This is a genomic window from Tomitella biformata AHU 1821, assembly GCF_000524475.1.
Classification (GTDB): Bacteria; Actinomycetota; Actinomycetes; order Mycobacteriales; family Mycobacteriaceae; genus Tomitella; species Tomitella biformata.
Genome location: NZ_BAVQ01000061.1, coordinates 1 through 53,702, shown reverse-complemented (window position 1 = coordinate 53,702; position 53,702 = coordinate 1). Strand labels below are relative to the sequence as shown.

Here is a 53,702-nt window from a genome sequence, read left to right as displayed (position 1 = left end):
CTCGGATGACGACTTGGGCCTGGCGACGGTGTTGGCGGAGCAGTGGGGCGGCTTCGTGTTCATCAACATGGACCTGGACGCGATGCCCCTGCTGGAGTACCTGGACCCGATCGTGCGGATCTTCGCGCCATTCCAGCTGGAGAACTTCCGCATCCGCTGGGGCAAGGGCGTGATCGTCCCCTGCAACTGGAAGACCGCGCTCGACGGCTTCCTCGAGGCGTATCACGTGGCGGCGGTCCACCCGCAGCTGTTCCGCCTCGACCGGAGCAACGACAAGCTCGCGTCGCTGAAAGAGCTCGATATGCGGCCGTGGTCGCCGACGACGATCTATGAGCGCCATTCCCACTACTCCTCACTCGGCCCGAAGAAGTCGGCAGTCGGGAACAAGGGCAAGGATCCGTCGGTGCGCAGCTCCGACGGCAAGTCCGATGAGCGGCTGAACCTGGCGAACTCGGTGCAGTACCTGCACGAGGACATGCGGGGCCTGGAAAACGAGCGCAGCTGGCGCGCGGCGGAGACGCTGAAAACGGCGGAGTTGCCGGAGGGTATGTCCGCTGGCGAGTACTTCCTGCAGCTCTACCGCGAGTTGTCGGTAAACGAGGGCTTCGACTGGCCGCAGATCACGCCCGAGCAGTGGTCGGAGGCCGGCAGCTCGTGGAGCGTGTTCCCGAACTCCATCATCCTGCCCGGTCAGGGCTCGGCGTTCTGGTATCGGGCGCGGCCGGTGGACAACGATCCCGATAAGGCCCTGTTCGAGGTGTTCAGTCTGGATCAGATCCCGGTGGCGGACTACGACCTCAAGCGCGAGTTCACGCCGGAGTACTTCGACGATTGGCGGGACGCGGACATGGGCCAGGTGATCTCCCAGGACCTGGCGAACACGAGCGAGGTCACGGCGGGCATGCACTCGCCGAGCTTCGACGGGCACCGGCTCAGCCAGGAGCAGGAGATGACGATCTGGAACCACCACCGGGTCGCGGACCGCTACCTCTGGACCGACTGACTCACGTCTGAGTCGATAACTGCGCACTAACCCGACTAATGCTCGATGGCCTTTGATTGGAGTGGAAAATGGCGGTTACGTCCCTTGGCTACGTCAGGCTGAACTCGCCTGATATCGCCGCATGGCGGAGGTTCGGCGAGGACTTCATGGGCATGATGCGCGTCGACGGCAACGATCCGGACTCGCTCTACTTCCGGCTGGACGAGTACCCGGCACGCATCGTGGTGACGCCGGCGGCCGAGCCCTCGCTGGGCGCCCTGGGCTTCGAGGTCATGCACGCCCGCGACCTTGCCGCCGTCGTGCGCGACGTCGAGGCCGAGGGGATCAAGGTCACGGCGGGGACCGCACCAGAATGCGCCGAGCGCCGGGTCACCGGCTTCGCCCGCTTCGACGACCCCGCGGGCAACGCGGTCGAGCTGTTCTACGGACCCATCCTCGACCACGTGCTCATCAACACGCCCCTGGTCAGCGGGTTCGTCACCGGCGACATGGGGCTGGGCCACGTCATCGTCTCCGCCGAGGACGTGCCGACAGCGTTCGACTTCTACGAGCGTGTGCTCGGTTTCGTGGAGCGGAACACCGCCGGGCCCACCTACTTCATGGGGTGCAACCCGCGGCACCACTCCTTCGGGCTCGCCCCGAAGCCCGGGCCGGGCTCGATGCTGCACCTGATGGTGGAGATGGCCTCGATCGACGACGTCGGCCGGGCGCTGGATCGCGCGGGCGAGCTCGAGGTGCCCATGATGAACACCCTCGGCAAGCACACCAACGACCAGATGCTCTCGTTCTACGTCTACTCCCCGGAGCTCTACGCGGTGGAGTGCGGATGGGAGGGGCTGCGGGTCGAGACCGCGGTGCCCACCTACGGGATCACGGAGGGCGCGCTCTGGGGCCATAAGTTCACGCCGCCGCCGCGTTGATGTGAAATGCGCCCCGGTGGTCTTTCTGACCACCGGGGCACATCCGTTTCGGGCCGTGGACTGCCTGCGGCGCAACGAACAGCGCGATAATTCTGCGAAGAAGGGTGGACGGCATGGGCACAGGGGAGAACGGGCTGCTGGCTGTTTTGGCGGCCAAGCAGGAGATCACCGAGGTCCTGCACTCGTATGCCCGCGGCCTCGACCGGATGGACCGGGGCCTCGCCGACAGCGTCTGGCACGCGGACGGGACCGCCGACTACGGCCCGTCCATCAGCGGGCTGGGCACGGAGTTCCTCGACTACGTGTGGGCATTCCATGAGCGCTTCGAATGCCACTCGCACCTGATCGGCAACGTCCTCATACAGGTTGACGCGGCTGGGGACCGGGCAGTGAGCGAGGCCTATGTCGCGGTCTGGCTGCGGGGCCGGCCGGTCGACGGGGAGGTGGTCGACCAGTTCCACCGCGGCCGCTACGTCGACGAATGGTCGCGACGAGACGGCGTCTGGGCGATCGCGCACCGGACCTTCATCGCCGACATCATGCACGAGGCCCGGAATCCGGCGGGGCCGCAGACCTGGGGGAGCCGGGGCACCGCGGACCCGTCGTACCGGATCCTGGGCTGACTAGATCCTGAGCTGGCCCGGCCCCACACGGTCAGTTCAGGATGTCCCGCACCTGAGTGTCCTCGTTGCCGGCCAAGAGCATGGCCTGCGCGGTGCGCATGTGCTTGGCCCAGTGCTCGGCCGCGCCCTCGCCGTCGTGCTCGCGGAGCAACTTGATGAGCTTGCGGAGGGACCGGACGAACAGCTTGTAGCGCTGCTGCGAGGCCTCGGCATCGGAGATCGCGCGCTCGCGGGCGATGTTGCCGGTGTGTCGTTCGAAGATCTCATGCAGCATCCCGGCGATGAGCGCGAGGGTGGCGTTGCCCGAGAGCTGGACCATCCGCAGGTGGAAGCGGGCCGCGGCGGGACCGAAGTCCCCGGCGGCGAACGCGGCGGGGACTTCCTCGTCCAGCAGCCGCTCCAGCTCGTCGTAGGCCTCCGCCATGCCGGTCTCCGCGAGGATCCGGGCCGCGGCGGGCTCGATCGCCTCGCGGGCGACGAACACGTCGGCGACCGTGGCGCCGGAGAGCTCCAGGAGCAGTGACGCGGGGCGGGCGACGACCTCGGGGCCCGGCACGCACACACGGGCGCCGGAACGGGACCCGCGGCGCACCTCGACCAGCCGCTCCGCCTCGAGGACCCGAACGGCCTCGCGCAGCGTCGGGCGGCTCACTGCGAAGTGCTCCATCAGCTCGGCCTCGTGCGGCAGGTGGTCGCCATCCTTGAGCTCGCCGTCGACGATCATGCTGCGAAGCTTGGCCGCCACCAGCTCGGCGGTCTTGGGGGTGCGAATGGCCCGCCCCGACTGCGGACGCAGTTCGAAGACGGGTGACACGGCTGCGGCATCGGTCATGATTCGTACACCTTCTCTTCGCTCAAGGCTGACTATGAGCACCCAGTAAAGCACCCGTCGCGCAGATTCCGTGGGATCGGCAGCAAACCCGGTCCGGGAATATGGCCGCTAACCGGCCGTTTTGAGGGGTCAGCGGTAACGGACACGTGCAGTCGCCGTGCGCTCTAGCGCTGGTCCAAGCCGATTTCAGGGGCTATCCGATTGCGTTAACTCACATAGTGAACTATGTTAGCTTAGTGTAAGTGGACGGTGGGGTAGATCACCGTGGCAATGATCCCCGGACACCCGGCGCACGCCAAGGAGCAGCGATGTTGAAGACACGGTTCACCGAGGCGTTCGGCGTCGAGCACCCGATCGTGCAGGGCGGGATGATGTGGGTCGGCCGCGCGGAGCTCGCCGCCGCGGTGTCCGAGGCCGGGGGCCTGGGCATCATCACCGCGCTCACGCAGCCGACCCCACAGGCGCTGGCGGAGGAGATCGCGCGGTGCCGGGAGATGACCGACAAGCCCTTCGGCGTCAACTTGACGCTCACATTGTCAGTCAACCCGCCGCCGTACCCGGAGCTCCGGCAGGTAATCATCGACTCCGGTGTCACGATCGTCGAGACCGCCGGTTCAGATCCGACCGAGCACGTCGAGCACTTCAAGCAGCACGGCATCAAGGTCATCCACAAGTGCACCAGCGTCCGGCACGCCCTCAAGGCGGAGCGGATCGGTGTCGACGCGGTGAGCATCGACGGCTTCGAGTGCGCGGGGCACCCGGGTGAGGACGACATCCCCGGCCTCGTGCTGATCCCCGCGGCGGCGGACGCGCTGAAGATCCCGTTCGTCGCGTCCGGCGGCTTCGCGGACGGCCGTGGCCTCGTGGCGGCGCTCGCGCTGGGGGCCGACGGCATCAACATGGGCACGCGCTTCATGTGCACTCAGGAAAGCCCGATCCACGAGAACATCAAGCAGCAGATTGTCGACGCCTCCGAGCTGGACACCCAGCTGATCTTCCGCCAGCTCCGCAACACGATGCGGGCCGCGCGGAACTCGGTCAGCGAGGAGGTCGTCGAGATCCTCAACGCCGGTGGGCGGTTCCGCGATGTGAAGGACCTCGTCGTGGGCACCCGCGGGCGCACGGTTTATGAGTTCGGCGACCCGGAGGCGGGCATCTGGACCGTCGGCGTGGTGCAGGGCCTGATCCACGACATTCCGCCGGCAGGCGACCTGGTGCGCCGCATCTCCGCCGACGCGGAGGCGTTGCTCGGGCACCTCGCGCGCAACGTCGTCGTCGACCCGATCACGGTCGGTTGAGCGCGATGACCGAGCAAGCTCCCGCGGTGGCGGAGACCCCCGTCCTGGTCGAGAAGGTCGGCCCCGTCACGGTCCTGACGCTGAACCGGCCGGACCGCCGGAACGCGATCAACCGAGCGATGCGCAAATCACTCAAGCGGGAGCTGTGGCGGGCGGACGCCGACGAGGGCGTGCGCGTCGTCGTCATCACCGGTGCGGGCACGTCGTTCTCGGCGGGGGTCGATCTGCCCGAGGCGCTCTCGGGCCCGTCGCCGCGCACGGAGGGCGCCACCCCCACGCAGGTGCTGCGGTCGATCTCGAAACCGGTGATCGCGGCCGTCAACGGCCCCTGCTACACCGGCGGCTATGAGCTGGTGGTGAGCTGCTCGTTCATCATCGCCTCGGCCCGCGCAGAGTTCGCCGACACCCACGCCCAGATCGGCCTGCTCAACGGTTGGGGCGGCAGCGCGCTGCTGCCCCGCATGGTGGGCCTGCCCGCCGCGGTGCAGTTCATGCTCAGCGGCGAGCCGATCGACGGCGCGGAGGCCGCGCGCATCGGCCTTGCGAACGAGGTGGTCGAGCACGGCGAGCTCATGGTCCGCACCATGGCGATCGCGGACAAGATCGCGGCCGGGCATCCGGGCGCCATCCAGCGGATGCTGCGCCTGCTCAAAGACGGAGCGGGGGCCACCACGGCGCACGCGCTGGGGCTGGAGGCCGAGGCCTCGGTGGGCTTCCGCACCAGCGGCTCGGAGGTCGGTGCCCGGTTCGGCAAGCGGCGCGCGCCCCAAGACTGACCGCCAACGAATTCGATCAAGAAAAAGGGGAGGTGGCGAGGTGGAGTTGGCCTCAACATCGGTGCTCGACGCGCAGACGGGTGACTGGCGCGGCCGGCTGACCGCGCTGCTTCAGGACTACAAGGCGCGCCCGCGGCCGGCCACCTCGAAGGCGCGGGCCACGGCGGCGGCGGCCTGGCAGGGCGAGCTCGTCGACGCGGGCCTGGCCGCGCCCGGCTGGCCCGTGGCGGTTGGCGGCATGGCGCTCTCCCTCGAGGACCAGCTGGACTACTACCGGATGACGGCGGCGGCTGGCACGCCCAAGCACCCGAGCGCGATGTCGATGATCGTGGCGCCCACGATCATCGTCCACGGCACTCCGGCACAGAAGGACCGCTTCCTCACGCCGCTCCTGCGGGCCGACGAGCTGTGGTGCCAGGGCTTCTCGGAGCCCGGCGCGGGCAGCGACCTGGCGTCGCTGTCCACCCGCGCGATCCGCGACGGCGACGTCTACCGGGTCACAGGGCAGAAGATCTGGACCACCAAGGCGGACCAGGCCGACTGGATCTTCGCACTGGTGCGCACCGGCCCGCCCGGGCGCGGCACCGCAGGCATCACCTACCTGCTGATTCCCATGGACTCGCCGGGCATCGAGGTCCGGCCCCTGCGCGACGCCGCCGGCGGGCACCACTTCGCCGAGGTCTTCTTCGACGCCGTCGACGTCCCGGTCGCGAACCGCATCGGCGAGGAGGGCAAGGGCTGGTCCATCATGCGGACCTCTCTCGGCCACGAGCGTGCCACCGCGTTCCTGGCGGACGAGTTCCGCTACCGGGGGACCGTCGACAAGGTCGTCCGTCTCGCGATCGAGCGGGGCTATGGCGAGGATCCGCTGGTCCGCCAGGAGCTCGCCCGCGCGGAGGCGTCGGTGCGGGCCATCGCGGCCAACAGCGCGCGGGCGCTCGACGCGGTCCTGCGCGGCGAGGACCCGGGCGGCGTGGCGTCGATCAACCGGCTGGTCAAGTCGGAGTTCGAGCAGCGGCTGCAGTCGCTGGCCCTGCGACTGACCGGCAACGCGGCCGTCCTCGGCACGCGCTCGCTGGGCGTGGTGGAGAACGGCCGGTGGACCTACGGATACCTGATGTCCCGGGCTGCCACCATCGGCGCCGGCACCGCGGAGATCCAACGGAACACCATCGCTGAGGGCGTGCTCGGCCTGCCCTCACACCGCGGCGAGGGCCGGCGCGCGCCGGTGGCCGCGCCCGGGCGGCCGCTGGTCAAGCCGGACGAGGACGAGGCGGCGCTGCGTGAGATCCTGGGCGGCCTCCTGGCCGCGCGGGTGGACACCGAGAAGTTCCTCACCAGCGAGAGCAGGCCCGGGGACTACGACATCGGTCTGTGGGACCAGCTGGTGATGTTCGGCCTGCCCGGGCTGGCGGCCCCCGCGGCGCTTGGCGGCGGGGACGCGTCGACGCGCCTGCTGTGCGTCGCAGTGGAGGAGGCCGCGTTCCACCTGGCCCCGGTGCCGCTGGTGCCCACCGCGATTGCGCTGCAGGTGCTCCTGGACGCCGGCGCGGAGGAGGCGGCGCGAACGGTGATCGCCGGCTGCACCGCCGCCTTCGTGGCCGCGGTGGACGATGACGGCTGGGTGCGCCACACCGGGCTGCCCGTGTTCTCCGACGGCCACCTGACCGGCGGCGTGGAGCGAGTGGTCGGCGCGCCGGTCGCGGACGTGCTCGTGGTGCTCGCCGCCGACGCGGCCACCGGCGACTTGGTGCTGGCGACGGTGGACCCGACTGCCGCCACGATGTCCGTGCAGTCCCCGGTAGACCTCACCTCCACGGTGGGCTTGGTCGAATTCCACCGGGCGCCCGCGCGGCCGGTGGCCGTCGGGGCGGTGGCGGCGCAAGCGCTCGAATCCGCTCGCCGGGTCGCGCGGCTGCTCGTCGCGGCGGACTCGGTGGGGGTGGCCAACCGGGCGCTCGCCCTCGCGGTGGAGTGGGCCGGGCAGCGGGAGCAGTTCGGCCAGCCCATCGGCTCCTATCAGGCGATCTCCCACAAGTGCGCGGATCTTCTGGTCAGCGCGCAGAGCGCCCGCGGCCAGGTCCTCGCCGCGGCCGACCTGGCCGCCGAGGACCCGGCCGCGGTGATCGCCGCGGACCTCGCCAGCGCGGAGGCGCTCGGCGCGGGCGTCGCGGTGGCGGAGGGCTGCATCCAGGTCCACGGCGGTATCGGCTTCACCTGGGAGCATCCGGCGCACCTGCTGCTCCGGCGCGCGCTCTCGAACGAGGCGTCCATCGCCCGGCCGGAGCGCCTGCGGGACGCCGCGGCGGGCGCGTTGATCGCGCGGGTTGGGGCCAAGACTGCAGGTGGCCAGGACGGGTGACGGAATCAACCCGGTAGGACGGAGGGGCTGTGAACCAAGGGTTTACGGCCTCTCCTCCTAATCTGGGAAGCGGAGCAGGCCCTCCTGCGCGGTGCTCGCCACCAGGGCGCCCGCGCGGTCGAAGAGGCGGCCGGCGCTGATCCCGCGGCCGCCGCCCATCCAGTAGCCGTGCTGCTCGTAGAGATGCCACTCGTCCGCCCGGAAGGGGGCGTGCAGCCACACGGTGTGGTTCAGGCTCGCCAGCTGCAGGCCGGGGGCGTCGACGTTTCGGGCGTGGGGCGGCAGCGCGGCGGAGAGCAGGAACAGGTCGGAGCAGTACGCGAAGCCCGCCGCGTGGACAAGGCGCTCGCCGCCCAGCGGCGCCGTGGTGCGGATCCACGCGCGCTGGCGCGGCGGCCCGGTCCGGCCGCGCCCGCAGGCCACGCGCGGGTACTCCTCGGGGAAGCGGAACTCGACGCCCACACCGGCCAAAAGCGGTGGGAGCCAAGCCCGCTCGGCGGCGTCGGCGTCGCCGAGGCTGTCCTCGAAGCGGGGGAGGTCCTCCGGCCTCGCGGGCGGGGCCGGCGTCAGGTCCTGGTGCCGCAGGCCGTCCTCGTCGCGCTGGAAGGAGACCGTGGCCAGCAGTAGTGTGCGCCCATCCTGGACGGCGCGGACCTGGCGGGTGGTGAAGCTGGAGCCGTCGCGGACCCGCTCGACGTGGTACTCCACGGGGAGCTCGGCGCGGCCGGGATGGACGAAGCTCGCGTGCAGCGAGTGGGGATGGTGGTCGCGCTCGAGGGTGCGGCCCGCCGCGAGGAGCGATTGCCCCAGCGTCTGCCCGCCGTAGACGCGCCGCGCCCCGGTGTGGGACTCGCCGCGGAAGCGGTCGTCGCCAAGCGGGGTGACCGCCAGGATCGCGCCGACGGGTGGGCGGGCGGCCGTGGCGGGGGAGAGGGGCATTGTCGAGTGGCTCCGGCGGCGAGTGCGGGCTCTGGGTGTCTCGTCAGCGGGGCGCGAAGCGCTGGCCGGCGTCCAGGCGCAGCGCCTGGCCGTTGAGCATCGGGTTGTCGATGACGGCGAGGGCTAGCTTGGCGTACTCCTCCGGCCGCCCCATGCGCTTAGGGAAGGCGGCGTCTGCCACCAGCGGGGCCACCTGCTGGTCCGTGAACTTCGAGGTGGCCCCGGTGGCGAACAGGCTCGGCGCGATGGCGACGACGCGGATCCCCTGGGGGCCGAGGTCGCGGGCCATGACCAGGGCCATCGCGGCGATGCCGGCCTTGGCGGCGCTGTAGGCGACCTGGCCGATCTGGCCCTCGAACGCCGCGATCGAGGAGGTGTTGACGATGACCCCGCGCTCCTCGTCCTCCGGCTCGTTGCCCGACATGTGGAAGGCCTGCAGCCGGTTCATGTTGAAGGTGGAGACGAGGTTGAGGTCGATGACCTTGCGGAAGCTGCCGAGGTCGTGGGGCCCGTTGCGGCCGAGGGTCCTCTTCACAGTGCCGCCACCCGCGGTGTTCACGGCGATGTGCAGTGCGCCCAACTGCTCCACGGCGGTGGCCAACGCGGCCTCCGCCTCCTCGAAATCGGTGATGTCGATCGGCTGGAAGATGCCGCCGATCCGCTCGGCGATGGCCTTGCCCTCGCTGGCCTCGCGATCGAGGATCGCGACGGTGGCGCCACCCGCGGCAAGCGCCTCCGCGCTCGCCAGGCCCATGCCCGATGCGCCGCCCACGACTACAGCCTTCTTGCCGGTGATATTCATGCGATGTCCTCACTGGGATTTTGCGAGTGCTACCTGTGCACACTCGAGCTCACTTATAGTACTATCTAAACTATGTGACGCACGCTACCTTTAGGAGGCGGCGGTGTCCAAGTCGAAACGTGCAGCTGGCTCTCAGGGGCTGTGCTGCCTGTCCCGTGAATGGAGAGATCATGGTTCTCAAGGTCGGTCAGTCGTTGGCCAGCAGCGTCGACACCACGACGGTGATCGTGGTCCGGGCGCCTCAGGACGGCGCGGGGGAGTTGACCTGTGGAGGCGTCGCGATGGTCGCGGGTGGCAAGCCCGCGGGCGACGGCTCCACCATTGACCCGTCGGAGGTCGATGGCGCGGTGCTCGGTAAGCGGTACGTCGACGTGGACTCGGGCCTGGAGGTGCTGTGCACCAAGTCGGGCCAGGGCCGGCTCGCGCTGGCGGGTGCGGCGCTGGTGCTCAAGGCCGCCAAGCCGCTCCCCTCGTCCGACTAGCCAGTGCGCACGCAAACCCAAGACGAGTGGAGTGCTCGATGAATATCTCGATGCTGCTGGACATGGCGGCGGACGGCTTCGGAGACCGCGTGGTCATCGGATCGAAGGACGCGGGCATCTCCGCGGCGCGGCTGGACGAGTTGGCAAGCGCCGGCGCGGCGGCGATTCGCAAGTCCGGGGCCGACGCCGTCGTCTATCTTGCGGTGAACGGCCCCGTCTTCCCCGTCGCGATGTTCGCGGCGGCGCGCGCGGGCGTGCCCCTGGTGCCGGTGAACTACCGACTTGGGAGCGAGCAGCTCGACTCGATCCTTGCGAACCACCCCCGGGCGCTGGGCATCGCGGACCCGGCACAGGGTGAGGTCCTCGCGCGGGCGGGGATCAGCGCGCGGACCCCGGAGGAGTGGCTGGCGTCGCTCCTCGAGGTTGCCGCGGAAGAGGCTGTTGAGGCTGCGGATGCGGAGTCGTCGGATTCGGGGGCGCCCGCCGTCGTCATCTACACCTCGGGCACGACGTCTGCGCCGAAGGGCGTGCTGCTGCGCCATGAGAACCTGACCTCCTACGTGTTCGGCTCGGTGGAGTTCGCCAACGCGGAGGAGGCGGACGCGGCCCTGGTCAGCGTGCCGCCGTACCACATCGCCGCCGTCGCGAACGTGATCACAAACCTCTATGCGGGCCGCCGGACTATCGTCCTCGAGCAGTTCACGCCGGAGCAGTGGCTGGAGATCGTGCGCGTGGAGGGCATCACCAACGCCCTCGTCGTGCCGACGATGCTGGCGCGGATCGTGGATTCGGACGCGCCCAAGGAGATCCCGTCCCTGCGGGGGTTGGCCTACGGCGGGGCGCCCATGCCGGCGCGGGTGATCGAGCGTGCGCTGGGACTGTGGCCGACGGTGGGCTTCGTCAACGCCTACGGGCTGACCGAGACCAGCTCGACCATCGCGGTGCTCGGCCCCGATGACCACCGGGCGGCGCTGGCGGGTGCGGACGAGGGCGTGCGGGCCCGGTTGGGCTCGGTGGGGCAGCCGGTCCCGGGCGTGGAGATTGAGATCCGCGGCGCCTTCGACGAGGTGCTCGGCGCGGGCGAGGTCGGCCGGATCTGTGTGGCCGGCGACCAGGTCTCCGCGGAGTACGCGGGCGTCGGTCGCATGGTCGACGAGCGCGGCTTCTTCGACACCCGGGACGAGGGCTACCTGGACGCCGACGGCTATCTGTTCGTCGGCGGCCGGGTTGACGACACGATCATCCGGGGCGCGGAGAATATCGCGCCGGCCGAGATCGAGGATGTGCTGCTGCGACACCCCTCGGTGCGGGATGTGGTGGTTGTGGGCATGCCCGATGAGGAGTGGGGCCAGCGCATCGAGGCGGTGGTGGTGCTCCATCCCGGGCTTGATGCCGAGGTGGACGAGTTGCGGGCCTACGTGCGCGGGAAGCTGCGCAGCAGCAAGACCCCTGAGCGCATCGTGTACTGGGACGAGCTGCCCCGGACCGAGACTGGAAAGCTCGTCCGCCGCCACGTCGTGGCCCGATTGGGCGAGCATCCGGCCGCGATCTGACGCCATCAGCCTTTACATCTGTTACTAGGTTGACTTACTATGGGGTGGAGCTGGGCCGCGTCGCCCACCGCGGTGGGCACATCGCCAGTCATCGCATTCGAGCGCCAAACGATCACGGAGGATCCCATGACCACAGCGGAAGCCGAAGCCGAGGTTTACACCTTCCTCGAGGAGGACATCCAACGGGCCCGGGACATCGTGGGCATCTACCACGCGGTCACCCAGCGCGAGCAGTTCAGCCGGATCACGCCGGACGTGGTGCGCAACTTCGCGCGCAGCTACGGCGACGACAACCCGCTGTTCGTCGACGAGGACTACGGCCGCGACACCCGCTGGGGCGGCCAGATCGCGCCCCCGATGTTCAACATCGCCGTGCGCCAAGAACTCAAGGCGGACCGCATGCCCCGTGAGCATCGTCGGCCCCCGTTCCGCGGCATCCACGTGTTCGTCTCGGGTAGCAGCACGGACTGGTACCGGCCGGTCTACGACGGCGACACCATCTACTCCTTCCACGGCTTCGAGAAGGTCGAGCTGAAGGAGTCCGAGTTCGCCGGCCGCTCCCTGCTGGTCACGCGAGTGCACGTGCAATTCAACCAGCGGGCCGAGGTTGTGCAGGCCCAGCGCGTGCTCACGATCCACACCGAGCGCCACGAGTCGAAAAAGCGCAAGAAGTACGACGCGATCGAGCCGGCCTCCTACACCCCCGAGGAGATCGCGGCGGTCGATGAGATCTACGCGGGGGAGAAGCCGCGGGGCGCCGAGCCCCGCTACTGGGACGACGTGCAGGTCGGCGACAGCCTGGACCGGATGGCCAAGGGCCCGTTGACCGCCACGGACATGATGGTCTTCCACTCTGGCGGTTACGGTTTCGCGCCGTACACCCCGTCGGCCTCGCGGCTGACGTACAAGAACCGCCAGCGCATCGCCCCGTTCTACATCCCCAACGAGCAGGGCGTCCCGGACGTCGCGCAGCGCATCCACTGGGACAGCGAGTACGCGCGCTCCATCGGCCTGCCCGCGGCGTACGACTACGGCATGATGCGCGATTGCTGGCTCACCCACGTCCTCACGGACTGGATGGGCGACGGCGGCTGGATCGAGACGATGTCCAGCCAGATCCGCAAATTCAACTACCTCGGCGACACCCACGTGTTCACCGGTGAGGTCGTCGGCAAGCGGGTCGAGGGCGATCGCCACCTGATCGACATCGAGCTGCGCGGCACCAGCCAGCGCGGGGAGGTCACCTGCCCGGCGACTGCGACGATCTCGCTGCCAAGTCGGGAGCTCGACCTCGCGATGCTGCCCGCAGCGCCCGCGGAGTGGGAGCGGATCGCCGCGCAGATGCTCAAGCGCCACGGCGAGCTGCGCGCGCAGGCGCGTTCCGCCCAGCAGGCGTGACCCCTCGAGGTCGGCCCGGAAATTCAATACGGTGTGTGTCCCAACTTCAGGAGGCCCTGTGGAGCTGAGCAGCTTGACCACGGTGATCGCGGAGCACCGCGACCATGTTCTGACGATCACGCTGAACCGGCCGGATCGGCTGAACTCGTTCACCAACATCATGCGTGCGGAGTTCCGCGCGCTGTGGCACCACGCGGCGGAGACGGATGATGTCCACGTCGTGGTCCTGCGGGCGAACGGCGATCGCGCGTTCAGCACCGGGATGGATGTCAAGGAGGGCACCTATGTCTCAGAGAACGTGTTCAGCCGCCGGGATCCGGGCGCAGACCTCGCGCCGAAGCAGAACGGCTGCTGGAAGCCGCTGGTCTGCGCGGTCCACGGCATGGTCGCGGGCGGCGCGCTGTACTGGCTGAACGAGGCGGACATCATCATCGCCAGCGAGGACGCGCAGTTCTTCGACCCGCATGTCTCCTATGGCATGGTCGCGGCGCTCGAGCCGATCGGCCTCGCGCACCGCATCCCCATCGGCGAGGTGCTGCGGATGGTCCTGCTGGGCCTCGACGAGCGGATGTCGGCGGAGCGGGCCCGCGAGATCGGCCTGGTCAGCGAGATCGTGCCGCGCGCCGAGCTCTGGACGCGTGCGGAGGACCTGGCCGCGCGGATCGCGGCCAAGCCCGCGGCCGCCATCCAGGGGAGCATCCGGGCGATCTGGGAGTCCAAGGACGCCACCCGCTCGCAGGCGCTGGCCACCGGCATGTCCTACACCTCGCTGGGCAACCCGATCGGCAAGGCCCAGATCACCCGCTCCGAGGTGCCGACGCGCAAGTACGAGGTGCGGTGATGGACTACGGCATGACGCCGGAGCTCGAGGAGTTCCGCGCCGAGGTGCGGGCCTTCGTGGTGGCCAACGCCCCTGCGATCGCGCCCAAGGCCGGGGTGCGCACGGCGGAGGACAAGGCGGAGCTCGCGCTGTTGAAGGAGTGGACGCGGCAGCTCTTCGCCGCCGGTTATGTCGGCGAATCCTGGCCGGAACGCTATGGCGGACAGGGGAATCCGGCATCGATGGAGCGTGAGGTCATCCTCGGCGAGGAGCTGGCCCGCGGCCGGGCCCCGGCCGCCGTGCAGGGCGCGTCCAAGCTTGTCTCGAACGCGCTGCTCGATTTCGGCACCGAGGCGCAACGCGAGGCCTTCCTGCCGGGGATCCGCTCGGGCGAGCTGATCTTCTGCCAGCTCTTCAGCGAGCCCAGCTCCGGCAGCGACCTCGCGTCGCTGCGCACCAAGGCCACGCGCACCGAGGACGGCGGCTTCCGGATCACCGGCCAGAAGGTGTGGACCACCAACGGGCAGTGGGCCGATTACGGCTACCTGCTCGCGCGCACGGATCCCGACGCCTCGAAGCACCGCGGGATCAGCGCGTTCATCATCGATATGCGACTGGCCGGGGTGGACGTGCGCCCGCTGCGCGAGATGACGGGCACCGAGGACTTCAACGAGGTGTTCTTAGATAACGTGGAGGTTGGCGCGGACGCGCTGATCGGCGAGTTGAGCCAGGGCTGGTCGATCGCGAACTCCAGTCTGGGGCATGAGCGCAGCGCCGTCGCCGGCAGCGCGGCCCGCCTCCAGAAGAACGTGTCCGCGCTGGCGGACCTGGCCCGGGCGGTCACGAGGAACGGCCGGCCCGCCATCGAGGACGGCGCGGTGCAAGACCGGATCGGGCAGCTCACCGCGGCGGTCGAGGCGCTCTCCGCGCTGGTCTACGCCAACGTGAGCCGCTGGTCCCGAAAGGCCGAGCGGGTCTCCGACGGGCCGATGGCGAAGCTCATGTTCAGCGAGTTGGGCGTGGAGATCGCGCGTTACGCGCTCGAGCTCAGCGGCGAGGCCGGCGTGCTGGTCGAGGGCGATGCGGGCGCTATTGACAGCGGCCGCTGGCAGGACGAGTTCCTCTACGCCCGCGCCTACACCATCGCCGGCGGCAGCTCCGAGATCATGCGCAACATCATCGCGGAACGCGGGTTGGCGATGCCGCGCTGACGCAGGGCCACGTAAGTCGAACGTAGGGGAGGCTCGGGTTCCGAGCCTCCCGTCTTCGTCAGTTCGGGAATGCTTCAAAGCTATAGGTCTTGACCTGGTTAACTATGTAATCTATCTTTTAACTATGCGCCATTCTATGGCGCGGTCCAATGCCGAGCGACGCCCTGAGAGGCGCGCCGGGGAGCCTGCGGCTGTCCCGACGGCAGAACTGGAGGCGGTCGATGGTGGGAATCAGGGATGGGATGGGCGCCCTGTGGCAGGCTCCCGACGCTGCGGAGATGATCCAGCAGGATGGGCGCTGGGTCCGCTGGGGCGAGGTCCGCCAACTGGTCGAACGTCTCGACGCGGAGCTGACCCGGGTCGGTTGCGGCGAGGGCTCGCGCATCGGCGTGGTGCTGGGCAATCGGATGGAGTCCGTGGCGGCGATGGTGGCCATCCTGGGCAAGGGCCGGACGATCGTCACGCTCAACCCGATGCAGCCGACTGCGCGTCTGACGGCGGACCTGGTGAACTCCCTGCCGCAGGTGGTGCTGGGCCCCGCGAGCGTCTGGGCGGAGCCGGAATTCTTCTCGGCCACCGCGAATGCGGGCATCGTCGGGTTCGCCGTGGACGGGGCAGACGTGCTGCAGCGCACTGGCGGCAGTGGTGTGGTGACGATTCCGACGCCGCCGGCCGCGGAGCCGCCCATCGCGGTGGAGATGTTCACCTCGGGCACTACCGGCCCGCCGAAGCGGGTGCCCCTGACGTGGCGCCAGCTGGACTCCGCGATGTCCGCCGTCCACGGCCACACCGGGGCGGCTGGGCCGAAACGCGATCCGCTCACCGGGCGGGTGTCGCTGGTGTTCCTGGCCCTAGTCCACATCGGCGGCCTCTGGCCCGTGCTGCAGGCGCTCACCGAGGCGCGGCCCATCGTGCTGCTCCCGAGATTCACCGTCGACGGCTGGGTCGCTGCGGTGTCCGAACATCAACTGCGGGTGGCCAGCCTGCCGCCGCCGGCGATGCGCTCGCTGCTCAGTGCCGAGGTACCGGCCGAGAAGTTGGCGAGCCTGCGGGCGGTCACCGCGGGGACGACCCGGCTCAGCCCGGACCTCGCGGACGAGTTCACCCGCCGCTACGGCATTCCCGCGCTGATCATGTACGGCGCCACCGAGTTCTCCGGCGCGATCGCCGGGTGGACCAAGCCGCTCCACACCGAGTGGTGGGCGCGCAAACGCGGCAGCGTCGGACAGCCGTTCCCCGGGGTGCGGCTGCGCGTGGTCGGCGACGACGGCAACGTACTGCCGGTCGGCGAGACCGGCAAGCTCGAGGTCCGCGCGGGCCAGACGGGCCGGGGCGAGGACAGCTGGACGCTCACCAGCGACCTCGCCCACCTGGACGAGGACGGCTTCCTCTACCTCGACGGCCGAGCGGATGACGCGATTGTCCGCGGCGGCTTCAAGGTGCATCCCGACGTGGTCACGGAGGCGTTGCGCGCGCACCCCTCGGTCCTCGACGCCAGCGTCTACGGCAAGGACGATGACCGGCTGGGCCAGGTCCCCGTGGCGGTCGTCGAGCTGGTGGATGGTGCCGCCCCGCTCGACGCGGACGAGGTGAAGGTGTTCCTGCGCGGCCAGCTCACCGCCTACGAGGTGCCCGTCGTCATCCATACCGTCGACGAGCTCCCGCGGGGGGTGTCGCTCAAGATCGACCGCCGCCGCCTGCTGGAGCTGGTGGCGGACCTCGAGGCGGCCCGGGTCTGACCCCGACGCATCCACATCGTTCGCGAAATCACTCAACACCCGGGTTGCCCCGGAAAGATAAGGAGCACAACATGTCCGCAGTCATCGTAGAAGCGGTGCGCAGCCCCGTCGGCCGGCGCAACGGCGGCCTCTCCACTGTCCACCCGGCCGATCTTTCGGCCGCGGTCCTCAACGCGCTGGTTGAGCGTGCGGGCATCGACCCCGTTGTGGTCGAGGACGTCATCTGGGGCTGTGTGCAGCAGGTGGGCGACCAGGCCAACGACATCGCCCGCAACTCGGTCCTGGCCGCCGGCTGGCCGGAGTCGGTCCCGGGCGTGACCGTGGACCGCCAGTGCGGGTCCTCGCAGCAGGCGCTCAACTTCGCCGTCGCCAGTGTCGTGGCGGGGCACTACGACGTGGCTGTGGCGGGCGGGGTCGAGTCTATGTCCCGCGTGCCGATGGGCTCGGCGGGCACATTCGAGGGCAGCCCCTACAGCCCCGCGTTCATGGAGCGCTACAACGGTGTTCGACCCAACCAGGGCGTGGGCGCGGAGCAGATCGCGGAGAAGTGGGGCCTGACCCGCGCGCAGTTGGACGCGTTCTCGGTCCAGTCGCATGAGCGGGCCGCCGCGGCGCAGGACGCCGGGCACTTCGCCGACCAGATCGTCCCGATCACCACGCCCGACGGCACCGTGATCTCCCTGGACGAGGGCATTCGACGCGGCTCCTCAATGGAGTCTCTCGGCAAGCTCAAGACAGTCTTCAAGGAGGACGGCGTCATCCACGCCGGCAACGCCTCGCAGATCTCCGACGGCGCCTCAGCGCTACTCATCATGAGCGAGGAGGCGGCCGCCCGCCACGGTGCGAAGCCGCTCGCGCGCATCCACACCGTCGCCGTCGTCGGGGACGACCCGCTGATCATGCTGACCGCCCCGATCCCCGCGACCCAGAAGGCGCTTGCCAAGGCGGGGCTGACCGTGGAGGACATCGGCGTCTTCGAGGTCAACGAGGCTTTCGCCAGTGTGCCGCTGGCCTGGCTGGCGGAGATCGGCGCGGACCCCGCGCGGGTGAACCCCAATGGCGGCGCGATCGCCCTCGGCCACCCGCTTGGCGGCTCAGGCGGCCGGATCCTGACCGACATGCTGCACCACATGCGCCGCAACAACATTCGCTATGGGCTGCAGACGATGTGCGAGGGCGGCGGCCAGGCCAACGCCACCATCCTCGAGCTGCTCGACGCGAACTGACACTGCAGTCCACACTAGGGAGACAGCAATGACCGAGAACAACCAGCCGGGCGCGCTCGTCGAACGCGTCGGCAACGTCATGGTGATCACCATCAACCGCCCGGACGCCCGCAACGCGGTCAACTCCGAGGTGAGTGCGGCCGTCGGCAGCGCGTTGGAGGAGGCCTCGGCCGATCCCGAGGTGCGCGCGATCGTCATCACCGGCGCGGGCGACAAGTCCTTCTGCGCGGGCGCGGACCTCAAGGCGATCGGCCGCGGCGAGTCGACCTACGCGCCGGGCCACCACGAGTGGGGCTTCGCCGGCTTCGTCAAGCACTACACGGACAAGCCGACGATCGCCGCGGTCAACGGGGCGGCCCTAGGCGGGGGCACGGAGCTGGTCCTGGCCGCCGACCTCATCGTTGCGGCGGAGAACGCCACCTTCGGCCTGCCCGAGGTCAAGCGCGGCCTGCTCGCCGGTGCCGGCGGCGTCTTCCGCCTGACGGCGCAGATCTCGCAGCGCCTGGCGATGGAGATGATCTTCACCGGCGAGCCGATCTCCGCGGCCCGCGCGCTCGAGGTCGGCCTGGTCAACCAGGTTGTGCCCGAGGGGAAGTCCGTCAAGGCGGCGATCGACCTGGCGCAGCGGATCGCCGTGAACGCTCCGCTGTCGGTGCAGGCCAGCAAGCGGATCGCCTACGGCATCGAGGGTGGCCTGCGTGCCGGGGAGGCTGGCAAGTGGGCGCAGACGGCGGCCGAGTGGGATGGCCTAATGCACACCGAGGACGCTAAGGAAGGCCCCCGAGCGTTCGCGGAGAAGCGCGAGGCGGTGTGGCAGGCGCGCTGACCTAGCCCCGCGCCAGCAAAGCGAAGGCCGGGGCCCCACCGATTCCGTGGGGCCCCGGCCTTTCGCTGATGAGTTGGTCAGATGTTGACGAGGCGGCGGCGGTGATAGCTCACCGAGCCGTCGAGGAGCTCGTCCACCTTGATGCGCCGGATGAGTAGGTGCACGTCGTGCTCCCAGGTGAACCCGATGCCGCCGTGGATCTGCAGCGCGGTCTGGGCGGCGGAGCTGGTGCCCTCGCCCGTGAAGGCCGCCGCCGCCGCGACGGCGCGCGCGCGGGTGGCGGCGCAGTCGCCGTCGAGGGCCACCGCCGCGGCCCAGATCGCGGCCCGCGCGGCCTCGATCGACAGGGCCATGTTGGCGCACTGGTGCTTGACGGCCTGGAAGCTGCCGATGGGCTGGTTGAACTGGGTGCGCTGCCCGGCGTACTCGACAGTGAGGTCGAGGAGCGCCTCGGCGGCGCCCAGCGCGTCGACGGCGCGGAAGGTCGCCAGTTGATCGCGCAGGACGTCCAGACTGCCGCTCGGGAGGAGGTGCCAGTCGTCCGGACCCAGGTTCAGATCGACGTCGGCGACGGCCCACGCGCGCGTCAGGTCGAGGGTCTCGAGGACCCGAACGTCAACGGCGTCGAGGTCGACCACCGCGGCGACGTCGACGCCGTCGAGGGTGGACACGGCGAGCAGGATTCGCTGGGCGTCGATCAGTCCGGTGATGGGGGCGGTGGTGCCGCGCACCCGGAGCGACGTGCCCTCGATATCCGCGTGCAGCGCGGAGTCCTCGATCGAGCCGACGGCGGGCAGGACCAGGTTGGTCCCCGCGGCGGCGTCGGCGAGGGCGGGGTGGCCGATCCGCTCGAGCAGCCGGGCCGCCGCGGCGAGCTCCGCGAGGGGGGCCGCGCTGGCGGCGCGGCCGTGCTCCTCGACCAGCACCAGCAGGTCGACATGGGTGCCGCCCAGCTCCTCGGTGAGAAGGCCCGGCAGGCCTGACTCGACGAGGTGGCGAAGGCTGGCGGGTGAGATTCGCGCGGGCCCGTCGTCGATGGCCTTGCGGCGTTCCTGGAGGGGGGAGTTCTTTGCAAGCCAGGCGCGTTCGGCCTCGGCAAGGGCTACCTGCTCGTCGCTCAGCACGAAGTCCATGGCGCTCCTATGGTCGATTAATTCTGTTGACATAGTTAACCACGTCATCTACCTTTTCGATAGTGGCGCCAGGTGGGCGCGGCGGAGATTCGAACTCCGATCTCATGGGTGGTTAAGGAGCGCGGCGGTGGAATTTCTGCAGGTGGAGCGTCGGGACGGGGTGGTCACGGTGGTGATGAATCGCCCCGAGAAGAAGAATGCCGTGAACATGGAGATGTGGCGCGAGCTGGCCGCGATCTTCGCCAGTGTCGAGCGCTGGCACACGGACCGGGTCCTGGTGCTGTCCGGGGCGGGCGGCGACTTCTGCTCCGGCTCCGATCTGGCGAGCCTGCAGGGCGACCCCCTCCACTTCATGTCCGACGTCAGCGACGCGGCGCGCGCCCTCCACGCGTTGAGCATCCCGACTATCGCGAGGGTAGACGGGGTCGCCGTCGGCGCGGGCTGGAACCTCGCGCTGGCCTGCGACCTCGTGGTGGCCAGCGAGCGCGCGAAGTTCTCGCAGATATTCGTCCGGCGAGCCCTCTCGGTGGACCTGGGCGGGTCCTGGCTGCTGCCCCGCCTGGTGGGGCTGCAGAAGGCGAAGGAGATCGCACTCTTCGGCGATATCTACACCGCCGCCCAGGCTGCCGAAATGGGGCTGGTGACCCGACTGGTGCCGGTCGAGGACCTCGACGCCGTGGTGGAGCGGCTGGCTGCGCGGCTCGCCGCGGGTCCCGCGCGGGCCCTCTCGGCGACGAAGCAGCTGCTCAACGCCGCGGCCGACGGCGGCAGCCTCGAGGCGGCCCTGCGTCTGGAGAGCCAGGCCCAGGCCAACAACATCGCCGGCGCGGACGCGGCGGAGGCGAAGGCCTCGTTCCTCGAGAAGCGGGCGCCCGTCTTCCAGCGGGGCTGATGTGGCGCGCGTCCCGCGCGCGCCACGTGCCTGTCAGGCGCTGGGAGCCAGGATCTCCGTCATCGGCACCGCCGCCATAATCGCGGCCCGCATCTTCATCACGCGGCCTGGCAGGCCCGCGCCGACCACGCCGCTTAGGCGGCCGTCGCGCTCGTAGCAGGCGAGAAACTTGTGGCCGTCCTCGTGCGTGATGTGGACCGTGTCGGCGGCGTCGACGTCGCCGAGGGCCTGGATCTTCAGTTCGTACTGGTCGCTCCAGAAGTACGGGACCTGGTGCGACAGAGTGGTGTCCGATCCGAGCAGGGCAGCGGCCAACACGCGGGCCTGGTCCCCGGCGTTCGTCCAGTGCTCCACCCGGCGGGGTGCGCCGTTGGCACCCGTCCAAGCGGCGACGTCGCCGACCGCCCAGACATGGGGCGCGGAGGCGCGGCCCTGCGCGTCGCACACGACGCCGTTGTCCACGCGCACGCCGGAGCCCTCGAGCCAGGCCTCGGCGGGCGCGGAGCCGATGCCCACGACGACGAGGTCCACGTCTAGTTGGGTGCCGTCGCTGAGCTCGACCGAGCGCACGCGCCCGTCGGCCTGCACCACCTCCCGCACGCCGACGCCGGCGCGCACGTCCACGCCCTTGTCGACGTGCAGTCGGCCGATGCGCCCGCCCACCTCCGGGCCGAGCACCGCGGCCAGCGGTGCGGCCTGCGGCTCGACGAGCACGACGTCCATACCGAGCGACCGCAGGTTCGCGGCGACCTCGCAGCCGATGAAGCCCGCACCGACGATCAGGGCCCGGCCCGCGGGGTTGGCCGCGGCGGCCAGCGCGCGGCTGTCGTCGAGGGAGCGCAGCACGTGCACCCCGGCAAGGGACTCCGACCCGGGCAGGTGGCGCGGACGCAGGCCCGTGGCCACGACGAGCTCGTCGAAGGCCAGGGTGGAGCCGTCGGACAGGGCCAGGGTGCGGCCCACCGCGTCGACGCGCTCGGCGCGCAGGCCCACACGTAGGTCGATCCGCTGCTCGGCGAAGAACTCCAGGGGCTGGAAGGTCGTGTCGGGGTTCTCGCCGCGGACGCCGGCCTTCGAGAGCGGCGGGCGATCGTACGGCAGGTGCGGCTCGTCGCCGATCAGCACGATCTCGCCGTCGAAGTCCGCCCGCCGCAGTTCCTCGGCGGTGCGCAGCCCGGCGAGGCCCGCTCCGACGATGACCACGCGATGGGTGGATCTGAGTGTTGTCATTCGATTCGCCTCTCCGGCAATATTCCTGTGTCGGCAGTCGCGGAGCTGGGCTCCCACGGCGGTCGGGTGCTCGCATTGGCACGTCGGCGCTCCAACCTGAACTAGTTACATATTTACACAACTGGGAGATTTTGGGGAGGGTTCCCCACGAGCTCGAGGTCCAGCCGCGCGAGCGCGCGGCTGGACCTCGAGGACCCTGGTGTGTGGCCGGGTGGGCCCGCTCAAGAGTCGCTCACTGGAAGGGCGTGGGTGTGCCGTCGAGTAGCACGGTCTTCGTTTCCAGGTAGGGGAGCAGGCCCTGTAGCCCGCCCTCGCGGCCGACGCCCGACTGCTTGAAGCCGCCGTACCCCATCCGGGTGTCTGTCTTGAAGCCGTTGTGGCCGACGGTCCCCGAGCGGAGTCGGCGGGCGACCTGGTACGCGCGGTCGACGTCGTTCGTGAACACCGCCGCGTTCAGCCCGTACCGGGTGTCGTTCGCCAGCTCGATCGCGTGCTCCTCGTTCTCCGCGGGGATGACGGACAGCACGGGTCCGAACAGCTCCTCCTGCGCGATGGTCGAGCTGTTGTCGACGTTGGAGAACACCGTCGGCTCGACGAACCAGCCGCGGTCGAGGTGCGCGGGGCGGTTGCCGCCCGTGACTAGCGTCGCGCCCTCGTCCTTGGCGGTCTGGATGTAGCCGAGCACGCTCGTCTGCTGCCTGGCCAGCGCCAGGGGCCCCATTTGAGTCTGCGGGTCGAAGGGGTCGCCGACCCGCACGGCGCCGAACGCCGAGCCCAAGGCCTCGGCGAACTCGTCGTGCCGCGACTTCGTCACGATGACGCGGGTCAGCGACATGCACACCTGGCCGTTCATCACGGTCTCCTGCGCGGAGATCGAGGCCGCCGCGGTGGCGAGGTCGTAGTCGTCGAGGATGACCGCGGCGGACTTGCCGCCCAACTCGAGCGTGTACCGGGCGAGGCGGGCGCCACAGGTCGTCGCGATCTGGCGCCCGACGGCGCTGGAGCCGGTGAACGCGATCTTGTCGATCCGCGGGTCGGCGACGAGTTGCTCGGAGACCTGTCGGTATCCGTTCACGACGTTGAGCACGCCCGGCGGCAGGCCGATCTCCTCCGCGATCTCCGCGAGGATATACAGCTCGCCCAGCGCCTCCGGGGGCGCCTTGAGGACGACTGTGCAGCCCGCGAGGAGCGCGGGCGCGATCTTGTACGCGGCCAGGGACAGCGGGGTGTTCCAGGGGACGATGGCGCCGACGACGCCGACCGGCTCATTGACCACGGCGCCGAACGCGGCGAACTCGGGGCTGTCCTGCTTCGCCCACGGGTAGGTGGTGGTGAGGTCCGCGTAGTAGTCGAAGAGCGCGGGCACACGGCCGGTCGCGCCCACCGCGATGGGGAAGATGACACCGGCCTGGCGGGTCCAGAAGGTCCCCACCTCCTGGGCGCGCGCGCGGATGCCGTCGGCGAATTTTCGCAGGTAGACGGCTCGCTCGGCGGGCTCGAGGGTGGACCAGGGGGAGCGGTCGAAGGCGTTGCGGGCCGCGGTGATCGCGGCGTCCATGTCCTCGGGGCCGGTCTCGGCGACGCGGTAGAACGGCTCCTCCGTCGCGGCGTCGATGATGTCGATGGTGGCCGAGGTGGAGGGCAGCCGCCACTCGCCGTTGATGTAGAAGCGGTCCGGGTGCTTCAGGGGGATGGGGGTAGCGCGTACGTCGAGCATGGTCACGGCAGTCTCCTGGGTTCGATGTCTGAGGTGTTTCGGGAGCGGCTGCTCGGGGTCATGCCGTCGGTTGGCGCGACAGGACGTCGCGGAGGGTCCACCCGAGGCGGTCCGGCTGCAGGCCCGCAATCTGCATCGCGTTCGCGCCGAAGTCGACGGACAGGTGTGCGCCCGAGACGTAGCTGGCGAGGTCGCTGCCGAGGAAGGCGAGGACCTTGGCCATCTCGGCGGACTCCGCCAGGCGGCCGGCTGGGCCAAGATCGGCGTTGACGGCGTCTTCGCCGCCCTTCATCTCGGTGAACTCCGGCAGCATGCCCGAGACCGTCAGGGCCGGCAGGGTGGCATTGATCCGGATCTTGCGGAGGTTCGAGAGCGGCCCGACCTGCTCCGCGACCCAGAAGTTGAGGAGGCGCTTGGACAGGATGTAGCCCATGGACCCCTGCACCGCGCCGAATCCCGTCTCGAACTCCTGCGTGGCCCGCACCAAGTCGTCCCAGCTGTCGGCGCGGGTGAACTGGGCGAGCTCCTCCCGGATCGCGGGCGTCTCCCAGCGCAGCCCGCCGTTGGAGGAGACGAAGGTGAGCGACCCGCCCTCGACGATCCGGTCCACCAGGTAGGCGTCGGTGACGTACTTGTTCGCGATGAAGTTGACGGTGATCGTGTCGAGGAAGCTGTTATGCACACCCGAGATGCCGGCCACCCCGAAGAACGCGTCGATCTGCGCGGGGATCTGCGCGAAGGCCAGATCGATCGAGTCCTTGCTGCCCAGGTCCGCGAGAATGGCCTTGGCGACGCCCGGGACCGGCGGCTCCACACGGTCTAGCGCGTACACCTGTGCTCCGAGATCAACCAGGATCTCAGTGAGGGCCTTGCCCATGCCCGACGCGGCGCCGGTCACGACGGCCGTCTTTCCTGCGTAGCCGAAGTAGTCGTTCACTATTTGCTCCTTGTTGTGTAGTGCAGAGTCTGGGGAAGATTCACGACGCGGGCACTTCGGCCAGCGAGAGCGCGCGGCTGGGACAGAGGTTTACGGCCTCCTTCGCCCGCGCGGTTTCGGCGGCCGTCTTAGGCTCCGGACGAAGCACGACGACGAACCCGGAGTCGTCTTGGTCGAATGCCTCGGGATCTGTGAACACGCACTGCCCCGCCCCGATGCACACGCTGGTGTTCGCGAGAATTCGCATGGTCACCACGCCACCGGAAGTTCGTAGACGCCGTAGGTGGGTCCATTTTCCTTGAACCTGATCTCCTGGAACGGCACGGCCAGGCGCAGGGTCGGGATCCGGCGGATGACCGTGGAGAGGACGATCTCGAGCTCGAGGCGCGCGAGGCTCTGTCCCAGGCACTGGTGGGGGCCGAAGCCGAAGGCGACATGGTTGCGCGCGCCGCGCTTGAAGTCGATCGTGTGCGGCTCGGGGAACGCCTCCGGATCGCGGTTCGCCACGTTGGCGGCCGCGAAGACCACGCCGCCCTCCGGGATCATGGTCCCGCCGATCTCGATGTCCGCGGTCGCAAGGCGCAGTCCGCCGATCTCGGCGATCGTGAAGTAGCGCAGCAGCTCCTCGATCGCGCCCGAGAGGAGGTCGGGATCATCGCGAAGCTGTTGCAAGAGCTCGGGATTGTCCAGGAGGGTCACGATGCTGAGCGAGATCATGTTAGCCGTCGTCTCGTGCCCGGCGATGAGCAGGAGGAAACCGAGGCCGACAACCTCCTCCGGGGTCGCGCCAGCCTCAAGCTGGCGGCTGAGCAGGTCGTCGCCCGGCGTCGCCACTCGAGTATTGACAAGTTCGGCGATATACGCCTTGAGCGTCCCTACAGCCGCCATCCGGTCCTCCACGGTGGCGTTATGTTTGGCGAAGGCGCTGCTGTGGCGCTGGAAGAACTCGTGGTCCTCAGCCGGCACGCCAAGGAGCTCGGAGATCGCGATGGACGGAACCGGAAGTGACAGTGCCGTAACGAGTTCCGCCTCGGACTTGCCGTCCATCATCGCGTCGATGGTCTCGTTGACGACCTCGGTGAGGCGGGGCCGCATGGCGGCGATCCGCCGGACGGTGAACTCGCGCATCACCCGCACCCGGGCCTCGGTGTGCTCGGGCGGGTCCATCTCGATCAGCTGCTTGAGTTGGTTGCCTGCCACGTAAACTTGATTCAACGGGTGCCCGGGGAGCGATCGATCCGAGCTGAACCGGGCATCGGCCAGGACCGCGCGGACGTCGGCGTGCTTGGTGACTGCCCAGATCTTGCCGCCGCCCTGCCAGTCGACGTGGCTCACGGGGCATTCATTCTGCATCTGCACCTGCTGGGCTGGCGGCTTATATGGATCGGTGCGTCTGGTCGAGAAGGGTGTGGTCGTCATCAGATCTCCCTTGAATGCCGAATGGTTCCGAATGCGCGATCGCCAGAAGAGTTTGAGCTTGTGCGCTTAGATCCAGGAGTCTGCCACGAGTGTTGCCGCGCGTCTATAGCTGAGCTGCTCAGAATTGGCGGAATTATGCGGATGCGACCATTTGTGGTGAATTATCGGGACTCGAGTCTGCGGGACCGTCGGGTCCGCCGCGGCGAGCAGCTCCGCCCCGGCTGGTGCGGGCGGCGCTGGCTGGCGGCCCGCGGTCCATGGTGTGGGAGTTGGGTGGCGCTGCCCGGCACCAGTGACCCGGCTTCGGCGCGCCACATATCTAGATAACTGACGAGTTTTCCCGGCGGCTGTCTATAGTCGGCATCGACGCGGATGCGGGCCCTATCGTGCCTGCCCCGTCCTTCTTGGTGATCGATCCAGCCCCGCTCGACGCGGCAGATGCGGCTGGCGATCCTCCGCCACCCCATCTCGAGGAGCCCCCGTGCTGGATAGAAATCCCGACTTCCCCGCCCGCCAGGACAGCATGTCCGGACTGCTCGGGCCCACGCTCCGGGTGGGCTTCATCGGGTTGGGCAGCCAGGGCGGGCCGATGGCGCGCCGCATCGCCGACGCGGGTCACCCGCTGACCTTGTGGGCGCGCCGGCCCGAGAGCCTGCAGCCCTATGCCGACACCGCCGCCGCGGTGGCGCAGACTCCTGCGGAGCTCGGCGCAGCCAGCGACCTCGTCTGTGTTTGCGTGGTGAACGACGTCGGCGTGGAGGAGGTCCTCACGGGTCCGGAGGGGGTCCTAAGCGGCATGGCCCCAGGCGGAATCATCGCCATTCACAGCACGATTCACCCCGATACCTGCGGCCGGATGGCCGCCGCGGCGCGTACGAGGGGGATTGAGCTGATCGACGCCCCGGTCAGCGGCGGCGGCAGCGCGGCCGCCGCCGGGACACTCCTTGTCATGGTCGGCGGTGAGGAGTCGGCGCTGGCGCGAAGCCTCCCCGTCCTGTCGAGCTTCGCCGAGCCGATCGTCCATCTCGGGCCGGTCGGGGCCGGGCAGGTGGCGAAGCTGCTGAACAACACGCTGCTCGCCGCGAACTTTTCGACCACGACGGGGATCCTGGATATTGGCAGGTCCCTGGGGGTCGATGCGAACAGCCTGCTGGACGTCATGGCGCACGGCAGTGGGGGGAGCTATGCGCTCGGCGTGCTGCGCGGCATCGGTGGCACGCTGGCGCCGATGGCCGCGGAGGGGGAGCCGTTGCTGCGGAAGGACGTGGCGATTCTCGCGCAGCTCGCCGAGGGGGCGGGCGCAGAGCGCGGGGTGCCCTGGGACGCGGCCCGCGATGCCATCGAGCGGATGGGATCAGCTCTTGTCTCACCATCTAACTAGTTGTACCCTTCATGTGACTTGGGTCTCGATAGAGTCTTGAAGTGATCTGCTGAACTCTCCGCGGGCAGCCCCGCGGCCTGCAGGGTGGCACCCTGACTGCGGCTGGCGAGGGGCACGTCCGAGGGTGCGCCGCAGGGTGATCGCTCGATGGGTTGGCGACGCCCAATGAATTAGATAAGCGATGTTTCTTAAACAAATATACCTCAGTGTATTGGTCGTGTGAGCGGCCAAGGCCGGGTGAACTCTGCCCCGGCCGGTGGTCGATGCAATCATCGGAAACAAATAGGGAGATCGAATGACTGTCGACGATTTGGAAACGGACCCCTTGGCCCCATGGCTCCGCGAGATCAAGGATCGGCACGACGCGTCCCGTCATGTGGACGGCGTGCAGTGCCGCGGCTCGGTGGACCTGATCGATGAGGCGGCCCGGCTGCGCGGCGTCGCCGCGGTCTGGCACGGCAAGGCCATCTCCCTCGAGCGCGAGGTGGAGACCCGGCCGGGGCGGCTCGCCGATGGCCGGGCGGTGGCGGAGCTCGAGGCGGCGCAGTGGGAGCGGCTGGGGCTCGCCGAGATGCCGACCGGACACGGGTCGGTCGAGCTGGAGGTGCAGGTCGGTGTCCGCGGCATGCGCTCGGCGCACGGCGGCGACGTCATCAAATACGACGCCCACGGCGTCCACAACACGCACATGGACGGGTTGGCGCACATCGGCGCGGAGGGTTCCTGGCACGGGCCGATCCCCGCCGAGGCGTCTTACACCGACGAGGACACGATGGTGGCGTGGGCGCAGCATGGCATCGCCACTCGTGCGGTGGTCCTCGATGTCGCGGCCGCGCGCGGGGTCGAGTGGATCGATGCGGGGAACCCGGTCACGGACGCCGACCTGGATGCGGCACTCGCCGCGACCGGTGTCGCCCTGCAGCCGGGAGACGCGCTGGTCATCTACCAGGGTCGGGATCGCTACGAGGCCGCAGGGAACATTTACCCGAGCGGCGCCGCGGCGGTCGCGCGGCCGGGCATCGGCGAGTCCGGCGCCGCGTGGATCGCGTCGAAGGACGCGGGCCTGGTGCTCTGGGACTTCCACGATGCCCGCAACAACCCCTCCGGCTCTCTCGAGGTGCACAATCTCATCTACGCGATTGGCCTGTGCCTCGTCGACAACTGCCTGCTCGGCCCCGCGGTGGCGGAGCTAACGGCGGCCGGCGTCTCGACGGCTCTCGTCGTGGCGGCGCCGACGGCCATCCACCGTTCCACGGGCGTTCTGATCAATCCGTTGATCCTGTACTGACGGGCGAGTGCCTGGCAAGAACGGCTGCGGGACCATCGAGGGTATTCGATGGTCCCGCAGCTGTCTGTTGTCTGCAGTGCGCTCCCTGCCGTTCCGCATAGTGGGTCGAGGTGGCCCCACAGGCCCCCGGGATGCGGCAAGATTCCGCGGTGAGCGGGATGGCTCGGGCGACTTCCAATGGGAATCCGGGCGCGGACCGACTGTTGATTAAGGGCGCGTAGGGCGTTGGCCTGGCCAAATACTGGAATATCCCCGATTTAGGGATCCCTCTTGTATTACCATCTAACTAGTTATACTGTGTGATCAAGCTCTCGTTAGCATGATTATTGTGCCAGCGGTCTCCATGGGTGGGGCCGCGGAAAGATGGGCCGCTGGGAATGGGCGCATCGACAGTCACCAGGATGGAGCACAGGGTGAAAGTTGGATTTGTCGGCGCAGGCCGGATGGGTCAGCCAATGGTCCGCCGCCTGGTTGCGGGCGGACATGAGGTCCAGGTCGCCGGCCGCTCGGATTCCGTGTTGGCGGGACTCCTCGCTGACGGCGCGACCCCGGTGGCGTCGGTCAAGGCCGTTGCCGCTGGTGCCGATGCCGTCATGGTGTGCGTGTTCTCCGACGAGCAGGTCTGGGAGGTGGCGCGGGGCGAGGGCTTGCTCGAGGCCATGGAGCCCGGCTCCGTCCTGGTGCTCCACACGACCGGAAGTCCCAGCACCGCAAGGAAATTGGCGGAGCTCGCGGCACCCCGCAGGGTGGCCGTAGTGGATGCGACGGTCAGCGGCGGCCCGGATGAGATCGCAGCGGGCGAGATCACGGTCTTCGTCGGCGGCGACCAGGCGGCGGTGGACCGAGTCCGGCACATCCTGGGCTGCTACGCCGAGCCGCTGCTGCATGTGGGCGGCACCGGCTCCGGCCAGGTGGTGAAACTGCTCAACAACGCCCTCTTCGCGGCCAACGTCGCACTGGTCGGGGAGACGGCGAGGGTGGCCGTCGACCTGGGCATTGCCGAGCAGGATTTGTTGAAGTCGTTGCGGCACGGGAGTTCTGACAGTCGGGCTCTCGGGATGATCGAGCGCATTGGCTCGAGTGAGATTTTCGCGAACACCGTCGGGGAGTTCCTCGGCAAGGACGTCGCGGCGGTGCGGCGTGTGGCGTCGGACCTGGGCGCGGACCTCGGCGTGCTGCGGGACGTGCTCGATAGCCCCGCAGGAATTTCGGTCTTGGGCGCTGCGCTAATCGCCTCGCCCGTCCATCAGAACTGATCCAGGTCGATTGCGACTCGGTCGCGGCGACAGTGTCGGTCCAATATTCAAGGGAAGTGGCAAATGAGCAACTCTGAACTCCGCATGCTGATCGACGGAGAGCTGGTTGCCGCCGGCGACGGCGGCGTCTACGACAACATCAACCCCGCCAACGAGCAGGTCATCGGCACCGCGCCGAAGGCGACCAGCGGAGATATCGAGCGGGCGATCCTCGCCGCGCGCCGCGCGTTCGAGACCACCACCTGGTCCACCGATCACGCGTTTCGCCGCCAGTGCCTGATCCAGCTGCAGGAGGGGCTGCTCAAGCACGCTGAGGAGCTCCGGCCCATCCTGGTCGCCGAGGCGGGCTCGCCGCTCGCCCTGACCTACGACACCATGCTCGACAACACGACCAAGATGATCAGCCACTACATCGACCTGCTCGAGACCTATGAGTTCGAGTCCGTGATCACCCCGATCGCCGGGGACGAGGCCGCCCACCGCATCATCCGGCGGGAGGCCGCCGGCGTTGTCGCGGCCATCACCCCCTGGAACTATCCCTACTTCTTGGCGATTGGCAAACTTGCCACCGCGCTGGCCGCCGGTTGCACGGTGGTCCTCAAGCCCGCGCCGGACACCCCCTGGAACACCTTGGTGATCGGCCGGATTGTGCTCGAGCACACCGATATCCCTGCCGGTGTGGTCAATATCGTCACCACCGACGACAACGAGGTCGCGGCGCTGCTGACCACCCACCCTGAGGTCGATGTCATCACGTTCACCGGCTCGACCGCCACCGGCCGCCGCATCATGGCCGCCGCCGCCCCGACGGTGAAGCGGCTGGCCCTGGAGCTCGGCGGAAAGTCCTCGGCAATCCTGCTCGACGACGCGGACTTCGCCGCCGCCATCCCCTTCGTGTGCGCGACCACCGCCAGCCACGCCGGCCAGGGCTGCGCCATCTACTCGCGACTGCTGGTGCCCCGCTGGCGGTTGAAGGAGGCGGAGGAGATCGCCGTCGCGGCGATGAGCCAGATCCCGTGGGGAGATCCCACCGACATCGGCAACTACATGGGGCCGCTGGCCAACAAGCGCCAGTACGACGCGGTGCTGCGCTACTACGAGATCGCGAAGCAGACCGGCCGCGTCCTGCTCGGCGGCAACGCCAGCGACCGATATGAGACGGGCTACTGGGTCGAGCCGACGATCGTCACGGATATCGACTCCATGTCCCCCGTCGCGCAGGAGGAGGTCTTCGGGCCGATCCTGGCCATCCTGCCGTTCGACGACGATGCAGATGCGATCCGGATCTCCAACAACACGATCTTCGGGCTCGCCGGGGGCGTGTGGAGCGCGGACCTCGAGCGGGCCACACGCGTGGCAAACGGCATGCGGGCCAGCTCCATTCAGGTCAACGACCAGATGTGGAACCACCAGACCGCGCCGTTCGGCGGCTACAAGCAAAGCGGCATCGGGCGCGAGTGGGGCACCGAGGGGATCGCGGAGTTCCTCGAGATCAAGACAGTGGCCCGTCCCGCTTAACAGTTCTGACACCGGCCACACCTACGTATTTCCACCGGTTTTTTCTAGCGTTGAGGAGCATATGATGGGCAGAGTTGAAGGCAAGGTCGCATTCATCACCGGCGCGGCACGCGGGCAGGGTCGCAGCCACGCGGTCCGCCTCGCGGAGGAGGGCGCGGACATCATCGCGGTGGACCTGTGCCGCGATATCGAGTCGAACAAGTACCCCCTCTCACGTCCGGAGGACCTGAAGGAGACCGCCCGCCTGGTCGAGGCGACCGGCCGGCGGATCGTCACCGTCGAGGCCGATGTGCGGGAGATAGCGCAGATGTCCGCGGCCATCGATCAGGGTATCGAGGCGTTCGGCAAGCTCGACATCGTCGTCGCGAACGCGGGGATCATGCCGATCCTGGGCGGCCCGAACATGCAGGGCTGGCTCGATGTGATCGGCGTGAACCTGATGGGCGCGCAGAACGCGATCCACGCGGCGCTGCCGCACCTGACCGCGGGGGCGTCGATCATCGCGACGGGCTCCACGGCGGCGTTCATGCAGAACGACATTGTGGAGAACCCAGGCGCGGATCCCGGCGGTGCCGGCTACACGGTGGCGAAGATGATGATCTCGCAGTACATCCATGAGCTCGCCCGGGTGCTTTCGGCGCAGATGATCCGGGCGAACGTGGTGCATCCGACGAACTGCAACACCGCGATGCTGCAGTCCGACTCGATGTACCAGATTTTCCGCCCGGATTTGGAGAATCCGACGCTCGAGGACGCAAAGGGGGCGTTCCATGTGCAGCAGGCGATGCCGATTCCGTGGGTGGAGCCGGTCGATATCAGCAATGCGGTGCTGTACCTGGCCTCGGACGAGGCGCGGTATGTGACGGGCACGCAGATGCGGGTGGACGCGGGCGGCTACCTGAAGATGCAGTCCTTCCACGTCTAAGGCTCGGCCAACCTTTGAAGGAGAGAACACGATGAAGGTCGAAGTAGACCAGGACCTCTGCCAGGGGCACACGATGTGCGCGATGGTGGCACCCAAAGTCTTCGCGCTGCGGGACGAGGACGGCCACAGCTACGCGATGAACGGCGGCGAGGTGCCCGTCGAGCTCGAGGACTCGGCCCGTGAGGCGATCGTCACGTGCCCAGAGCGCGCGATCCGCGAGGTTTCCGCTACCTGAGCAGTTGTTCGTACCCCACCTTTGGCGCCGCGCATAAGCGCCACGAAAGCCTTGGAGTGACAATGACAACCGATGACGCCAACCAGGTCGAGGACCTGCGGAAATGTCCAGTCTCGTATGACCGGCATAATCCGGAGTTCCGTGAGGAGTTCGTTGAGAAGACACAGGAACTCCACGCCACGTGCCCGATCGCGTGGAGCGAATCCTATGGCGGCCACTGGGTGGCCAGTGGGATTGACGAGCTTTTCGCCATCGCCCGCAGGTCCGACGCGGTAACCAATTTCCGGGACCATGACGGCTCGGTCAACGGCTATCAGGGCATCAGCATCCCCGCCTATGACTATGGCCCGTACGCCACGCCGTCCTTCCTCGAGCTGGATCCGCCGGAACAGACGGACTATCGCAAGACCCTCAATCCGTACATGTCTCCCGCCGCGGTCGCCCGGTGGGTCCCGGTTATCGACGATCTGATCAGGGCCTGCATCGACGAGAACATCGAGAGCGGCAGCATCGACCTCGTCCAGGAGCTGGCCAACATTGTGCCCGCGATCGTGACGATGGGCATGCTGGGCCTGCCGCTCACAGATTGGGAGATCCACAACGAGCCGGCCCATGCGCTGATGTACACCCCGCCGCACTCTCCCGACATCGGACGAGTGGTCGAGATGGCCAATGAGAGCCGGGCCGCGCTCACGGCCGCGGTGCCGCAGGTGCGGGAGAATCCGCGTCCGGGCCTGATGGACGCGCTGGTCAAGACGACGGTTGCGGGGAAGCCGCTCACTGACCAGCAGGTCACGGCCACGGCGATGCTGTTGGTCGGCGGCGGGTTCGACACCACCACGGCGCTCACCGGCCACTCGCTCGGCTGGTTGTCGGCCAACCCCGCGGCGCGGGCCCGGCTGTGCGATGAGATCGACACCCTCCTGGACCCGGCGACGGAGGAGTTCCTCCGGTACTTCACGCCGGCCCAGGGTGATGGCCGCACCTTCAGCAAGGACGTCGAGATCAACGGCGTGCAGTTCAAGGAGGGTGAGCGGCTCTGGCTCTCGTGGGCCATGGCCAACCGATCCCCGTCGGTGTTCCCAAACCCGAACGAGATCGACTTCGACCGCAGCGGAAACCGGCACACGTCCTTCGGCCTGGGTATCCACCGGTGCATCGGCTCGAACGTGGCGCGAGTCCTCTTCAAGAGGATGATCGCCGCGGTGCTCGACCGCATGCCCGACTTTGTGGTCGATTTGGACAACACCAATTACTACGAGTCCATCGGGCAGATCAACGGACTGGTGAACCTGCCGGCCACGTTCACCCCGGGTACGCGTCAGGGGCCGAGTTTCACAGAGACCGTCGAGCGCGCGCAGCAGATCATCGACGACCAGCGGCTGGCAGAGCCACTGGCTGTGAATAAGGTCGCTGTCGACGGTTGAGCCCACGCAATGTCCCGGCGGGGTGGTACTCGATTCGAGTTTCCCCCCTGCCGGGACATTGCTATGACGGGATGCCAGCGCTCAACTGGCATGCCCCGGTGTGACTTCCAGAGCGACGAGGCCCCTCGTTGCCAAGTACGGAGAAATCTAATGACATACGTCATCACCCAACCCTGTTGCAACGATGCCTCCTGCGTCGCGGTCTGCCCGGTCGACTGCATCCATCCGACCCCGGCCGAGGCACCGTTCATGCGCACCGAGATGCTGCATATCGACCCCGAGGCGTGCATCGACTGCGGTGCCTGCGTCGAGGTGTGCCCCGTCCTCGCGATCAAGCCCGACTATGAGCTGGAGGCCGAGGACGAGCCGTATCTGGAGCTGAACGCGGACTACTTCCGCGTGCACCCCATGGACGACGCGATCCCGGACTTCAGGAGCAATCCCGCACGGGGCGAGGACCTTTCAGGTCTGCGGGTGGCGATTGTGGGGTCCGGGCCATCCGCGCTCTACGCCGCTATGGGGCTGGTGGACCTGCGGGGGCCGCGAGTTCGGATGTACGAGCGGCTCTACACGCCGTACGGCTTGGTGCGGTTCGGGGTGGCACCGGACCATCAGACGACGAAGGCGGTGACGAGCCAGTTCGCATCGCTCGAACGCTCCGCCGCTTTCGAGCTGACACTCGGCGTCGAGGTCGGCGTGCACGTGAGCCACGAGGAGTTGATGGCGCACCACCACGCCGTGATCTACGCGGTGGGGGCGTCCGCGGACCGGACGCTCGGGATTGCCGGCGAAGACCTGCCCGGCAGCCACGCGGCCACCGAGTTCGTCGCCTGGTACAACGGCCATCCCGAGCACACCCACCGCACCTTCGACCTGTCGGGCGAGCGCGCCGTCATCATCGGGAACGGCAATGTCGCGCTGGACGTCGCCCGGATCCTGTTGCTGGACCCCGCGGAGCTGACGGCCTCGGACATCGCCCCGCACGCGCTGGAAGCATTGCGGGACAGCAACATCCGCGAGGTTGTGGTGATCGGCCGCCGGGGGATCGCCCAGGCTGGCTATACGAATCCGGAGATGATCGCACTGTGTGGCCTGCCCGGAGTGGACGTGGTCATCGACGGCGACGAGGTGAAGTCCGACGAGGTGATGCAATCGATTCTCGACGATCCCGACACCGAGTCCTCCGTCGGCTTCAAGGTCCGGTTCGGGCAGGAGGTTGCTGGTCGGGCCAGCTCGGGCAATCCCAAGCGACTGGTGCTGCGCTACCTGCAATCGCCCACCCGCATCAACGGCGCAGACCGGGTCGCGTCCATCGATATCGTCCGCAACCGGCTCGAGCCCGACGGGCATGGATCCTGCACTGCCGTGGCCACGGCCGACTCCGAGACGATTGACACCTCCTTGGTGCTCCGATCCGTCGGCTATAGCGGGACAGCCCAACCGGGGCTGCCGTTCGACGCCGACCTCGGAATCGTGCCGAATGTCGATGGGCGAGTCGTGGATCCGGCCACCGGCGAGGTCCTGCCCGGCGTGTACGTCACGGGGTGGATCAAGCGGGGGCCGTCCGGGGTCATCGGGACCAACAAGAAGTGCGCAGAGGACACCCTGGGACTGCTGATGCAAGACCATCTTGCCGGTGGGCTCGGAGTGGTGGAGGGCGACGCGGCGGAGTTGGCCGCGTTGATCGCGCAGCGCCAGCCCGAGACACTGGACTTCGCGGACTGGACGCGGGTCGACCGCGCAGAGCGGGACGCGGGCCGTGCACTAGGTCGAGCCCGCGTGAAGTTCGTCGATCCCCAGGCGATGCTGGACGCCGCCCGGGCCGAGAGCTTATGAGCCCCGCCCGCCGCGGCCAGAGCGGCGAGCGGGCCAGGCCTTAGACCGGGCCCATGCGGATGGCGCCGTCGATGCGGATGGTCTCGCCATTGATCATGGCGTTGTCGACGATGGCGAGCGCGAGCTTGGCGTACTCGGCCGGCGCCCCCAGCCGCGAGGGGTGGGGGACCTGCGCGGCGAGGGAGTCCCGCACCTTCTCGGACAGCCCGCCGAGGATGGGCGTCTCGAAGGTGCCGGGGGCGATGGTCACGACGCGGACGAACTTGCGGGCCAGGTCCCGCGCCGCCACGATGGTCAGCCCCGCGACGCCGGCCTTGGACGAGGAGTACGCGGCCTGGCCGATCTGCCCCTCGAAGGCCGCCACGGAAGCGGTCATGATGACCACGCCGCGCTCGCCGTCGACGGTGTCGTTCTTGACCATCCGCGCGGCCGCGAGGCGCAGGACGTTGAAGGTGCCGACGAGGTTGGTGCTGACGACCTCCTGATAGAGCTCCAAACTGCCTGGGGTCCCGTCCTTCTCAACGATCCGCACCTTGCCGCCCCGGCCCGCGCAGTGCACGACGGCGCGCAGGGGGGCCTTGTCCTCCGCCGCGGCCAGTGCGGCGTCCACGGCCGCCGGATCGCGGACGTCGGCGGGCATGAAGGTGACCAGCTCGCCGAGCTCGCGCGCGACGGCCTCGCCGTCGGAGGAGGGCAGGTCGATGATCACGGTGGGGACGCCGCGGGCCACGAAGGCCTCTGCGGTGGCGCGGCCGAGGCCGGAGGCGCCGCCGGTGACGGCGGCGGACGCGTGGGTGAGGTCCATTTGGGATGCCTTTCGCTGTGCCGCGGGTGCGGAGGGGCGGTCGCGGGGAGGCCCGCGGACCAATGCTTGTCTCTAACTTAGTTATCGAGGTAACATTTGTCTATCGACTGCGGCGACACCCAGCGGAGTCCGTCGCCGCCGCGGAGACAGATGGAGTGGGCGTGGATTCGATCGACACCGGACTATTGATCCTGCGGGTGTGCCTGGGGCTGACCATGGCCGCGCACGGCTACGGGAAGCTCTGCCGCGGCGGGCGGATCCCGGGCACCGCGCGGTGGTTCGAGAGCATCGGGATGCGGCCGGGGCTGGTGCACGCGTGGCTGGCCGCCGCCACCGAGGTCGCCGCGGGCCTGGCCCTCGCGCTGGGCCTGCTGACCCCCTTCGCCGCCGCGGGCTTCGTCGCACTCATGTTCGTCGCGGCCTGGACTGTGCACCGCGGCAAGGGCTTCTTCATCGCGGGCGACGGCTGGGAGTACAACCTGGTGCTCGCCACCGGGGCCGCCGTCGTGGCGATCGCCGGCCCGGGCGCGGCGAGCCTGGACCACCTCTTCTTCGGCGACTCGGTGCTGGCGGGCTGGGCGGGCGGCCTCATCGCGGTGCTCGGCGGCCTCGCGGGCGCGGGGATCTTGCTGGGCACGGCCTATCGGCCCGAGCCCGCGGCCGCCGCGGAGCCGGCGGCGTGACCGGGCGGCCGCAGGGGCTCGCGAACCTGCGGGACGTGGGCGGGCTGCCCCTGGTTGGCGGCGGCGTCACGGCCGACGGCGTCCTCTACCGCGCCGACGCCCCCTACCCCGGCGATCGCGCGGTGCCCGAGCTCGCGGCGTGGCCCCCGGCCAGCATCCTCGACCTGCGTGGCGCCCGCGAGCGCGTGAGGTTCCCCTTCGTGTGGCCCGCAGGCACGGATTCGCACCATCTGCCGGTCCACTCCGCGGCCGCCCCCGACGCGCAGCCGCGAGACCTGCCGGCGGTATACCTGCGCATGCTCGACGGCGCCGACGCGTGGGCTCCCGCGCTCCTCGACCACGTGACACGGCCGGCTGGCCCGGTGCTGCTGCACTGCACTGCAGGCAAGGACCGCACGGGCGTCGCCGTCGCCGTGCTGCTCCTCGCCGCGGGGGTGCGGTCGGACGCGGTGGTGGCGGACTACGTCCGCAGCGACGAGACGTTGCCCGCCCTGCATGACCGGTGGCTCAGCGTCGGCGTGCGCACCGCGCAGTCGCCGCCCCTGCCCGAGGAGTACATGCGCGCGCCGGCCGCGGCGATAGAGCCGATCGTGGAGCGGCTCACCGAGTCGCGCGGGGGAGCGGCGCAGTGGGTGCTCGAGCGGGGCGTGGACCGCGCTGTCCTCGAGCGTTGGCAGGCGCGGCTGACGGCGCGGGACCAGGGCCGTTCCGCAGAGTGAGCCGCAGCCCTTGTTTCTCGGTGTCGATCTCAGAATGCTGTTCTCAGACTTACAAACTCACTTTGAATTGTCTTGAGCCTAAGGATCTTTCATGACGACGGAATCCAAGCACGCTGAGCTTCTGGCGGATCTGAGCGTCCGCGCGGCGCGGGCCAGCAGCGCCTGGCAGCCGGGCCTCGAGATCGCCAATGTGCGGCCGCTGACGGGCGGCACATCGAGCCTGACCTTCGTCGCGGATGTCACAGGCGGAGCCATCGCGGAGCCTGTCGTGCTCAAGGTGGCGCCCCCCGGGCTCGCGCCGGTGCGCAACCGGGACGTCATCCGGCAGGGCCGCGTGATGCAGGCGCTGCAGGGGGCGGCCGGGGTCGCCGCGCCGGCCGTCTACTTCGAGGACGCGGGCTCGCCGCCCTTCGTGGCGATGCAGATGCTCGCCGGCGAGTGCGTCGAGCCGCTGCTCTCCGCCGACCGCCCGCGGGACGACGAGACGCGGGCGCAAACGCGGGCGCGGTACGAGTCCGCCACGAGGATGCTCGCGCACCTGCACGCCGTCGACCCCGCCGATATCGGCCTGGGGGCGGAGCCTGTGGTGTCGCTGGGCGCGGAGATCGACCGGTGGACCAGGGCCTTCGAGACCGTTCCCGACGACCTTCGGGGCGACTACCTGGGCTGCGCGGAGGCGCTGCACGCGACGATGCCCGCCCCGGCACGGCCGGTGGTCAACCACGGGGACTACCGCCTGGGCAACACCCTGTGCGAGGGGGATGCGGTGACGGCGCTGATCGACTGGGAGATCTGGTCGGTGGGCGACCCCCGCGTGGACCTCACATGGCTGGCCTACTTCACGGACGAGGCGGGGCATCCCGCCGCAGTGTCGGAGGAGCCCTGCGGCACGCCGACCATCGCCGAGGTGGTGCGGCTCTACGAGCAGACGCTGGGCCACGAGGTGGTGGACATCGACTGGTTCCACGCGCTCACCCGCTACAAGGAAGCGGCGGCGACGGCGCTCCTGATCAAGCGGGGGCGCAAGACCGGCGGGCTGAGCCCGGCCTTTCTCAAGATGGAGCCCGCGCTGCCGGGCCTGTTGACGGAGGCGCTCTCGCTGATCGGGCGCTGAGGGGCGCGGTAGCCCCGGCCCCGAGTCCAGGATCTTGAGCGAGAGCAGGTGCCATGTCAGAGCCAGCAGGACACGTCGAGGAGTCCCCGGCGGTGATCGCGGGCGGCGGGCAACTCCGCCGGGCCGCCAAGCCCCGCAGGCAGGCCTCCTACGACGAGGAGGTGCAGCTTCTGATTCGCTCGGCCGAGGCGGTGATGCTGGGCAAGGGGTGCACGGAGCCGCCCAAGATCGCGGAGATCGTGCGCGCGGCGGAAATGTCGAACCAGGCCTTTTACCGGCACTTTCGGAGCCGGGACGACGTCATCGTGGCGACCTATGAGCAGGGCCTGCTGAACATCCACGCGTACCTGGCGCACCGCGTCTTCAAGCAGGTCGGGCTCGAGGCTCGCCTGGCGGCCTGGATCGACGGCGTCCTCGCGCAGATCGAGGACCCGGAGCTGTCCGAGCTGAGCCGGGTGATCATCTGGAACATGGGCCAGATCGCCCGCACGAAGAGCGAGATCAAGCCGATCGGGCATGCCCGTCTCAGCGAGGTCCTCTGCGGGGTGCTCGCCCAGGCCGAGGTGCCGGAGCCGGGGCGCAACGCGACCTTCATCCAGACCCTGGTGCTGGGCCTGACGACCAGCTATTTGGAATCGGGCCAGTCGCCCACCGCCGCGGACCGAGCGCACCTGCTGCGGTTCTGCCTGGGTGCGCTCGCCGAACACTGAACTACGCGAATACCGGTGCGTGTCGCCCTGGCGCGGCACGCGAATCAGCAAAGGACTCAAAGCGATGTGGAATTTTCAGACCGATCCTGAGTTTCAGGAGAAGCTCGACTGGGCGGCGCAGTTCGTCCGCGAGGAATGTGAACCCCTCGACCTGCTCTTCCCCCATCTCGGGCAGCCGTACAACATGGACAACAAGGCCGCCCGAGCCATCCTGGGGCCGCTGCGGGACCGGGTGAAGGAGCAGGGGCTGTGGGCCTGTCACCTAGGCCCCGAGCTGGGCGGCCAGGGCTACGGTCAGCTCAAGCTGGCGCTGCTCAACGAGGTGCTGGGCCGGTCCATGTGGGCCCCCACCGTTTTCGGCACCGCGGCACCGGACACCGGCAACGCGGAGATCCTCGCGATGTTCGGCACGGATGAGCAGAAGGCGAAGTACCTGCAACCGCTGCTCGACGGCGACATCGTCTCCTCCTTCTCGATGACGGAACCGCAGGCCGGCTCGGACCCGAAGGAGTTCGTCTGCGCAGCGCGCCGTGAGGGCGAGGAGTGGGTGATCAGCGGCGAGAAGTGGTTCTCCTCGAACGCCCGCTACGCGTCCTTCCTCATCGTCATGGCCGTGACGGACCCCGAGGCGACGCCGTACCGGCGGATGTCGATGTTCGTGGTGCCCACCGAGACCCCGGGCATCGAGATCGTCCGCAACGTTTCCGTCATGGGGGACCGCGACGAGCTCGACGAAGGCACCCACGCCTACATCCGCTACAACGACGTCCGGCTCCCGGCTGACGCGATCTTGGGCGGCCCGGGCCAGGGCTTCGAGGTGGCGCAGGCGCGACTCGGCGGCGGCCGCGTCCACCACGCCATGCGCACCGTCGGCAAATGCCAACGCGCGCTGGACATGATGGGCGAGCGCGTGCTCTCGCGGCGCACCCAGGGCGAGGTCCTCGCCAAGAAGCAGCTGGTGCAGCAGTTCATCGCGGACTCGGCGATCGAGCTCGAGATGTACCGGCTGCTCGTGATGAAGACAGCCTGGATCATCGACAATCAGCCGCACGGCGCGGCGCGCACCCACATCGCGATGTGCAAGGTCGCGATGGCCAAGGTCTACCACGACATAATCCACCGGGCGATCCAGATCCACGGCTCTCTCGGCTCCACGATCGAGACGCCGCTACACATCTGGTGGACCGGCGTCATCTCGATGGGCCTGGCCGACGGGCCGACTGAGGTGCACAAGGTCGCCGTCGCCCGCGGGGTCCTGGCGAACTACGAACCGACCTCCGAGCTCTTCCCGACCGAGCACATCCCCACCCGACTTGCCGCGGCGAAGGTCAAGCACGCCGCCATCCTCAAGGAGCACGAGATCGTATGAGCAACAATCACTTCTCCCTCGAGGGCAAGGTCGCCCTCGTCACCGGCGGCAGCCGCGGGCTGGGCCGCGAGATGGTGCTGGCCTTCGCCGCCGCCGGCGCCGACGTCGTGATCACCAGCCGCAAGGCGGAGGCCTGCGAGGAGGTCGCCCGCGAAGTCGAGGCGCTGGGACGCAAGGCCCTCGCCGTGAGCTGCCACGTCGGCAAGTGGGACCAGATCGACGCGCTGGTGGACAAGGCCTATGAGGTCTTCGGCCGGGTCGACGTGCTGGTCAACAACGCCGGCATGTCCCCGCTGGCCCCCTCCTCGGCGGAGACCAGCGAGGAGCTGTTCGACAAGGTCATCGGCGTCAACTTCAAGGGCCCATTCCACCTGTCCTCGCTTATCGGCGAGCGGATGGCAGCAGGCGACGGCGGCTCGATCATCAATATCTCCTCCTCGGGGGCGATTTTCCCGCAGCCGCGGTTCGGCCCCTACGCGGGAGCCAAGGCCGCGCTGAATACGCTGACCGGCGTCTTCGCGCGGGAGTACGGCCCCAAGGTACGGGTCAACACGATCTCCGCGGGTCCCTTCCTGACCGACATCTCCAAGGCCTGGGCCGAGGAGAAGCGCCACACCACCCAGAGCGCGATCGGCCGCCCCGGCCGTCCCGAGGAGATCATCACCACCGCCCTGTACCTGGCCAGCCCGGCGTCGAGCTACACCACGTCCTCCCTGATCCGCGTCGACGGCGGCTTGTACTAAATTGGGTGGCCAGGCAATGAGCGGGCGGCGCGTCGTCATCACCGGCGGGGCCAGCGGGATGGGCGCCGCGCTCGTAGCGGCTCTCAGCGACTCCGACGCGCAGGTCCTCTCGCTCGACATCACCGAGCCGGAGGGCGAGCGGGTCGCCGCGGCGGCCGGCGCGGCCTTCCTCCGCTGCGATGTGACGGACAAGGACTCTGTGGACCGGGCGTTCGCCGAGGGCGTGCGCGCTCTCGGCGGGCTGGACGTGCTGATCCATGCCGCGGGCATTGCCCCGAGTTCACCGGCGGAGTCCACACCGATGTCGATGTGGGAGAGCACGATGGCCGTCAACGCCACCGGGACCTTCCTGACGAACCAGGCGGCATTCGAGCACCTGCGGGAGCGCGGCGGCCGGATCATTAACTTCGCCTCCGCCGCGGGTGCGAAGGGCCTGCCTGGTAAGGCCGCGTACGCGGCGAGCAAGGGTGCCGTCCTGGGCTGGACCCGGACGGTGGCGGTCGAGTGGGCGAAGCACGGGATCACGGTCAACGCGATCGCGCCCGCAATCCGCACCCCGATGTACGAGAAGACCCGGGCGTCGATGACCTCCGAGCAGTTGGCGGCGCACGACCAGCACCTGACCACCCTGATCCCACTGGGCGGCAAGCTCGGGAAGGTCGAGGACCTGGTGCCGGTGCTGGAGTTCATCGCGGGCGAGGGCTCGCGTTTCATGACCGGGCAGATCTTCGCCGTCGACGGCGGCTCCCTCATGGTCAGGTAAACCAGCGCCGACCTGCACTATCCCAAACACCACGATAGTCACCTGTCAGGAAAGGACCTGCCATGCGGGCAGCACGATGCGAGACACACGGCGATCCCGACCGGATCGTGATCCGCGAGATCCCCGATCCGGTCGCGGGCCCCGCGGAGGTCCTCGTGGCGATCGAGGCGGCGTCCGTCAACTACCCGGACGTGCTCATCGCCGCGGATAAGTACCAGGTGACGGTGCCGACGCCGTACACCACCGGCAGCGAGTTCGCGGGCCGCATCGTCGGCGTCGGTGCCGAGGTCACGGACTGGGCCCCGGGCGATGCGGTGATGGGCACGGCCTTCGGCGGCGCGTTCGCGGAGAAGATCGCCGTGCCGCAGACCGCGCTGTCGCCGAGCCCGGCGGGCCTGGACATGGTCCACGCCGCGGCGTTCAACGTCACCTACCGCACCGCGTACCACTCCCTGGTGACGTTCGGAGCGGTCCAGCCCGGGGACTGGGTGGTGGTCTTGGGCGCGGCCGGCGGCGTGGGCACCGCCTGCATCGACGTGGCCACCCGCCTCGGCGCGAAGGTCATCGCCGCAGTGTCCACGCCGGAACGCGCCGAGGCATGCCGCGCGTTGGGGGCGGTGGCGACCATCGCCTATGACGACGAGAACCTCAAGGTGCGGATCAAGGAGATCACCGGCCGCGGCGCGGATGTCATCATCGACCCCGTGGGCGGCACCTACTCCGAGCTGGCGATTCGGGCGATCGCCTGGGGCGGGCGCTACGTCTGCGTCGGCTTCGCGCAGGGCGAGATCCCGAAGATCCCGATGAACCTCGTCCTGCTCAAGGGCGCGATCCTGCGCGGCTTCGAGATCCGGACCCTCGCGAACCATCTGCCGGCGGCGGTCGAGGATGGGCGCAGGGAGATCGAGCGGCTCGTGGGCGAGGGCATGAAACCGTTTGTCTCGGAGACGTACACGCTCGATGAGGTGCCGCTGGCGCTGACCAGAATGGCCGAGCGACGCACCACCGGAAAGATCGTCATCGACATGACCCGGGGGTGACGGCCCCAGATTAAAGGTCCCTGCCCCCGACAATCGTCGGGGCAGGGCCTTTTGCTGTGGGGCTCTCTACGGGCGGGGGCTACTCCGCGGCGGCGTGGTTCGCCGCGACATAGGCGAAGATCGCGGAGGGACCAATCGTCGCGCCCGCGCCGAGGTACTTGCGGCCCATGACGGAGGCCGTGCAATTGCCCGCGGCATAGAGACCGGGGATGGGCTCGCCCGCGTCGGTCAAAACCCGTGCGTTCTCATCGCACAGTAAGCCGCCATTGGTGCCGATGTCGCCGGGGTACATCTGCACGGCGTAGAAGGGGGCTCGCGCGATCGGCCCGAGGGAGGGGTTCGGCTTGTGGGTGATGTCCCCCTGGTACCGCTCGTGGTCGCCCTCGCCCCGATGGAAGTCCTCGTCGATGCCGGTCACTGCGAACCCGTTGAAGCGAGACACGTTCTTGCACAGAGTTTCTGCGTCAATGCCGCACATCTCGGCTAGACCCTCGAGGGTGTCGCTCTGCTTGATGGTGCCGCTGTCGAGCAGTTCCTTGGGGAATTTTCCGGGCGGCGCGAAGCCGAACGTGTAGCGCGACCGATGGTAGGAGTCGATGATCAACCAGGACGGGATGGCCCCGCCCGCAGTGAGCTCGCGGGCAAACATCTGCTGGCCGGTCTCCTGGTAGGCAGCCGCCTCATTGGTGAACCTGTTGCCGCCGGAGTCCACCATGATCGAACCCGGCTTGCTGCGCTCGCTGATGGTCATGGCGGGCTTGCCGCTCGGCGTGATCCACGACGGGATCCACCAGGCCTCATCCATCATGTCGGTGGCGGCTCCGTGGGCCATCGCGATGCGGATCACCTCGCCGGTGTCCCCGGGATTGGCGCTGGACCACTCCGGTCGACCGGGCTGATTCGCCGAGAACTCCGCGCGCATCTCGGGGTTCCGCGAGAACCCGCCTGCGGCGAGGAGCACGCCGTCGCGGGCACGCACGCGCACCGTGCGCCCGTCCCTCTCGAGCACTGCGCCCACGACACGGCCCTCCTCGACGACCAGGTCCACGAGGGTGGTGTTGATCCAGACTGGGATGTCACGCTTGAGCAGGGCGGAGAGCAGATGTGCGACAAGTGCGGCACCGTTGGTGACATATCGCTTTCCCCGCACGCGGCCGGACGCGGTGCGGGCGAGGACCCGGGTCATGGCGGTCATCCCCTTGGCCGTGCGCAGGTTTGAGACGCTCTTCGCCTCGCCGGTGTACATGTTCATCCAGCCAGCGACGGGCGGCCGAAGGTGCGCCGCCCAGGTGCCCAGGCGATTGGTGTCGAACACGACGGCCTCGATAGAGCGGGACCGCGCGCTGCCGCCCTCGACACCGCGCACGCCGGAGTAGTAGTCGCTGTAGCCCTCACAGCGCCTGAACTGAATGCCCTCGGTCTCGAGGAAGGCGAACATGTCAATGCCCCGGTGCAAATATGTCTTCCGCCGGGCGGTGGAAGACGCGGGGCTGCTGTCAGCGGCTGGGCCGACGACGGTGTCGAAGTAGGTGAGGGCCTCGTCGAAGGAATCCGGCACCCCCTCGCGCGCCATTAGCGGATTATTCGGGATCCACACAACTCCTCCCGACATTCCGGTGGAGCCGCCTACCATGTCCGTTTTCTCGATAACGATCGCATCTTTTCCGAGCGCCTTGGCCCGGAGTGCGCCGACCATTCCTCCGCCGCTGCCCACGAGGAGTAAATCAGTAGTGTAATCCCAACCTGGCATCGAAAATTAATCCCATCTTCAGGTGTTGGCGAAATCGTCAGCCGTGTGCTCTGCGGTAGACGGAGACCGTAATCGTATTATTGGGGCACGTCCGATGGCTTTTCCGTTGAATGGAAAGGAGGTGCAGGGAAATTGATATTCGCATTTGGGGCGTAGAGACCGAGTCTGAGGTGGCGGCGGTTACGAAATCGCCCGAGGGAGCAGCGCGGTGCGCTACTCCCTCGGGCGATTGGCCTCATGTGCGTGGAAGGGCTCTATCGCGGTGCCATCCGGATCGCGCCGTCGAGACGGATCGTCTCACCGTTGGCGTAGGAGTTCTGCAGCAGTGTTAGCGCCATCCCGGCGTAGTCCTCCGGGCGGCCCAGGCGCTTGGGGAAGGGGACCCCCGCGGAGAGGCCCTCCCGGATATCGGTGCGCAGGCGGGCAAGCATCGGGGTGTCGAACAGGCCCGGGGCGATGGTGTTGACCCGGATGCCGAAGCTCGCGAGGTCCCGCGCGGCGACGAGGGTCATCCCGTGCACGGCGGCCTTGGACGCGGTGTAGGAGGTCTGGCCGATCTGCCCGTCGAACGCCGCCACCGACGCGGTGAGCACGACGGCGCCGCGCTCCCCGTCGATCGGCTCGTTGCGCGCCATCCGGGCCGCGACGTGCCGCAGGACGTTGTAGGTCCCGATCAGGTTGATCTCGAGGACATTGCGGAAGCTGTCCAGGTCGCCCGGGTGTCCCTCCTTGTCGAGGATGCGCAGGCGGTCGCCGCCGCGGCCGGCGCAGTGCACTACGCCGCGCAGCGGGCCGTGCGACTCGGCCGCGTCGAGGGCGGCGTCGAACGAGGACTCGTCGGTGATGTCGATGGCGACGAAGGCGGCGGCGCCGCCGAGGCGGGCGGCTGTGGCCGCGCCGTCGGAGCTGGCGAGATCGGCGAGGACCACGCGCGCGCCGGCGTCGACGAGCGCAGTGGCGGTGGCCTCACCGAGGCCGGAGGCCCCGCCGGTGACCAGGAAGATGTTGTCCTGCAACTGCATGGTTCAGTCTCTCTGTGGGGGTGGAGGTGCGGCGGACCGGCGGGTCACGAGGAGTATTTGGCCGCGAGATCGCGGCCGATGATCTCCTTCATGATCTCCGTGGTGCCGCCGACGATGGTCTGCACGCGGGCGTCCGCGTAGGCGCGGGAGATGGGGTACTCGTCCATGTAGCCGTAGCCGCCGTGCAGTTGCAGGCAGGCGTTGACGACCCGGTTCTGCAGCTCGGTGGTCCACCACTTGGCCTTGGCCCCGAGCGTGACGTCGAAGGAGCCCTCGTTATAGGACAGGATGGACTCCTCGAGGAAGGTCCGGGTGATATCGATCTCGGTGGACATCTCCGCGAGCTTGAAGCGGGTGTTCTGGAAGTCGATGATGCGCTGGCCGAAGGCCTTCCGCTCGGCGGTGTAGCTGCAGGTCCAGTCCAGCGCCGCCGCGGCCGCGCACAGGGCGCGCCAAGCGATGGACAGGCGCTCGAGGGGGAGCTGCGCCGTCAGGTGGTGGAATCCGCGACCCTCCTGCCCGACGAGGTTCGCCGCCGGCACCCGCAGGTTCTCGAAGGCGATCTCCGCGGTGTCCTGGGCGTGCAGGCCCAGCTTGCGCAGCTTGCGCCCGCGCATGAAGCCCTCGGCGGTGGTGGGCACCAGGATCAGCGAGAGCTGCGGGCGGCCCTCGACCTCGCCGGTGCGCGCGGCGACGAGCACCACGTCGGAGGAGAACCCACTGGTGATGAATGTCTTGGAGCCGTTGATGACCCAGTCGCCCCCGTCGCGGACCGCGGTGGTCTTCATCCCGCGCAGGTCGCTGCCAGCGGCCGGCTCCGACATCGCGATCGAGGCGACGACGGTGCCGTTGGCCATCTGGGGCAGCCACTCGCGTTTCTGCTCATCGGTGCCGAACGTCGTCAGATAGGAGGCGACGATGTCCTCGTTGATGGAGAACCCGGAGGCGAGGGAGGCCGCGCCGACGGCGGCGAGCTCCTCCTGGATGACGCAGCGGTACCGGTAGTCCGTCATGCCGCCGCCGCCGAACTCCTCGGCGATCCGGATGCCGAGGATGCCGTGCGCGCCGGCCGACTTCCACACCTCCCGGCCGGTGGCGCCCTCCTCCTCCCAGCGATCGAGATTCGGCGCGACCTCGCGCCGCACAAATTCTCGGACGATCTCGCGGAACTGATCGTGGTCGTTGTCGTAAAATGGTTGTGGCATTCATTTCCTCCGCGATCTTCGGGCGTTCAATTAGATGGAACAAGGACTGTCTGAAATGGAGTTATCGGAGTTCACTCGGGAGAGTGGATTATCTGACGAAAAGGATGGAAAAGAATGAGTGACAATACTCCATTGAGCGGTCTTCGGGTGGTCGAGTTCCTCGGCCTGGGCCCGGCTCCATTCGGGTGCATGCTGCTGGCCGATCTCGGGGCCGAGGTGCTGACCCTGCGCCGCCCGGGCTCGGGCCTGCCGGCGCTGGTGCGCAACCGGTCGACCCTGGAGGTCGACCTCAAGGACCCGGATGCGATCCGACAGGTGCGCGAGGCGGTGGCGGCGGCCGATGTGCTGGTCGAGGGCTTCCGCCCGGGCGTGATGGAGCGGCTGGGCCTGGGGCCGGCGGACCTGGAGGCGGTCAATGACCGACTGGTCTACGCCCGGATGACCGGGTGGGGCCAGGACGGTCCCCTCGCGCAGACCGCCGGGCATGACATCAACTACATCGCGCTGACGGGCGCGCTGCACTCGGCCACCCGCAGCGGCGGGGTGCCGACGCCCCCGGCCAACCTGCTCGGGGACTTCGGCGGCGGCGCGATGTACCTTGTCACGGCGATCCTCGCGGCGGTGTTCGAGCGGGGCCGGACGGGGCGGGGGAGCGTGCTCGACGTCGCGATCCTCGACGGCGCGAACTACCTGACCTCGATGCTGCACGAGTACCGCTCGACCGGCCGCTGGTCGGACGAGCCGGGCACCAACCGCCTGGACACGGGCGCGCCCTACTACGACGTCTACCCGTGCGCCGACGGCAAGTTCGTCGCCGTCGGCGCCCTGGAGGCGCAGTTCTTCGCCGTGCTCGTCGACGTGCTGGGACTGGATCCCACATCGGTTGTGGGACGGGAGGATCCGGCCATCTGGCCCGCGCTCCGCGAGCAGATCGCGGCCGCCATCCTGACCCGGACCCGCGACGAGTGGGGGGCGCTGGCCGCGCATACCGACGCGTGCCTGACTCCGGTGCTGAGCCTGGCGGAGGCGGCGGGGAATCCGCAGGTCGACGCCCGCTCGATCCTCGTCGCTGAGCCCGGGCGTGAGGGCGAGGGATCCTGGACGCCGCGGTTGCCGATCGGCTACGCCATGGATGCGAGTCCTGCGCACGAGATCCTCCGGTCGTGGGTGCGGGTGTGATTCGTCGAGCCGGCCCGATGGTGTTGATGGCCGTCGGGCCGGCTCGACATCGCGCCGCCGGGGTGGTGGCGGCAAGAATGGTGGTGGCAGGCGGGCAGTGGGGCTAGATCACTCGATGAGCTCGTAGATGGTCGCGTTGGCGGTGCCGCCGCCCTCGCAGATCGTCTGCAGCCCGTACTTGATGCCCTGCTCGCGCATGTGGTGGATCAGCCGGGTCGTCAGGATCCCGCCGGTCGCGCCCAGGGGGTGGCCCACCGCGATGGCGCCGCCCAGCGGGTTGACCCGGTCGAGGTCGGCGCCGAGCTCGAGCTGCCAGGCCAGGGGGACCGGCGCGAAGGCCTCGTTGATCTCGATGGCCCCGATATCGCCGATCTGCAGACCCGTGCGGGCGAGCACTTTGCGGGTGGCGGGGATGGGCGCGGTCAGCATCATCACCGGGTCCGCGCCGGCCACCGAGCCGGCGAGGAGGCGGACGATGGGGGTGAGCCCGAGTTCGGCAGCCTTCTCCGGGGTGGTGATCATGACGGCCGAGGCGCCGTCGGAGATCTGGGAGGCGTTGCCCGCGTGGATGACCCCGTCCTCGCGGAAGGAAGGCTTGAGTTTGGCCAGGGTTGCGGGGGAGGTCCCACGGCGCAGGCCCTCGTCGACGGTGAGGTGGGAGTCGCCTGCGTGGACCGGCACGAGCTGGGAGTCGAAGGCTCCGCGGTCGATGGCGTCGGCCGCCAGCTGGTGGGAGCGGGAGGCGAACTCGTCGAGCCGCTGCCGGGACAGCCCCCACTTCTGGGCGACCATCTCCGCGCCGATGCCCTGGTCCAGCTGGTCCACACCGTAGCGGTCGAGAACCGTTTGGCCGTAGGGGAATCCGGCGGCGCGGGCCGCGCCGAGCGGCACTCGGGACATCATCTCGACGCCGCCGGCGACGGCGATGTCGTAGGCACCCGCCATGACCGCGTGCGCAGCCGACTCGATGGCCTGCTGGCCGGAGCCGCACGCGCGGTTGACGGTCACGGCCGGCACGCTCTCCGGCCAGCCCGCCGCCAGGGTGGCGAAGCGCGCGACGTTGCTGGACTGGTCCCCGAGCTGGGTGACGCACCCCCACATGACGTCGTCGACCAGGCCGGGGTCCACGCCGGTCCGCTGGATCAGCTCGCGCAACACCAGGGCGGAGAGGTCGACGGGGTGGATGTCCTTCAGCGCGCCGTTCCGCTTGCCGATCGGCGTGCGGACGGCCTCGACGATGACGGCTTCTCTACTGCTCATGCTGGGCTGCTCCTGGCGTCTGGCGGGGATGGTTGGGTGGTGCGTCGGGGTGGCCGGGCGGCTAGGTGACGGCGCCGGCGATCTTGAGCCCGAGCAGTTGCTCGTCGTCGAAGCCGATCTCGCGGAGGATGTCGTCGGTGTGCTCGGCGAACAGGGGCGCGCGGGTCATCTGCACCGGGGCGTCGTCGAACTTGACCGGGTTCGCGACCAGCTTCTGGGTCTCGCCGTCCGCGTCGACGACGTCGACGATCCGCCCATTGGCGATGAGCGCCTCGTCATGGCCCAGTTCCCAGCTGTTCTGCAGCGGGGCCCAGGGGCCGCTGAGGTTGGCGAGGACGGCGGTCCACTCGTCGTAGGTCCGCGCGGCGATCGCGTCGGCGAACCAGCCGCCGATCTCCTCGCTGTGCTCGGTGATGGCCGCCATCGTCTGGAACCGGGTGTCCCCGACGAGGTGGTCGAGGCCGAGCGCGGTCACGAACTCATTCCAGTACCGCGTGGGCTGGAGCATGGAGAACTGCAGCCAGCGGTTGTCGGAGGTGCGGTAGGAGCCGGTCAGGGGGTTGCCCACCGCGGCGGACTTCTTGCGCACCTTGGTCAGCGGGCCGCCGTTGAACAGGGCCAGGTTGACGGTGAACTGGGTGGCCCAGGCTCCCACGCCGAGCAGCGAGACGTCGACGACGGAGGTCTCGCCGGTGCGCTCGCGGCCGGCGATCGCCGCGGCGATCCCGCCGGCGATGGTCATGCCGCCGATGTTGTCGCCGTATGCGCCGGCGGGCATGAAGGTCATGTGCTCGGCATCCGGCGGCATCAGGCCCTCGGCGCTGCCGCCACGGGCCCAGAAGCCGGTGGCGTCGAAGGCGCCGGTGTCGGCGTCGGGGCCCTGGCTGCCGAAGCCGTTGCCGGTCACGTAGATGATGTCCGGATTGATCGCCCGGATGTCCTCGAGCGTCAGGCCCAGCTTGGCCCGGGGGCTGGGGAGGTAGTTGGTGAGGAAGACGTCGCTGCGGCGGACGAGCTCCTCGAGCACCGCGCGGGCCTCGGGGTTGGCGAGGTCGATGCCGATGCTGCGCTTGCTGCGGTTGGGGCCGTCCATGATCGGCGCGAAGGAGGAGCCGGGCCGGGTGGCGTCGTGGCCGAGGACGCGGACCAGCCCGCGCTGGGCGTCGCCGTGCTCGGCGTGTTCGACCTTGACGATGTCGGCGCCCCAGTCCGCGAGGACGGCGCCGGCGGCGGGGACGAAGGTGAACTGGGCCACCTCAAGGATGCGGATACCCTCCAGCGGACGTTGCATTGTGGAACTCCTGGTCGTTGGTCGTGGGATGTGGGGACGGTGCTAGTCGGACCGCAGCAGGATCGCGCCCGAGGGCACCCCGCCGCCTGAGCTGACCACGGCGAGGCGGGGGTCGGCGACCTGCCGGCCGGGCGCTTGGCCGCGAAGTTGCAGCACGGCCTCCCGGAAGAATCCGTAGCCGTGGGTGCGGCCCGCGGAGAGCTGGCCGCCGTGCGGGTTCAGGGGCAGCCGGCCATCGATCGCGATCCCGCGGCCGCCGTCGATGAAATCGCTTGCGCCGCCGAGCTCGCAGAAGCCGAGGCCTTCCAGCCAGGACAGGGCGTTGAAGGTGAAGCCGTCGTAGAGCAGCGCGACGTCGACATCCTCTGGACGCTGGTCGGTGCGGCTCCACAGGTGCGCGCTGGGGCCCAGGGACTGGGGGAGGTGGGTGAGCGTGCCTTGGTCCCAGGACAGGGGCTCCATCATCTGGGTGCCGACGGCCTCGACGAACACTGGCTTGTGGGGGAGGTCCCCCACGGTGTCGATCGCGGAGACGATGACGGCCACCGCGCCGTCGACGGGCACGTCGCAGTCGTAGAGCCCGAAGGGCGTCGACACCGGACGGGCGTTGAGGTAGTCCGCCATCGTGATCGGGTCGCGGTAGACGGCCTCCGGATTGGCGGAGGCGTTGTGGCGGGTATTCACCGCGATCGCGCCGAGCGCCTCCTTGGCGTCGCCGTAGCGGTGGAAGTAGTGCGAGGCCTGGCACGCGATCCAGTTCGCTGCGGACATCGCGCCGAAGGGGTGCCTGAACTCGAACATGTCTGTGGCCCTGGCGTTTCCGGTGGCCCATTCGCCCGAGCGGACGAGCTCCGTGTGGGAGGACTCCCACACGGTGCGGAAGCACAGCACGTGTCGGCAGAGGCCGGAGGACACCGCGAGCATCGCGGCGATGATCGACCCGTTCTGGCCGGGCAGCTCGGCGCCGGCGTTGACCCAGGTCGGATTGATCCGCAGCGCCTGCTCGACGGGCATGATCCCGCCCTCGGACATGCCGCCGACGGATCGGCCGGGGTAGGTGGAGAGCCCGTCGATGTCGTCGAGCGTCAGCCCGGCGTCGGCGACCGCCGCCAGGCACGCGTCAACGGTGAGTGAGAGCGGATCCACCATGAGTCGGCGGCCGATCTTGGACTGGCCGACCCCGCTGATCGCGACCTGGTCCTCGAACCGCTTCTTGCTGACGGGGGCACGGAGCCGGGACTTATAGTCCTCGGGTTCGGGGAGGGCCCCGGGCTTGCCGTCGGCGTCGGGGTCAATCTCGAAAAGCGGCAGCCAAATGGACTCTTCGACCTGCTCGAACACGACCCGCACCTGCGTGCCGACCGCGACATCGGCGGGCTCGCACCCGACGATGTTCGTGGTCAGGCGCACCCCCGGATCCTCCACCAGCGCCACGATCGCCACGACGTAGGGCGGGGGGAAGTTCGGCAGCCATTGCTGGAAGTTGACCGTCAGGCCCACGACGACGGCCTTGCCGGACACCGGCCGCAGCGGCAGCTCGCGACCGTGGCAGTCCGGGCACAGCACAGCCTGCGGGTGCGATCTCTTCCCACACGCCGAGCACTCGGCGATCCGCAGGATGCCGTCCGCGCCCGAGGCCCAGAACTCGGCGCTCGCGAGGGTCGGCTGCGGTAGCGGGCGGCCGGTGTCTGCGATGGGGTTCGCGTTGGAAGTCACGGCGTCACAGCGCATTCGGCGTGCGGTGACGGTCCCGGACCGTGACCATGGCGGCGAGGCGGCGCTCGCGGTCGGCGGCGCTCCACACGTCGTCCGAGGCCTCGCCGAGCGTCGCCAAGCGCTCCTTCTCCGCGGCTATCTCCGCGTCGAGCAACTCGCTTGCCAGCTCTCGCGTCAACAGGTCCTGGTCGACCCAGTCATCCTGGGGGATCTGTTCGATTTGCTCTTCCATGGCGTGCCTCACCAGCTCTCGTTCGGGTTTAGGTGCGGGGGAAGTTCAACAACGCCCGCGCGTTGAGCTCGACCATCTGATGCACCTCGTCATCGGG

General features: G+C 69.0%; 49 protein-coding genes. 32 read left to right on the top strand and 17 right to left on the bottom strand.

All coding sequences use genetic code 11. The features are described from left to right. The 3 genes from TBIF_RS15240 to TBIF_RS15230 form a co-directional block, all read left to right on the top strand. The coding region (locus TBIF_RS15240) for an SRPBCC family protein (protein ID WP_024795637.1) at window positions 1-1,003 on the top strand (1,003 nt) is incomplete at its 5' end. 68 nt (window positions 1,004-1,071) lie between these two features. Beyond that, window positions 1,072-1,923 (top strand): VOC family protein, encoded by an 852-nt coding sequence (locus TBIF_RS15235; protein WP_024795636.1) that lies wholly within the window; start codon window positions 1,072-1,074, stop codon window positions 1,921-1,923. A 113-nt stretch (window positions 1,924-2,036) separates the two neighbouring features. Then, a complete protein-coding gene (locus TBIF_RS15230) occupies window positions 2,037-2,546 on the top strand; it encodes a nuclear transport factor 2 family protein (protein ID WP_038171467.1) in 510 nt (169 codons plus the stop codon). A gap of 31 nt (window positions 2,547-2,577) precedes the next feature. Here the strand turns inward: TBIF_RS15230 and TBIF_RS15225 are convergent, their stop codons facing one another. Next, a complete protein-coding gene (locus TBIF_RS15225; protein WP_024795634.1) occupies window positions 2,578-3,378 on the bottom strand; it encodes a FadR/GntR family transcriptional regulator in 801 nt (266 codons plus the stop codon). 308 nt (window positions 3,379-3,686) lie between these two features. Between TBIF_RS15225 and TBIF_RS15220 the strand changes: the two genes are divergently transcribed. Genes TBIF_RS15220 through TBIF_RS15210 form a run of 3 tightly spaced genes read left to right on the top strand, consistent with a single transcriptional unit; the run spans window position 3,687 to window position 7,814 of the window. Beyond that, on the top strand, window positions 3,687-4,676 hold the full coding sequence (locus tag TBIF_RS15220; protein ID WP_024795633.1) for an NAD(P)H-dependent flavin oxidoreductase: 990 nt from the start codon (window positions 3,687-3,689) through the stop codon (window positions 4,674-4,676). A 5-nt stretch (window positions 4,677-4,681) separates the two neighbouring features. Then, the gene (locus TBIF_RS15215; RefSeq protein WP_024795632.1) at window positions 4,682-5,452 is read left to right on the top strand and encodes an enoyl-CoA hydratase-related protein; all 771 of its coding nucleotides are present in this window, start codon (window positions 4,682-4,684) and stop codon (window positions 5,450-5,452) included. Window positions 5,453-5,492: 40 nt separating this feature from the next. Further along, complete coding sequence (locus TBIF_RS15210; protein WP_235174776.1) at window positions 5,493-7,814, top strand: acyl-CoA dehydrogenase family protein; 2,322 nt, start codon at window positions 5,493-5,495, stop codon at window positions 7,812-7,814. Window positions 7,815-7,871: 57 nt separating this feature from the next. Here the strand turns inward: TBIF_RS15210 and TBIF_RS15205 are convergent, their stop codons facing one another. Together TBIF_RS15205 and TBIF_RS15200 are read right to left on the bottom strand one after the other, a co-directional pair. Then, window positions 7,872-8,753, bottom strand: coding sequence for an acyl-CoA thioesterase (locus TBIF_RS15205; protein ID WP_024795630.1), 882 nt, complete (start codon window positions 8,751-8,753; stop codon window positions 7,872-7,874). Window positions 8,754-8,796: 43 nt separating this feature from the next. Continuing rightward, the gene (locus TBIF_RS15200) at window positions 8,797-9,555 is read right to left on the bottom strand and encodes an SDR family NAD(P)-dependent oxidoreductase (protein WP_024795629.1); all 759 of its coding nucleotides are present in this window, start codon (window positions 9,553-9,555) and stop codon (window positions 8,797-8,799) included. Between the two features lie 170 nt (window positions 9,556-9,725). Between TBIF_RS15200 and TBIF_RS15195 the strand changes: the two genes are divergently transcribed. From TBIF_RS15195 to TBIF_RS15160, 8 genes are all read left to right on the top strand, one after another. After that, window positions 9,726-10,037 carry a hypothetical protein gene (locus TBIF_RS15195; RefSeq protein WP_024795628.1) on the top strand — a complete coding sequence of 104 codons (312 nt, stop codon included), beginning with the start codon at window positions 9,726-9,728 and terminating at the stop codon, window positions 10,035-10,037. Between the two features lie 38 nt (window positions 10,038-10,075). Further along, window positions 10,076-11,590 (top strand): class I adenylate-forming enzyme family protein, encoded by a 1,515-nt coding sequence (locus tag TBIF_RS15190; protein WP_024795627.1) that lies wholly within the window; start codon window positions 10,076-10,078, stop codon window positions 11,588-11,590. Between the two features lie 126 nt (window positions 11,591-11,716). After that, window positions 11,717-12,988, top strand: coding sequence for an FAS1-like dehydratase domain-containing protein (locus TBIF_RS15185; protein ID WP_024795626.1), 1,272 nt, complete (start codon window positions 11,717-11,719; stop codon window positions 12,986-12,988). A 58-nt stretch (window positions 12,989-13,046) separates the two neighbouring features. Next, window positions 13,047-13,829, top strand: coding sequence for an enoyl-CoA hydratase/isomerase family protein (locus TBIF_RS15180; protein ID WP_024795625.1), 783 nt, complete (start codon window positions 13,047-13,049; stop codon window positions 13,827-13,829). Continuing rightward, on the top strand, window positions 13,829-15,019 hold the full coding sequence (locus tag TBIF_RS15175; RefSeq protein WP_024795624.1) for an acyl-CoA dehydrogenase family protein: 1,191 nt from the start codon (window positions 13,829-13,831) through the stop codon (window positions 15,017-15,019). Before TBIF_RS15180 ends, TBIF_RS15175 begins: the two co-directional genes overlap by 1 nt. Window positions 15,020-15,240: 221 nt before the next feature. Further along, complete coding sequence (locus TBIF_RS15170) at window positions 15,241-16,758, top strand: class I adenylate-forming enzyme family protein (RefSeq protein WP_024795623.1); 1,518 nt, start codon at window positions 15,241-15,243, stop codon at window positions 16,756-16,758. Between the two features lie 71 nt (window positions 16,759-16,829). Then, a complete protein-coding gene (locus tag TBIF_RS15165; RefSeq protein ID WP_024795622.1) occupies window positions 16,830-17,984 on the top strand; it encodes a thiolase family protein in 1,155 nt (384 codons plus the stop codon). Between the two features lie 28 nt (window positions 17,985-18,012). Next, entirely contained in the window at window positions 18,013-18,810 is a 798-nt protein-coding gene (locus tag TBIF_RS15160; RefSeq protein ID WP_024795621.1) for an enoyl-CoA hydratase-related protein, read from the top strand. A 77-nt stretch (window positions 18,811-18,887) separates the two neighbouring features. On the opposite strand, the gene TBIF_RS15155 is transcribed toward TBIF_RS15160, so the two are convergent. Beyond that, the gene (locus TBIF_RS15155; RefSeq protein ID WP_024795620.1) at window positions 18,888-19,943 is read right to left on the bottom strand and encodes an acyl-CoA dehydrogenase family protein; all 1,056 of its coding nucleotides are present in this window, start codon (window positions 19,941-19,943) and stop codon (window positions 18,888-18,890) included. 127 nt (window positions 19,944-20,070) lie between these two features. On the opposite strand from TBIF_RS15155, the gene TBIF_RS15150 reads away from it, so the two are divergent. Beyond that, window positions 20,071-20,835, top strand: a complete 765-nt coding sequence (locus TBIF_RS15150) for an enoyl-CoA hydratase/isomerase family protein (RefSeq protein WP_024795619.1) — start codon at window positions 20,071-20,073, stop codon at window positions 20,833-20,835. A 33-nt stretch (window positions 20,836-20,868) separates the two neighbouring features. Here TBIF_RS15150 and TBIF_RS15145 read toward each other — a convergent pair whose 3' ends face one another. The 5 genes from TBIF_RS15145 to TBIF_RS15125 form a co-directional block, all read right to left on the bottom strand. After that, complete coding sequence (locus tag TBIF_RS15145) at window positions 20,869-22,065, bottom strand: NAD(P)/FAD-dependent oxidoreductase (protein WP_024795618.1); 1,197 nt, start codon at window positions 22,063-22,065, stop codon at window positions 20,869-20,871. Between the two features lie 232 nt (window positions 22,066-22,297). Then, window positions 22,298-23,782, bottom strand: coding sequence for an aldehyde dehydrogenase (locus TBIF_RS15140; protein WP_024795617.1), 1,485 nt, complete (start codon window positions 23,780-23,782; stop codon window positions 22,298-22,300). A 58-nt stretch (window positions 23,783-23,840) separates the two neighbouring features. Continuing rightward, complete coding sequence (locus tag TBIF_RS15135; protein WP_024795616.1) at window positions 23,841-24,719, bottom strand: SDR family oxidoreductase; 879 nt, start codon at window positions 24,717-24,719, stop codon at window positions 23,841-23,843. A 40-nt stretch (window positions 24,720-24,759) separates the two neighbouring features. After that, complete coding sequence (locus tag TBIF_RS15130) at window positions 24,760-24,966, bottom strand: ferredoxin (RefSeq protein WP_024795615.1); 207 nt, start codon at window positions 24,964-24,966, stop codon at window positions 24,760-24,762. 2 nt (window positions 24,967-24,968) lie between these two features. Further along, on the bottom strand, window positions 24,969-26,138 hold the full coding sequence (locus TBIF_RS15125; RefSeq protein ID WP_024795614.1) for a cytochrome P450: 1,170 nt from the start codon (window positions 26,136-26,138) through the stop codon (window positions 24,969-24,971). A gap of 481 nt (window positions 26,139-26,619) precedes the next feature. On the opposite strand from TBIF_RS15125, the gene TBIF_RS15120 reads away from it, so the two are divergent. The 8 genes from TBIF_RS15120 (at window position 26,620) to TBIF_RS15085 (ending at window position 36,004) form a co-directional block, all read left to right on the top strand. Further along, on the top strand, window positions 26,620-27,519 hold the full coding sequence (locus TBIF_RS15120; RefSeq protein ID WP_024795613.1) for an NAD(P)-dependent oxidoreductase: 900 nt from the start codon (window positions 26,620-26,622) through the stop codon (window positions 27,517-27,519). A gap of 295 nt (window positions 27,520-27,814) precedes the next feature. After that, window positions 27,815-28,807 (top strand): cyclase family protein, encoded by a 993-nt coding sequence (locus tag TBIF_RS15115; protein ID WP_024795612.1) that lies wholly within the window; start codon window positions 27,815-27,817, stop codon window positions 28,805-28,807. 413 nt (window positions 28,808-29,220) lie between these two features. After that, complete coding sequence (locus tag TBIF_RS15110; protein WP_024795611.1) at window positions 29,221-30,063, top strand: NAD(P)-dependent oxidoreductase; 843 nt, start codon at window positions 29,221-29,223, stop codon at window positions 30,061-30,063. Between the two features lie 63 nt (window positions 30,064-30,126). Beyond that, window positions 30,127-31,581: an aldehyde dehydrogenase family protein gene (locus tag TBIF_RS15105; protein WP_024795610.1), complete on the top strand. Its 1,455-nt coding sequence runs from the start codon at window positions 30,127-30,129 to the stop codon at window positions 31,579-31,581. A 64-nt stretch (window positions 31,582-31,645) separates the two neighbouring features. After that, window positions 31,646-32,506 (top strand): mycofactocin-coupled SDR family oxidoreductase, encoded by an 861-nt coding sequence (locus TBIF_RS15100; protein ID WP_024795609.1) that lies wholly within the window; start codon window positions 31,646-31,648, stop codon window positions 32,504-32,506. Window positions 32,507-32,537: 31 nt separating this feature from the next. Then, window positions 32,538-32,741, top strand: a complete 204-nt coding sequence (locus TBIF_RS15095) for a ferredoxin (RefSeq protein ID WP_024795608.1) — start codon at window positions 32,538-32,540, stop codon at window positions 32,739-32,741. 62 nt (window positions 32,742-32,803) lie between these two features. Next, on the top strand, window positions 32,804-34,168 hold the full coding sequence (locus tag TBIF_RS15090) for a cytochrome P450 (protein WP_024795607.1): 1,365 nt from the start codon (window positions 32,804-32,806) through the stop codon (window positions 34,166-34,168). A gap of 150 nt (window positions 34,169-34,318) precedes the next feature. After that, a complete protein-coding gene (locus TBIF_RS15085; RefSeq protein ID WP_024795606.1) occupies window positions 34,319-36,004 on the top strand; it encodes an FAD-dependent oxidoreductase in 1,686 nt (561 codons plus the stop codon). 40 nt (window positions 36,005-36,044) lie between these two features. On the opposite strand, the gene TBIF_RS15080 is transcribed toward TBIF_RS15085, so the two are convergent. Then, the gene (locus TBIF_RS15080; protein WP_024795605.1) at window positions 36,045-36,809 is read right to left on the bottom strand and encodes an SDR family NAD(P)-dependent oxidoreductase; all 765 of its coding nucleotides are present in this window, start codon (window positions 36,807-36,809) and stop codon (window positions 36,045-36,047) included. Window positions 36,810-36,970: 161 nt separating this feature from the next. On the opposite strand from TBIF_RS15080, the gene TBIF_RS15075 reads away from it, so the two are divergent. The 8 genes from TBIF_RS15075 to TBIF_RS15040 all read left to right on the top strand — a co-directional run bounded on the left by TBIF_RS15075 (window position 36,971) and on the right by TBIF_RS15040 (window position 43,950). Further along, window positions 36,971-37,492 (top strand): DoxX family protein, encoded by a 522-nt coding sequence (locus TBIF_RS15075; protein ID WP_024795604.1) that lies wholly within the window; start codon window positions 36,971-36,973, stop codon window positions 37,490-37,492. Next, complete coding sequence (locus TBIF_RS15070) at window positions 37,489-38,211, top strand: tyrosine-protein phosphatase (protein ID WP_024795603.1); 723 nt, start codon at window positions 37,489-37,491, stop codon at window positions 38,209-38,211. The genes TBIF_RS15075 and TBIF_RS15070 overlap by 4 nt, the downstream gene beginning before the upstream one ends. A 91-nt stretch (window positions 38,212-38,302) precedes the next feature. After that, window positions 38,303-39,325 (top strand): phosphotransferase family protein, encoded by a 1,023-nt coding sequence (locus TBIF_RS15065; RefSeq protein ID WP_024795602.1) that lies wholly within the window; start codon window positions 38,303-38,305, stop codon window positions 39,323-39,325. A 53-nt stretch (window positions 39,326-39,378) separates the two neighbouring features. Next, window positions 39,379-40,035, top strand: coding sequence for a TetR/AcrR family transcriptional regulator (locus tag TBIF_RS24560; protein ID WP_084611724.1), 657 nt, complete (start codon window positions 39,379-39,381; stop codon window positions 40,033-40,035). Between the two features lie 64 nt (window positions 40,036-40,099). Continuing rightward, window positions 40,100-41,404, top strand: coding sequence for an acyl-CoA dehydrogenase family protein (locus TBIF_RS15055; RefSeq protein WP_024795600.1), 1,305 nt, complete (start codon window positions 40,100-40,102; stop codon window positions 41,402-41,404). Then, the gene (locus TBIF_RS15050) at window positions 41,401-42,147 is read left to right on the top strand and encodes an SDR family NAD(P)-dependent oxidoreductase (protein WP_024795599.1); all 747 of its coding nucleotides are present in this window, start codon (window positions 41,401-41,403) and stop codon (window positions 42,145-42,147) included. The genes TBIF_RS15055 and TBIF_RS15050 overlap by 4 nt, the downstream gene beginning before the upstream one ends. Window positions 42,148-42,163: 16 nt before the next feature. Continuing rightward, window positions 42,164-42,910, top strand: coding sequence for an SDR family NAD(P)-dependent oxidoreductase (locus TBIF_RS15045; protein WP_038171447.1), 747 nt, complete (start codon window positions 42,164-42,166; stop codon window positions 42,908-42,910). A gap of 62 nt (window positions 42,911-42,972) precedes the next feature. Continuing rightward, window positions 42,973-43,950, top strand: a complete 978-nt coding sequence (locus TBIF_RS15040; RefSeq protein WP_024795597.1) for an NADPH:quinone oxidoreductase family protein — start codon at window positions 42,973-42,975, stop codon at window positions 43,948-43,950. A 79-nt stretch (window positions 43,951-44,029) separates the two neighbouring features. Here the strand turns inward: TBIF_RS15040 and TBIF_RS15035 are convergent, their stop codons facing one another. The 3 genes from TBIF_RS15035 to TBIF_RS15025 all read right to left on the bottom strand — a co-directional run bounded on the left by TBIF_RS15035 (window position 44,030) and on the right by TBIF_RS15025 (window position 47,927). Next, window positions 44,030-45,700, bottom strand: coding sequence for an FAD-binding protein (locus TBIF_RS15035; protein ID WP_024795596.1), 1,671 nt, complete (start codon window positions 45,698-45,700; stop codon window positions 44,030-44,032). Window positions 45,701-45,954: 254 nt separating this feature from the next. Further along, on the bottom strand, window positions 45,955-46,722 hold the full coding sequence (locus TBIF_RS15030) for an SDR family NAD(P)-dependent oxidoreductase (RefSeq protein ID WP_024795595.1): 768 nt from the start codon (window positions 46,720-46,722) through the stop codon (window positions 45,955-45,957). 44 nt (window positions 46,723-46,766) lie between these two features. Continuing rightward, window positions 46,767-47,927: an acyl-CoA dehydrogenase family protein gene (locus tag TBIF_RS15025; protein WP_024795594.1), complete on the bottom strand. Its 1,161-nt coding sequence runs from the start codon at window positions 47,925-47,927 to the stop codon at window positions 46,767-46,769. Between the two features lie 114 nt (window positions 47,928-48,041). On the opposite strand from TBIF_RS15025, the gene TBIF_RS15020 reads away from it, so the two are divergent. After that, window positions 48,042-49,106 carry a CaiB/BaiF CoA transferase family protein gene (locus tag TBIF_RS15020; protein ID WP_024795593.1) on the top strand — a complete coding sequence of 355 codons (1,065 nt, stop codon included), beginning with the start codon at window positions 48,042-48,044 and terminating at the stop codon, window positions 49,104-49,106. 108 nt (window positions 49,107-49,214) lie between these two features. Here the strand turns inward: TBIF_RS15020 and TBIF_RS15015 are convergent, their stop codons facing one another. The 4 genes from TBIF_RS15015 to TBIF_RS15000 all read right to left on the bottom strand — a co-directional run bounded on the left by TBIF_RS15015 (window position 49,215) and on the right by TBIF_RS15000 (window position 53,605). After that, window positions 49,215-50,366 (bottom strand): thiolase family protein, encoded by a 1,152-nt coding sequence (locus TBIF_RS15015; protein WP_024795592.1) that lies wholly within the window; start codon window positions 50,364-50,366, stop codon window positions 49,215-49,217. A 61-nt stretch (window positions 50,367-50,427) separates the two neighbouring features. Then, complete coding sequence (locus TBIF_RS15010; protein WP_024795591.1) at window positions 50,428-51,657, bottom strand: CaiB/BaiF CoA transferase family protein; 1,230 nt, start codon at window positions 51,655-51,657, stop codon at window positions 50,428-50,430. Between the two features lie 42 nt (window positions 51,658-51,699). After that, window positions 51,700-53,388 carry a thiolase C-terminal domain-containing protein gene (locus TBIF_RS15005; protein ID WP_051461572.1) on the bottom strand — a complete coding sequence of 563 codons (1,689 nt, stop codon included), beginning with the start codon at window positions 53,386-53,388 and terminating at the stop codon, window positions 51,700-51,702. Beyond that, window positions 53,378-53,605 (bottom strand): hypothetical protein, encoded by a 228-nt coding sequence (locus tag TBIF_RS15000; protein WP_024795589.1) that lies wholly within the window; start codon window positions 53,603-53,605, stop codon window positions 53,378-53,380. Before TBIF_RS15000 ends, TBIF_RS15005 begins: the two co-directional genes overlap by 11 nt. Window positions 53,606-53,702: the final 97 nt, after the last annotated feature.

Coding starts and splice junctions, on each gene's coding strand:
- TBIF_RS15175 (WP_024795624.1), top strand. CDS start 13,829: ATGGACTACGGCATGACGCCGGAGCTCGAGGAGTTCCGCGCCGAGGTG.
- TBIF_RS15055 (WP_024795600.1), top strand. CDS start 40,100: ATGTGGAATTTTCAGACCGATCCTGAGTTTCAGGAGAAGCTCGACTGG.
- TBIF_RS15020 (WP_024795593.1), top strand. CDS start 48,042: ATGAGTGACAATACTCCATTGAGCGGTCTTCGGGTGGTCGAGTTCCTC.
- TBIF_RS15215 (WP_024795632.1), top strand. CDS start 4,682: ATGACCGAGCAAGCTCCCGCGGTGGCGGAGACCCCCGTCCTGGTCGAG.
- TBIF_RS15095 (WP_024795608.1), top strand. CDS start 32,538: ATGAAGGTCGAAGTAGACCAGGACCTCTGCCAGGGGCACACGATGTGC.
- TBIF_RS15105 (WP_024795610.1), top strand. CDS start 30,127: ATGAGCAACTCTGAACTCCGCATGCTGATCGACGGAGAGCTGGTTGCC.
- TBIF_RS15220 (WP_024795633.1), top strand. CDS start 3,687: ATGTTGAAGACACGGTTCACCGAGGCGTTCGGCGTCGAGCACCCGATC.
- TBIF_RS15045 (WP_038171447.1), top strand. CDS start 42,164: ATGAGCGGGCGGCGCGTCGTCATCACCGGCGGGGCCAGCGGGATGGGC.
- TBIF_RS15170 (WP_024795623.1), top strand. CDS start 15,241: ATGGTGGGAATCAGGGATGGGATGGGCGCCCTGTGGCAGGCTCCCGAC.
- TBIF_RS15230 (WP_038171467.1), top strand. CDS start 2,037: ATGGGCACAGGGGAGAACGGGCTGCTGGCTGTTTTGGCGGCCAAGCAG.
- TBIF_RS15010 (WP_024795591.1), bottom strand. CDS start 51,657: ATGCAACGTCCGCTGGAGGGTATCCGCATCCTTGAGGTGGCCCAGTTC.
- TBIF_RS15195 (WP_024795628.1), top strand. CDS start 9,726: ATGGTTCTCAAGGTCGGTCAGTCGTTGGCCAGCAGCGTCGACACCACG.
- TBIF_RS15040 (WP_024795597.1), top strand. CDS start 42,973: ATGCGGGCAGCACGATGCGAGACACACGGCGATCCCGACCGGATCGTG.
- TBIF_RS15005 (WP_051461572.1), bottom strand. CDS start 53,388: ATGCGCTGTGACGCCGTGACTTCCAACGCGAACCCCATCGCAGACACC.
- TBIF_RS15085 (WP_024795606.1), top strand. CDS start 34,319: ATGACATACGTCATCACCCAACCCTGTTGCAACGATGCCTCCTGCGTC.
- TBIF_RS15205 (WP_024795630.1), bottom strand. CDS start 8,753: ATGCCCCTCTCCCCCGCCACGGCCGCCCGCCCACCCGTCGGCGCGATC.
- TBIF_RS15015 (WP_024795592.1), bottom strand. CDS start 50,366: ATGAGCAGTAGAGAAGCCGTCATCGTCGAGGCCGTCCGCACGCCGATC.
- TBIF_RS15165 (WP_024795622.1), top strand. CDS start 16,830: ATGTCCGCAGTCATCGTAGAAGCGGTGCGCAGCCCCGTCGGCCGGCGC.
- TBIF_RS15025 (WP_024795594.1), bottom strand. CDS start 47,927: ATGCCACAACCATTTTACGACAACGACCACGATCAGTTCCGCGAGATC.
- TBIF_RS15125 (WP_024795614.1), bottom strand. CDS start 26,138: ATGACGACCACACCCTTCTCGACCAGACGCACCGATCCATATAAGCCG.
- TBIF_RS15080 (WP_024795605.1), bottom strand. CDS start 36,809: ATGGACCTCACCCACGCGTCCGCCGCCGTCACCGGCGGCGCCTCCGGC.
- TBIF_RS15065 (WP_024795602.1), top strand. CDS start 38,303: ATGACGACGGAATCCAAGCACGCTGAGCTTCTGGCGGATCTGAGCGTC.
- TBIF_RS15090 (WP_024795607.1), top strand. CDS start 32,804: ATGACAACCGATGACGCCAACCAGGTCGAGGACCTGCGGAAATGTCCA.
- TBIF_RS15185 (WP_024795626.1), top strand. CDS start 11,717: ATGACCACAGCGGAAGCCGAAGCCGAGGTTTACACCTTCCTCGAGGAG.
- TBIF_RS15200 (WP_024795629.1), bottom strand. CDS start 9,555: ATGAATATCACCGGCAAGAAGGCTGTAGTCGTGGGCGGCGCATCGGGC.
- TBIF_RS15155 (WP_024795620.1), bottom strand. CDS start 19,943: ATGGACTTCGTGCTGAGCGACGAGCAGGTAGCCCTTGCCGAGGCCGAA.
- TBIF_RS15130 (WP_024795615.1), bottom strand. CDS start 24,966: ATGCGAATTCTCGCGAACACCAGCGTGTGCATCGGGGCGGGGCAGTGC.
- TBIF_RS15160 (WP_024795621.1), top strand. CDS start 18,013: ATGACCGAGAACAACCAGCCGGGCGCGCTCGTCGAACGCGTCGGCAAC.
- TBIF_RS15030 (WP_024795595.1), bottom strand. CDS start 46,722: ATGCAGTTGCAGGACAACATCTTCCTGGTCACCGGCGGGGCCTCCGGC.
- TBIF_RS15190 (WP_024795627.1), top strand. CDS start 10,076: ATGAATATCTCGATGCTGCTGGACATGGCGGCGGACGGCTTCGGAGAC.
- TBIF_RS15100 (WP_024795609.1), top strand. CDS start 31,646: ATGGGCAGAGTTGAAGGCAAGGTCGCATTCATCACCGGCGCGGCACGC.
- TBIF_RS24560 (WP_084611724.1), top strand. CDS start 39,379: ATGTCAGAGCCAGCAGGACACGTCGAGGAGTCCCCGGCGGTGATCGCG.
- TBIF_RS15050 (WP_024795599.1), top strand. CDS start 41,401: ATGAGCAACAATCACTTCTCCCTCGAGGGCAAGGTCGCCCTCGTCACC.
- TBIF_RS15035 (WP_024795596.1), bottom strand. CDS start 45,700: ATGCCAGGTTGGGATTACACTACTGATTTACTCCTCGTGGGCAGCGGC.
- TBIF_RS15235 (WP_024795636.1), top strand. CDS start 1,072: ATGGCGGTTACGTCCCTTGGCTACGTCAGGCTGAACTCGCCTGATATC.
- TBIF_RS15225 (WP_024795634.1), bottom strand. CDS start 3,378: ATGACCGATGCCGCAGCCGTGTCACCCGTCTTCGAACTGCGTCCGCAG.
- TBIF_RS15140 (WP_024795617.1), bottom strand. CDS start 23,782: ATGCTCGACGTACGCGCTACCCCCATCCCCCTGAAGCACCCGGACCGC.
- TBIF_RS15115 (WP_024795612.1), top strand. CDS start 27,815: ATGACTGTCGACGATTTGGAAACGGACCCCTTGGCCCCATGGCTCCGC.
- TBIF_RS15145 (WP_024795618.1), bottom strand. CDS start 22,065: ATGACAACACTCAGATCCACCCATCGCGTGGTCATCGTCGGAGCGGGC.
- TBIF_RS15000 (WP_024795589.1), bottom strand. CDS start 53,605: ATGGAAGAGCAAATCGAACAGATCCCCCAGGATGACTGGGTCGACCAG.